Source organism: Desulfatiferula olefinivorans, from assembly GCF_054657895.1.
Genome location: NZ_BAAHXV010000025.1, coordinates 1 through 56196, shown reverse-complemented (window position 1 = coordinate 56196; position 56196 = coordinate 1). Strand labels below are relative to the sequence as shown.

At 57.1% G+C, this 56196-nt stretch carries 56 protein-coding genes, 1 tRNA gene and 1 other RNA gene (1 of these 58 only partly in view); 42 read left to right on the top strand and 16 right to left on the bottom strand.

The genetic code is table 11. The features are described from left to right. Window positions 1-1555, bottom strand: the 5' portion of a protein-coding gene (locus ACYQ11_RS16020; RefSeq protein WP_459924817.1) for a penicillin-binding protein 1A. The gene continues 887 nt to the left of window position 1, outside the view; the window shows 1555 of its 2442 coding nt (coding positions 1-1555); the start codon lies at window positions 1553-1555; its stop codon lies off the left edge, out of view. A 296-nt stretch (window positions 1556-1851) separates the two neighbouring features. Here ACYQ11_RS16020 and hisI point away from each other — a divergent pair, with 296 nt between their 5' ends. From hisI to ACYQ11_RS15995, 5 genes are read left to right on the top strand one after another with little or no spacing between them, the layout of a single operon-like run. After that, the gene (gene hisI / locus ACYQ11_RS16015; protein ID WP_459924816.1) at window positions 1852-2229 is read left to right on the top strand and encodes a phosphoribosyl-AMP cyclohydrolase; all 378 of its coding nucleotides are present in this window, start codon (window positions 1852-1854) and stop codon (window positions 2227-2229) included. Then, entirely contained in the window at window positions 2226-3101 is an 876-nt protein-coding gene (gene hisG, locus ACYQ11_RS16010; protein WP_459924815.1) for an ATP phosphoribosyltransferase, read from the top strand. The genes hisI and hisG overlap by 4 nt, the downstream gene beginning before the upstream one ends. A 51-nt stretch (window positions 3102-3152) precedes the next feature. Further along, the gene (gene yihA, locus ACYQ11_RS16005; RefSeq protein ID WP_459924814.1) at window positions 3153-3737 is read left to right on the top strand and encodes a ribosome biogenesis GTP-binding protein YihA/YsxC; all 585 of its coding nucleotides are present in this window, start codon (window positions 3153-3155) and stop codon (window positions 3735-3737) included. Between the two features lie 4 nt (window positions 3738-3741). Further along, the gene (gene era / locus ACYQ11_RS16000) at window positions 3742-4620 is read left to right on the top strand and encodes a GTPase Era (RefSeq protein WP_459924813.1); all 879 of its coding nucleotides are present in this window, start codon (window positions 3742-3744) and stop codon (window positions 4618-4620) included. Between the two features lie 11 nt (window positions 4621-4631). Then, window positions 4632-4910, top strand: a complete 279-nt coding sequence (locus ACYQ11_RS15995; protein WP_459924812.1) for an HNH endonuclease — start codon at window positions 4632-4634, stop codon at window positions 4908-4910. Between the two features lie 183 nt (window positions 4911-5093). On the opposite strand, the gene ACYQ11_RS15990 is transcribed toward ACYQ11_RS15995, so the two are convergent. Continuing rightward, entirely contained in the window at window positions 5094-5717 is a 624-nt protein-coding gene (locus ACYQ11_RS15990; protein WP_459924811.1) for a hypothetical protein, read from the bottom strand. 349 nt (window positions 5718-6066) lie between these two features. Between ACYQ11_RS15990 and ACYQ11_RS15985 the strand changes: the two genes are divergently transcribed. Beyond that, window positions 6067-6264, top strand: coding sequence for a hypothetical protein (locus ACYQ11_RS15985; protein WP_459924810.1), 198 nt, complete (start codon window positions 6067-6069; stop codon window positions 6262-6264). A gap of 69 nt (window positions 6265-6333) precedes the next feature. Further along, window positions 6334-6735 carry a preQ(1) synthase gene (gene queF, locus ACYQ11_RS15980; RefSeq protein ID WP_459924809.1) on the top strand — a complete coding sequence of 134 codons (402 nt, stop codon included), beginning with the start codon at window positions 6334-6336 and terminating at the stop codon, window positions 6733-6735. A gap of 40 nt (window positions 6736-6775) precedes the next feature. Here the strand turns inward: queF and dusB are convergent, their stop codons facing one another. Genes dusB through ACYQ11_RS15955 form a run of 5 tightly spaced genes read right to left on the bottom strand, consistent with a single transcriptional unit; the run spans window position 6776 to window position 10901 of the window. Then, a complete protein-coding gene (dusB, locus tag ACYQ11_RS15975; RefSeq protein ID WP_459924808.1) occupies window positions 6776-7849 on the bottom strand; it encodes a tRNA dihydrouridine synthase DusB in 1074 nt (357 codons plus the stop codon). After that, window positions 7846-8715, bottom strand: a complete 870-nt coding sequence (locus ACYQ11_RS15970) for a DUF1848 family protein (RefSeq protein WP_459924828.1) — start codon at window positions 8713-8715, stop codon at window positions 7846-7848. Before ACYQ11_RS15970 ends, dusB begins: the two co-directional genes overlap by 4 nt. 55 nt (window positions 8716-8770) lie before the next feature. Next, a complete protein-coding gene (locus tag ACYQ11_RS15965; RefSeq protein ID WP_459924807.1) occupies window positions 8771-9112 on the bottom strand; it encodes a hypothetical protein in 342 nt (113 codons plus the stop codon). Between the two features lie 5 nt (window positions 9113-9117). Then, entirely contained in the window at window positions 9118-9840 is a 723-nt protein-coding gene (locus ACYQ11_RS15960) for an acyltransferase (RefSeq protein WP_459924806.1), read from the bottom strand. 17 nt (window positions 9841-9857) lie between these two features. Next, window positions 9858-10901: a prenyltransferase/squalene oxidase repeat-containing protein gene (locus ACYQ11_RS15955; protein WP_459924805.1), complete on the bottom strand. Its 1044-nt coding sequence runs from the start codon at window positions 10899-10901 to the stop codon at window positions 9858-9860. 712 nt (window positions 10902-11613) lie between these two features. Here ACYQ11_RS15955 and ACYQ11_RS15950 point away from each other — a divergent pair. From ACYQ11_RS15950 to hisD, 3 genes are all read left to right on the top strand, one after another. Continuing rightward, the gene (locus ACYQ11_RS15950; protein ID WP_459924804.1) at window positions 11614-14031 is read left to right on the top strand and encodes a 3-hydroxyacyl-CoA dehydrogenase/enoyl-CoA hydratase family protein; all 2418 of its coding nucleotides are present in this window, start codon (window positions 11614-11616) and stop codon (window positions 14029-14031) included. A gap of 39 nt (window positions 14032-14070) precedes the next feature. Next, window positions 14071-15243, top strand: coding sequence for a thiolase family protein (locus ACYQ11_RS15945; RefSeq protein ID WP_459924803.1), 1173 nt, complete (start codon window positions 14071-14073; stop codon window positions 15241-15243). Between the two features lie 198 nt (window positions 15244-15441). Next, window positions 15442-16746 (top strand): histidinol dehydrogenase, encoded by a 1305-nt coding sequence (gene hisD, locus ACYQ11_RS15940; RefSeq protein WP_459924802.1) that lies wholly within the window; start codon window positions 15442-15444, stop codon window positions 16744-16746. A 74-nt stretch (window positions 16747-16820) separates the two neighbouring features. Here the strand turns inward: hisD and ACYQ11_RS15935 are convergent, their stop codons facing one another. After that, window positions 16821-17291 carry an HAD family hydrolase gene (locus ACYQ11_RS15935; RefSeq protein ID WP_459924801.1) on the bottom strand — a complete coding sequence of 157 codons (471 nt, stop codon included), beginning with the start codon at window positions 17289-17291 and terminating at the stop codon, window positions 16821-16823. Between the two features lie 69 nt (window positions 17292-17360). On the opposite strand from ACYQ11_RS15935, the gene ACYQ11_RS15930 reads away from it, so the two are divergent. Further along, window positions 17361-18215 carry a glycosyltransferase gene (locus ACYQ11_RS15930; protein ID WP_459924800.1) on the top strand — a complete coding sequence of 285 codons (855 nt, stop codon included), beginning with the start codon at window positions 17361-17363 and terminating at the stop codon, window positions 18213-18215. Between the two features lie 12 nt (window positions 18216-18227). Here the strand turns inward: ACYQ11_RS15930 and ACYQ11_RS15925 are convergent, their stop codons facing one another. Continuing rightward, window positions 18228-19157, bottom strand: a complete 930-nt coding sequence (locus ACYQ11_RS15925; RefSeq protein WP_459924799.1) for an MORN repeat-containing protein — start codon at window positions 19155-19157, stop codon at window positions 18228-18230. Window positions 19158-19349: 192 nt separating this feature from the next. On the opposite strand from ACYQ11_RS15925, the gene ACYQ11_RS15920 reads away from it, so the two are divergent. Beyond that, a complete protein-coding gene (locus ACYQ11_RS15920) occupies window positions 19350-19757 on the top strand; it encodes a hypothetical protein (RefSeq protein WP_459924798.1) in 408 nt (135 codons plus the stop codon). Window positions 19758-19803: 46 nt separating this feature from the next. Here ACYQ11_RS15920 and ACYQ11_RS15915 read toward each other — a convergent pair whose 3' ends face one another. Both ACYQ11_RS15915 and tatA read right to left on the bottom strand, forming a co-directional pair. Then, window positions 19804-20334 (bottom strand): peptidylprolyl isomerase, encoded by a 531-nt coding sequence (locus ACYQ11_RS15915; protein ID WP_459924797.1) that lies wholly within the window; start codon window positions 20332-20334, stop codon window positions 19804-19806. A gap of 86 nt (window positions 20335-20420) precedes the next feature. Further along, window positions 20421-20606 (bottom strand): twin-arginine translocase TatA/TatE family subunit, encoded by a 186-nt coding sequence (gene tatA, locus ACYQ11_RS15910; RefSeq protein WP_459924796.1) that lies wholly within the window; start codon window positions 20604-20606, stop codon window positions 20421-20423. A 153-nt stretch (window positions 20607-20759) separates the two neighbouring features. Here tatA and ACYQ11_RS15905 point away from each other — a divergent pair, with 153 nt between their 5' ends. The 5 genes from ACYQ11_RS15905 to ACYQ11_RS15885 all read left to right on the top strand — a co-directional run bounded on the left by ACYQ11_RS15905 (window position 20760) and on the right by ACYQ11_RS15885 (window position 24569). Further along, the gene (locus ACYQ11_RS15905) at window positions 20760-21824 is read left to right on the top strand and encodes a uroporphyrinogen decarboxylase/cobalamine-independent methonine synthase family protein (RefSeq protein ID WP_459924795.1); all 1065 of its coding nucleotides are present in this window, start codon (window positions 20760-20762) and stop codon (window positions 21822-21824) included. A 66-nt stretch (window positions 21825-21890) separates the two neighbouring features. Then, window positions 21891-22745 (top strand): AAA family ATPase, encoded by an 855-nt coding sequence (locus tag ACYQ11_RS15900; RefSeq protein ID WP_459924794.1) that lies wholly within the window; start codon window positions 21891-21893, stop codon window positions 22743-22745. Window positions 22746-22760: 15 nt separating this feature from the next. After that, window positions 22761-23948: a vWA domain-containing protein gene (locus tag ACYQ11_RS15895; protein WP_459924793.1), complete on the top strand. Its 1188-nt coding sequence runs from the start codon at window positions 22761-22763 to the stop codon at window positions 23946-23948. A 28-nt stretch (window positions 23949-23976) separates the two neighbouring features. Then, on the top strand, window positions 23977-24390 hold the full coding sequence (locus ACYQ11_RS15890) for a Rieske (2Fe-2S) protein (protein ID WP_459924792.1): 414 nt from the start codon (window positions 23977-23979) through the stop codon (window positions 24388-24390). Then, window positions 24387-24569, top strand: a complete 183-nt coding sequence (locus ACYQ11_RS15885) for a hypothetical protein (RefSeq protein WP_459924791.1) — start codon at window positions 24387-24389, stop codon at window positions 24567-24569. The genes ACYQ11_RS15890 and ACYQ11_RS15885 overlap by 4 nt, the downstream gene beginning before the upstream one ends. 101 nt (window positions 24570-24670) lie before the next feature. Here the strand turns inward: ACYQ11_RS15885 and ACYQ11_RS15880 are convergent, their stop codons facing one another. Continuing rightward, window positions 24671-26380, bottom strand: a complete 1710-nt coding sequence (locus ACYQ11_RS15880; RefSeq protein WP_459924790.1) for a cation:proton antiporter domain-containing protein — start codon at window positions 26378-26380, stop codon at window positions 24671-24673. A 138-nt stretch (window positions 26381-26518) separates the two neighbouring features. Here ACYQ11_RS15880 and ACYQ11_RS15875 point away from each other — a divergent pair, with 138 nt between their 5' ends. Next, entirely contained in the window at window positions 26519-29623 is a 3105-nt protein-coding gene (locus tag ACYQ11_RS15875) for a hypothetical protein (RefSeq protein WP_459924789.1), read from the top strand. A gap of 31 nt (window positions 29624-29654) precedes the next feature. Here the strand turns inward: ACYQ11_RS15875 and ACYQ11_RS15870 are convergent, their stop codons facing one another. Then, window positions 29655-31028 (bottom strand): aldehyde dehydrogenase family protein, encoded by a 1374-nt coding sequence (locus tag ACYQ11_RS15870; RefSeq protein ID WP_459924788.1) that lies wholly within the window; start codon window positions 31026-31028, stop codon window positions 29655-29657. A gap of 210 nt (window positions 31029-31238) precedes the next feature. On the opposite strand from ACYQ11_RS15870, the gene ACYQ11_RS15865 reads away from it, so the two are divergent. Then, complete coding sequence (locus ACYQ11_RS15865; protein ID WP_459924787.1) at window positions 31239-31868, top strand: TetR/AcrR family transcriptional regulator; 630 nt, start codon at window positions 31239-31241, stop codon at window positions 31866-31868. 13 nt (window positions 31869-31881) lie between these two features. Here ACYQ11_RS15865 and ACYQ11_RS15860 read toward each other — a convergent pair whose 3' ends face one another. Both ACYQ11_RS15860 and ACYQ11_RS15855 read right to left on the bottom strand, forming a co-directional pair. Further along, window positions 31882-33063, bottom strand: coding sequence for a YibE/F family protein (locus ACYQ11_RS15860; RefSeq protein WP_459924786.1), 1182 nt, complete (start codon window positions 33061-33063; stop codon window positions 31882-31884). A gap of 77 nt (window positions 33064-33140) precedes the next feature. After that, on the bottom strand, window positions 33141-34682 hold the full coding sequence (locus ACYQ11_RS15855; protein WP_459924785.1) for an alkaline phosphatase: 1542 nt from the start codon (window positions 34680-34682) through the stop codon (window positions 33141-33143). 318 nt (window positions 34683-35000) lie between these two features. On the opposite strand from ACYQ11_RS15855, the gene ACYQ11_RS15850 reads away from it, so the two are divergent. Both ACYQ11_RS15850 and ACYQ11_RS15845 read left to right on the top strand, forming a co-directional pair. After that, complete coding sequence (locus ACYQ11_RS15850) at window positions 35001-35573, top strand: 1-acyl-sn-glycerol-3-phosphate acyltransferase (RefSeq protein ID WP_459924784.1); 573 nt, start codon at window positions 35001-35003, stop codon at window positions 35571-35573. Window positions 35574-35815: 242 nt separating this feature from the next. Further along, a complete protein-coding gene (locus ACYQ11_RS15845) occupies window positions 35816-36274 on the top strand; it encodes a response regulator (RefSeq protein ID WP_459924783.1) in 459 nt (152 codons plus the stop codon). Between the two features lie 404 nt (window positions 36275-36678). Here ACYQ11_RS15845 and ACYQ11_RS15840 read toward each other — a convergent pair. After that, window positions 36679-36755 (bottom strand) — tRNA-Pro (locus ACYQ11_RS15840). 93 nt (window positions 36756-36848) lie between these two features. Between ACYQ11_RS15840 and ACYQ11_RS15835 the strand changes: the two genes are divergently transcribed. The 21 genes from ACYQ11_RS15835 to tyrS all read left to right on the top strand — a co-directional run bounded on the left by ACYQ11_RS15835 (window position 36849) and on the right by tyrS (window position 55998). Further along, a complete protein-coding gene (locus ACYQ11_RS15835) occupies window positions 36849-37691 on the top strand; it encodes a S66 peptidase family protein (RefSeq protein ID WP_459924782.1) in 843 nt (280 codons plus the stop codon). Further along, window positions 37691-38758, top strand: a complete 1068-nt coding sequence (locus ACYQ11_RS15830) for a serine hydrolase domain-containing protein (RefSeq protein WP_459924781.1) — start codon at window positions 37691-37693, stop codon at window positions 38756-38758. The genes ACYQ11_RS15835 and ACYQ11_RS15830 overlap by 1 nt, the downstream gene beginning before the upstream one ends. Window positions 38759-39096: 338 nt before the next feature. Continuing rightward, complete coding sequence (locus tag ACYQ11_RS15825; RefSeq protein WP_459924780.1) at window positions 39097-40140, top strand: rod shape-determining protein; 1044 nt, start codon at window positions 39097-39099, stop codon at window positions 40138-40140. A 3-nt stretch (window positions 40141-40143) separates the two neighbouring features. Then, the gene (mreC, locus tag ACYQ11_RS15820) at window positions 40144-40971 is read left to right on the top strand and encodes a rod shape-determining protein MreC (protein ID WP_459924779.1); all 828 of its coding nucleotides are present in this window, start codon (window positions 40144-40146) and stop codon (window positions 40969-40971) included. Between the two features lie 3 nt (window positions 40972-40974). Continuing rightward, the gene (locus ACYQ11_RS15815; RefSeq protein ID WP_459924778.1) at window positions 40975-41511 is read left to right on the top strand and encodes a hypothetical protein; all 537 of its coding nucleotides are present in this window, start codon (window positions 40975-40977) and stop codon (window positions 41509-41511) included. A 44-nt stretch (window positions 41512-41555) separates the two neighbouring features. Beyond that, window positions 41556-43379, top strand: a complete 1824-nt coding sequence (gene mrdA / locus ACYQ11_RS15810) for a penicillin-binding protein 2 (RefSeq protein ID WP_459924777.1) — start codon at window positions 41556-41558, stop codon at window positions 43377-43379. Then, a complete protein-coding gene (rodA, locus tag ACYQ11_RS15805; RefSeq protein ID WP_459924776.1) occupies window positions 43379-44482 on the top strand; it encodes a rod shape-determining protein RodA in 1104 nt (367 codons plus the stop codon). Before mrdA ends, rodA begins: the two co-directional genes overlap by 1 nt. Before the next feature lie 93 nt (window positions 44483-44575). Next, window positions 44576-45010 carry a bactofilin family protein gene (locus ACYQ11_RS15800; RefSeq protein ID WP_459924775.1) on the top strand — a complete coding sequence of 145 codons (435 nt, stop codon included), beginning with the start codon at window positions 44576-44578 and terminating at the stop codon, window positions 45008-45010. A gap of 129 nt (window positions 45011-45139) precedes the next feature. After that, window positions 45140-45676 (top strand): F0F1 ATP synthase subunit B, encoded by a 537-nt coding sequence (locus ACYQ11_RS15795; RefSeq protein WP_459924774.1) that lies wholly within the window; start codon window positions 45140-45142, stop codon window positions 45674-45676. Beyond that, entirely contained in the window at window positions 45676-46275 is a 600-nt protein-coding gene (locus ACYQ11_RS15790) for a F0F1 ATP synthase subunit B (RefSeq protein ID WP_459924773.1), read from the top strand. Before ACYQ11_RS15795 ends, ACYQ11_RS15790 begins: the two co-directional genes overlap by 1 nt. After that, window positions 46275-46826, top strand: a complete 552-nt coding sequence (gene atpH, locus ACYQ11_RS15785) for an ATP synthase F1 subunit delta (RefSeq protein WP_459924772.1) — start codon at window positions 46275-46277, stop codon at window positions 46824-46826. The genes ACYQ11_RS15790 and atpH overlap by 1 nt, the downstream gene beginning before the upstream one ends. Then, window positions 46826-48340, top strand: a complete 1515-nt coding sequence (atpA, locus tag ACYQ11_RS15780) for a F0F1 ATP synthase subunit alpha (protein ID WP_459924771.1) — start codon at window positions 46826-46828, stop codon at window positions 48338-48340. The genes atpH and atpA overlap by 1 nt, the downstream gene beginning before the upstream one ends. 54 nt (window positions 48341-48394) lie before the next feature. Next, on the top strand, window positions 48395-49279 hold the full coding sequence (atpG, locus tag ACYQ11_RS15775) for an ATP synthase F1 subunit gamma (protein WP_459924770.1): 885 nt from the start codon (window positions 48395-48397) through the stop codon (window positions 49277-49279). Window positions 49280-49340: 61 nt separating this feature from the next. Further along, window positions 49341-50756, top strand: coding sequence for a F0F1 ATP synthase subunit beta (atpD, locus tag ACYQ11_RS15770; protein ID WP_459924769.1), 1416 nt, complete (start codon window positions 49341-49343; stop codon window positions 50754-50756). Between the two features lie 20 nt (window positions 50757-50776). Continuing rightward, window positions 50777-51190 carry a F0F1 ATP synthase subunit epsilon gene (locus ACYQ11_RS15765; RefSeq protein WP_459924768.1) on the top strand — a complete coding sequence of 138 codons (414 nt, stop codon included), beginning with the start codon at window positions 50777-50779 and terminating at the stop codon, window positions 51188-51190. A 125-nt stretch (window positions 51191-51315) separates the two neighbouring features. Beyond that, complete coding sequence (locus tag ACYQ11_RS15760) at window positions 51316-52059, top strand: NTP transferase domain-containing protein (RefSeq protein ID WP_459924767.1); 744 nt, start codon at window positions 51316-51318, stop codon at window positions 52057-52059. Window positions 52060-52121: 62 nt separating this feature from the next. Then, window positions 52122-52367: a DUF904 domain-containing protein gene (locus tag ACYQ11_RS15755; RefSeq protein ID WP_459924766.1), complete on the top strand. Its 246-nt coding sequence runs from the start codon at window positions 52122-52124 to the stop codon at window positions 52365-52367. A 38-nt stretch (window positions 52368-52405) separates the two neighbouring features. Beyond that, window positions 52406-52699 (top strand): cell division protein ZapA, encoded by a 294-nt coding sequence (zapA, locus tag ACYQ11_RS15750; protein ID WP_459924765.1) that lies wholly within the window; start codon window positions 52406-52408, stop codon window positions 52697-52699. A 57-nt stretch (window positions 52700-52756) separates the two neighbouring features. Next, a non-coding RNA gene (ssrS, locus tag ACYQ11_RS15745) (6S RNA) lies at window positions 52757-52936 on the top strand. Window positions 52937-53133: 197 nt separating this feature from the next. After that, a complete protein-coding gene (rny, locus tag ACYQ11_RS15740) occupies window positions 53134-54696 on the top strand; it encodes a ribonuclease Y (protein ID WP_459924764.1) in 1563 nt (520 codons plus the stop codon). A 12-nt stretch (window positions 54697-54708) separates the two neighbouring features. Further along, window positions 54709-55998 carry a tyrosine--tRNA ligase gene (gene tyrS, locus ACYQ11_RS15735; protein ID WP_459924763.1) on the top strand — a complete coding sequence of 430 codons (1290 nt, stop codon included), beginning with the start codon at window positions 54709-54711 and terminating at the stop codon, window positions 55996-55998. The last annotated feature ends 198 nt before the right edge of the window (window positions 55999-56196 follow it).

Below are 56196 nucleotides of genomic sequence, written 5' to 3'. Positions count from 1 at the left end.
CGGCGTAGACGATGGGCTTGAAGGCCGAGCCGGGCTGCCGTCGGGACTGGAAGGCCCGGTTGAACTGGCTGTCGGTAAAATCCCGTCCCCCGACCATCACCTTGACGAATCCGGTCTCGGCTTCGATGCACAGGAGAGCCGATTCGGACACCGGAGTCTGATCCAGGGCCAGGTCCCAGATATCGGGCTTGTCCGGCTGCAGGGCCAGAAGGTCCACCTCGCGGGGTTCGTCTTCCCCGTCGGTTTTTCTGATTCCCCGGGGCCGCACCATGATCACGTCGCCGACCTTGAGGGCCAGCCCCGGCTCGGTGATGGACCCTTCCCAGTAACCCACACGGATGTCGGGCTTTCGGGCCCATCGCATGGTGTTCATGGGTATGATCCCGACGATGTGGCCCATCTTGACGGTGGTTTCCCCGGCGGCGTTGTCCACCTTGATCACGACCCCTTCAAGGCTTTTTCCTTTTTCGATGGGATTGTCTTCCATGTCCAGCCGGAGTTTCTGGAGGTAGGGCTCGATCTCTTTGACCGTCAGGTGGTTGAGGGGCCCCCGGTAGCCCTGGCGCTTGTCCAGATCGCCAAGCCCCCGGCTGACTTCGTCCTGGGCATATTTCTGCATTTCGATGTTGACGGCCGTATGAATTTTTAGGCCCTGGGTATTGAGGGCGTCCTCGCCGTATTTTTTCTCCACGTAGCGCCGGACGTACTCGGTGTAACAGGGGACCTTTTCAATGTACCAGTTGCGTCGGGGCTTGATGTCCAGCACCACGTTCATGGCCTCGGTGGCGTCCACGTTGGTGATGTATCCTTCGGCCACCATGCGGTTCAGCACATAGATCTGGCGCTGCTTGGCCAGTTCGGGATGCTTGAAGGGGGAATAGCGGCTCGGGGCCTGCGGCAGGCCGGCCAGGATGGCGCATTCGGCCAGGTTTAGTTCCCGTGCCGATTTTCCGAAATAGTTTTCCGCCGCCGCCTCCACGCCGTAGGCCCCATGGCCCAGGTAAATCTGGTTCAGGTAGAGATAAAGGATCTCATCCTTGGTGAAGGTTTTGTCCAGCCGGTAGGCGAGAATCGCCTCCTTGATTTTCCGGCTGTATTTTTTTTCAGGGCTGAGAAAAAAGGATTTGGTAACCTGCTGGGTGATGGTGCTGCCGCCCTGGACGATGGAACCGGCCTTGAGATTCCGGGTAAACGCCCGGATGATGCTGTAAAAGTCGATGCCCTTGTGTACATAGAATCGGGAATCCTCGGCGGCGATGAAGGCGTCGATCAGGGTTTTGGGGATGTCCTCCATGGGGATCACGATGCGTCGTTCCTTGTAGAACTCGCCGATTTTACGGCCGTCGTCGGAATAGACGCAGGTGACGATGTTCGGTTTGTAGTCCCTCAGGGTGGAGATTTTGGGCAGGCCGGAACTGTAATAGAAATAGACCCCGGTAAAGATCAGGATGATCGAAAAAATGGCGATGCACATCGTTCGGATCGCGTATCGGATCAGCCGGATCGAAAGACCGGTCGCCTCGGGATCCTTATGGGTTCGGGACGGTTGAGTCATACGTACCTGTTGTCGATTAAAGTGTCCTGGCGGACTCCGGCGCGGCCCGGACCGCCGAATGTTCCGAAACGTCGCGGCAAGAAGAAGTCCCCCTTTTTTCAAGTGAAGCAATGTAGCAAGGATTTTGATTTAAAACAAGAAAAGGATGTCAATCGGACCGCTCCGGCCCATGGGGACTCATCGGCCGATGCGGCAGACGATCGACAGGCCGGGCGAAAAAAAATTTGACTTTAACCGGTGAAATATCTATTTAAACAAGTTTGGTCTTTTAACATGCATAATATGAAGGATTTAACATGATTAAACTTGATTTCAGCAAGTTTGACGGGCTTCTGCCCGCCATTGTTCAGGATTACGAGACCGGCGAGGTGCTGATGGTGGCCTTTATGAACGAAGAGGCCTGGGCCATGACCCTTGAAACCGGCAAGGCGACCTATTACAGTCGTTCGCGGAAAAAGCTCTGGGTCAAGGGTGAGTCGTCGGGCCATGTCCAGCATGTGCGTGAGATTCGCATCGACTGCGACAACGATACGGTGCTGCTCAAAGTCGATCAGGTGGGCGGCGCGGCCTGTCACCTCGGGTACAAGAGCTGCTTTTTCAGAAAAATCGAGAACCACGAAGCGGTGACCGTCGGAGAGCCGCTTTTCAATCCGGACGAGGTATACAAAAAATGAAAGAGACCCTGAAACTCGGCGTTCCCAAAGGGAGCCTCCAGAATGCCACCATCGATCTGTTCAACAAAGCCGGGTGGAAAATCACGGTCAGCGGGCGAAGCTACTTCCCCTCGATCAATGACGACAGTATTTCCTGCGCCCTGTGCCGGGCCCAGGAAATGGCCATCAACGTGGAAAACGGCACCCTGGACGTGGGACTGACCGGCAAGGACTGGATCGCCGAATACAATTCCGACGTCCTGGTGGTCGAGGATCTGGTTTATTCCAAAGTCAGCGCCAAGCCGGCCCGTTGGGTGATCGCCGTGGCCTACGATTCTCCGGTCCGGACCCTTCAGGATCTGCAGGGCAAGACCATTTCCACCGAACTGGTCGGGTACACCAAACGGTTCTTTGAATCCCAGGGTATCGACGTGAAGGTCAAGTTTTCCTGGGGGGCCACCGAGGCCAAAGTCGTCTCCGGTCTGGCCGACGCCATCGTGGAGATCACGGAAACCGAAAGCACCATCAAGGCCCACGGCCTCCGGGTCATTCACGAGCTGATGCAGACCAATACCCAGCTGATCGCCAATAAAACGGCCTGGGAAAATCCGGAAAAACGTGAGAAGATCCGGCAGATGGCCCTGCTCCTCAAGGGCGCCCTGATCGCAGGCAAGCTGGTGGGTCTCAAGATGAACGTTCCCGAAACCGCCATCGCCAAGGTGGTGGAGATTCTTCCCAGCCTTCAGGCCCCCACGGTGGCCCACCTTTACAACAGCGAGTGGGTGGCGGTGGAAACGGTGGTCGATGCGGGCATGGTCCGGGATCTGATTCCCCGCCTTCTCAAGGAAGGGGCCACGGGCATCATCGAATATCCATTAAACAAGGTCATCTGATGGGCGGGCCCGGCAGGCCGGGCCCCCCTTCGCAACAGGCCGGGAGCCGTCATGATTATCCGTTCCGCAGAGTTTGTGAAAAGTGCGGTGAAGCCGTCCCAGTATCCCGAGGCGGCTCTGCCCGAAGTCGCGTTCGTGGGACGGTCCAATGTGGGCAAATCCTCCTTGATCAACACGCTCCTCAATCGCAAGCGTCTGGTCAAGACAAGCTCCACGCCGGGGCGGACCCAGTTGATCAATTTTTTCAATATCAACGGAACCTTTACCTTCGTGGACCTGCCCGGTTACGGGTATGCCAAGGTGCCCAAAAGCGTGGTGAAAACCTGGGGCGACATGATCGAAACCTATCTGTCCACCCGTCAAACCCTCAAGGGCGTGGTCATGCTGATGGACATCAGGCGTACCCCGGGTCAGGACGAGACGGACCTGATCGGCTGGTTTCAGCACTATCATATCCCCACCTGCTATGTTCTGACCAAGGCCGACAAGTTTTCCAATCAGAAACGCAAGGTCCACCATGAACACTGCGGGGAGACACTGGGGCTCCCCCCGTCGGAGCTGATCTGCTTTTCGGCCAAAACACGGCTGGGGCGCGAGCGGCTTCTCGATCACATCACACCATGGATCAGTGAGTGACAACATGAGTTTCAAATCAGGTTACGTAGCCATCGTCGGGGCGCCCAATGCGGGGAAATCCACCCTGCTCAACCGCCTGCTCGGTGAAAAACTGTCGATCACGTCCCGCAAGCCCCAGACCACCCGGAACAGGATTCTGGGCGTGGTCCATCGGGAGAACGCCCAGATGGTTTTTCTCGATACCCCGGGGGTTCACAAGACCAACGCCACCTTGAACGAGCGGCTGGTGGAGGTGGCCCTTTCGGCTCTGGGTGATGTGGATCTGGTGCTGGTGCTGGTCGATGCGGCCGCACCGGACCGGTCTTCCGAAGAGTTTCTGGTCCGGAAGCTTCACAGTCTGGATAAAAAAGTCCTGCTCGCCCTCAACAAGGTCGATTGCGTGAAGAAACCTGAGCTGCTTGCCCTGATCGACCAGTGGGCCAAGGCGTTCCCCTTTGAGGCGATCATTCCCGTTTCGGCCAAACACGGGGATCAGGTCGATGTGCTGCTCAATGAGATCGAGGCCCGTCTTCCCGACGGCCCGCCTCTTTTTCCCGAAGACACCCTTACGGATCTGCCGGAGAGGTTTTTCGTGGCCGAAATGATCCGGGAAAAGGTCTTTCGCCTGACCGGCCAGGAAGTGCCCTATTCGTCGGCGGTGACGGTGGATGCCTTCGCCCGTGAGAAACACCTGACCCGGATCCACGCCACCATTCATGTGGAGCGGGATTCCCAGAAGGGCATCGTCATCGGAAAGTCCGGGGCCAAGCTCAGGCAGATCGGCGAAGACGCCCGCAAGGAGATCGAGAAAATGCTGGGGCGCAAGGTGTTCTTGAAACTGTTTGTCCGGGTTCAGAAGAATTGGAGCCGGGATACCAAGGCCATCGCCAAATTCGGCGTCTGATCGGGAGGAGCATGTTTCCGGACGACGACGATCTGAGACGGGAAAAACAAAAAGCCAGGGATCTGAGGCATTCCCAGTGGTGGAAACGGCGTTGCGCCAAGGGCGTCTGCCATTACTGCGGCGCGTCGGTCACGCCGTCGGAGCTGACCATGGACCATGTCGTTCCCCTGGCCCGGGGGGGCAGAAGCACCAAGGGCAATGTGGTGCCCGCCTGCAAAGACTGCAACACGAAAAAGAAAAAACTCCTGCCCATGGAATGGGACGAATACATGGCGAGGCTTGCGACCTAGTTTCGTCCCGCTCCGCTCGTCACAACCGCCAATTCAAACGACAGGGCGTCACCTTGGCCTGTACGACCGGTCACGAAAGCCGGGCGGTATCTGTCGCACGGCTTTCGTGATCCCCGCATCGCGCCGGGGCGTCCCCGCAGGGAGGCCGGGCGCATACGGAGTGTGTAAGCGAATCGAAACCGATCAGGCGGTCTGGCAGAGCCGGTGGATGGTCTGGGCATGCCATTTGCCCCGACCGGAAAAGGTGGGGAGGTTCAGTTCCACCAGGTGGGAGGCAATTTCGTTGTAAGTGGAACCGTCACGGCGCATGCTTGCGATCAGTTCCAGGATGTCGTCTTTGTTCATGTCGGCCGGAGCGATTTCTTTGAGGTCGGAGGCGGCCGGGCCGGCGACGTTTAAGATCGGTTCGTCGTCGGGGGTGTCCATGTCCGCGCGGACGGCCTCATGCACCTGGGTCACAAAGGTGTCGCCGCTCAGACGGCCGATGTGGGCGGCAATGAACTCGAAGGCGTCGGCCTTGCGTTCTTCGGCGATGGCCCGGCGCTCGGCGAAGGCCAGGGCGGCTTCCTGATTGGCCAGTATGCCGGTCAGGGTGTCCTTGATGCCGGCCAGGGTTTCATCGGTCATCACATTGTTTCCCGGCGTGCGGGGACGGAATTTCTGCTCGTTGCCGTTGTTGTTTCGCGTGTAATTGCCGTTGGGCTCGTAGGCCCGACGGGGCCGCTGGTTGTTGTAACGCGGCTTTCCGTTGTTCCCGTTGTCTTTGGAAAAACTTCCGTTGCGGATGGATTGAAGAAAATCGTTCATGGAATGGCTCCTTAAAGAATGAAAAAGTTATCTTTTCCCGGGATTCGTCTGGTGCAAAAGAAACACATGTGGCTTTGCAACCCTGGTGTGAAAAATCGGCATCCGGGATGTCATCGGTTATGTATCCGTGGGGATTCGTTATCAGCTACCAGATAAAAACCGGGTTGTCAAACATTAATATGGCACATGTCGTTTTCCCGCGATGATTTATGCGACGGCCGCCAATGTTGTTTTGACAAGGCCGCGATGCTGGGCTATATTGCTCCCGCAAACAACGAAGGCGGCCGTCGTTCGCGGCGCGCCGTTCATCATGATGTGTGACGACTGAATCGGACAAGGAGGAACCCCGGTGGCGGATCTCATGAAATACATCGGCTATGCGGCCGTCATTCTCAGCGCCCTTTTTCTTGGCCGCTGGTACAGCATAGAGCGCGATAAGCTGCTCATGCAGGGCGAGCCCTGGATCAAGTCCTGGACCACCGTGCCGGGCATGATGATTTTAATCATCGTGGCCGTGCTTATCGCCCTGAAACTCAAATTCGGTTGATGGAAGAGAAACAATGTTTGCGACGGCGAAACGATATCGCCGCCGCGATCGCAAAAAAGGATATGCGCGATGACGACCAACAAAACATATCAGGTCAATTACACGGCGCTGACGCCGGACACGGTAAAAAAGGACGTGCTCGAGGCCATCGACTATGCCTACGCATCCACGCGAAGCATCGATATCACGATCCGGCAGCCGGAATTCACCTCGGTCTGTCCCATGACCGGTCTGCCCGACTATGGCTGCATTACGGTGATCTACCGTCCGGATCAGTCGATTGTCGAATTGAAATCGTTGAAGTATTATTTTCTTCAGTACCGCAATGTGGGGATGTTCTACGAGCATGTGGTCAACCGGATTCTCGACGATCTGGCGGATGTGCTCCGGCCCCTTTCCATGGAGGTCATCGGTGAATTTACCTCCCGGGGCGGTATTTCGTCCTGCGCCAGGGCGGTCTACGTCAAGTAGGCCCGGTCCCCGGCCGCCTCAACCGGCATCGACTCCATTTTCATTCGCTTGATCCTTTTCCGTTCCGGCCGGGAGCCTGCTCCCGGCCGTCGTGTTCGATGCCCATCCGCTCAAGATGCTCCCGGGCCTCATCCGTATCCAGCGCGATCTGAAAATCTTCCATCAGCGATCGGACCTCGGTTTCGGTGGCCACATTGGACAGACGGATGCGGAAGGCCGTGCAGCCCGGCAGTCCCTTGATCAAGAACGCCAGGCGGCTTCGCAGCAGTTTGCAGGCGACGGTTTCCCCGTGATAGGCCAGGGCATCGGTCACATAGCGGTCGATCATGGAAAAACGCCGGTCAAGGGGCAGGGGGCCGAAGGGGCGTCCGTCGAAACACAGGGCCGTCCGGCGAAAGATATCCGGATCCGACAAGGCCGCCCGCCCGATCATCACGGCATCGCATCCGGTTTCCCGGATCATGCGCAGGGCATCGTCGGGCGATGCGATGTCGCCGTTTCCGATCACCGGAATGGTCATGCGCCCTTTCAGCTCCCCGATGAGGGGCCAGTGGGCCCGGCCCCGGAACGCTTGTCCGGCGGTCCGAGGATGGATGCACACTGCGTCCACGCCGCAGCGCTCGGCCAGGTCGGCCACGGCAAAGGCCTGGGCCCCCGAAGGGTCCCATCCTGAACGGATTTTGATGGTAAGGGGGATGGTGACGGCCTTGCGGACGGCGGTCAGGATGGCTTCCGCTCGGTGCGGTTCGCGCATCAGGGCCACACCCGCCCCGGTTTTGACGACTTTTTTCACAGAGCAGCCAAAGTTGATATCCACCATGCTCGCTCCGGAGTCCTGGGCCCGCCGGGCAGCCATGGCCATGGCCGCCGGATCCGCTCCGAAAATCTGGATGGCCACGGGACCTTCCTCGGGACGGGTGTCCATCATCTGGGCGGTTTTTTCCGAGCCGTATTTCAGTCCATTGGCGCTGATCATTTCCGAATAGACCAGGCCGCATCCGCAGCGCCGGGCCATCAGCCGGAAGGGCAGGCTCGTGATCCCGGCCAGGGGAGCCAGGACGACGGGCGGATGAACACGCAGCGATCCGACGGTCAGGGGCGCGATGGGGGTCATGGGCGCATCTCCGAGGGGTCTCGGGGATTGGCGTAACAGAACAGGCAGTCGTGAAAACAGGGCTGGCGCCGGTAGGAACCGATGTCCCTGGAACGGACACAGCGGCAGCCTTGTGATTTCCTCTGGCCGCTGTCAGCGGCGCGGCTGACGGTTCCGCCAAACAGATCGGTCAGAAGGTCTCCGGGAATGCAGGCCGAGGCGCGCACCCGGCTGCCTGCGGGCAGCCGGTCGACCAGATCCTGTTCGCAGCAGAGGAACAGATCGATGGCCCGTTCGGCAAGAAACGCTTCCATGGTGAGGATGATGTCCATTTTTTGTTCAAAGGGCGGATCGATCCATTGGCGGATCGGTCGGTCTTTCCCCGCACGGGTCAAAACCTTCGGATAAAGGTCCGCAAAACTGGTGATACAGCGGCTTATCCCTGCGCCGGCGGCCTGATCGGCAATGTGCCGGACATCGCCGAGATTGTTTTTTGTCCGGCCCTGGGCGTCCCGGTAATGACAGATCGGATCAAAACGCCAGGTGACGGAGCGGGGGTCGTGGTCGTCTGCCAGGCGGCGGAGCTGATCGAGCCGCCTGGCCAGCGGGGGCACATGGGGCTCGAGGAGCCGGTCTTCGGAATTCAGGGTGATGTTGAAAAACAGGTGGTAGCCCATCGCCTCAAGGCGCGGTCCGTACCCGCCGTCGAGAAAGGGGCCGATGTTCTTGGACCAGAACACCAGGCTGTGGGTGTTCGCCGGGGTGACCGGCACCGTGTTCAGGCGATGCGTGAAGGGGTTTTCCACCTCAAACCCGCCCCGGGCCAGGCTGTCCATGAACCAGTCCATGTAAAAGGCGGGAATATCGGTCCGCCGTGATGCGGAAATTATCTGACGGATCGTTGCGCTCCGGGCGTTTGGGGGGTGACCGGAACGAGACGCGTCAGGTTTTCCGTTTTGTGAAGCTGATAATTTTGCCGCCATCGCCCGTGTCATCCGTGCTGGGGCCGGGAGGGTCGTCATGGCCGGTGTCCGCGTCGGGGCCCTCGTCCGGCGGACAGGTGATCTTCTCCATGCGGACCCTCAGGCTGTTCATGGTGAATTCCTGGCCGTCGATGTACACATCACGGAGAATCCAGGTGACCACCTGAAGGGGTATCTGAAGCATCAGAAGCTTGACATGATACCAGTTTTTTTTCCAGTCCGGCCGGATCTCCTCGATCCGGGCAAAGGACAGGGGTTTGTCCTCAAAGTAGATCAAAACGATGTCGTTTTTCCCGGTCATGGGCATCAGTCTCCCGAGCGCGGAAAAAGAAGGGAGCGCGCCCAGCCCTTCAGGGAATTGCCTTTCAACTGGGCCCGGTCGAGAATATCGAAATCCCGGGCCAGTTTCCGGGGGTTGGCCAGCCAGTGCCCCCGGGTCTTCATCGATTCCCGGGGGTCCAGGTGCCGGACCACCCGGGCCGGATTTCCAACGGCGATGGTGTTCTCGGGGATGTCGGACACCACCACGGAACCGGCGCCGATGATGCTGTTTTTTCCGATGGTGACGCCTTTGCAGACAATGACGCTGTCGCCGATCCAGACATTCTCTTCGAGAATGATGGGGGCGGATTTCCCCACGGGCATGCTCCGGTCGTAGATGTCGTGCCAGTCCGAATCGGTCAGGTAGGCCCCGCTGGCCAGCATGCAGCTGTCGCCGATGCTGATCCTTTCGGCTGCGGCGATGCGGACGCCCGGGCAGATCAGGCAGTAATCACCGATTTCGATGCCGCGGACGGTTTCGCTGCCCGCCCAGACCGTCAGACGGACCTTTCGGTCGGGCGAGGCGATGACCGTGGGATAGGCACCCAGGCTGATGGGGCCGCCGAACAGTTCCACATGCCACGGCTTCATATAGGCCCCGCCGCGACCCAGGCGCTCGAACTGGGGCCTGAGGTAGCGGTTGGCGTAGAACTTCTGGAATCGGAGGTAGGCCTGTTTGACGTAATAGGGCCGGTGATCTTTTCTCACAACGTTTGTCCCGTGTTTTACAGACGGACCGCGGTGGATTCGGCCCAGAAAATGTGGTTGAACAACCGGCCGGCCGGCGTCAGATCGTACAGGGCGTCGGCCGCCATCAGGACGACGCCGTTGGTCCAGGACAGTTTGTCCTCGGGCCAGACCACCATGTCGGGAAAGGTGAATCCGCACCAGTAAGACCCGTCATCGTAGCGCCGGTCCTGGATCCAGCCGAAAATGATGCGGGCCAGTTTCTCGTTGCCCATGGCCGAAAGCGCCAGGACGAACTCGCAGGTTTCAGCCACGGTCACCCAGGGTTCATCGGACACACAGCGGATACCCTGGCCTTCGACCACAAATTTTTTCCAGTATTTGTCGATGCGTTTCTGGGCCTCGATGCCTGTCAAAGCGCCGGAGAGAATCGGGTAGAACCAGTCCATGGAAAATCGGGATTTGCTGATATTGAAACTGTGGGGGCGCTGGGTGATCGATTCCCGCATGCGCAGCAGGGCCTGCTGCCAGTCGGGCCGATGCTTTCCAAGGATCTGGGCGATGGAAAGGGCGCACTTGGTACTGAAGAACACGGAACTGGTGCCGGTCATCAGGGCCATGGGATCCACCACGCCCTCGGGGCTTTTGGCCCAGTGAATTTCGCCGCCGGGTGCCTGGAGGCTCAGGGCGAAGTCGATGCCCTTTTCCACGGCGGTCCACATCGTGTTCAGAAAGGGTCTGTCGCCGGTGATCAGGTAATGGTGGTAGGCGCCCACCGCAATGTATGAACTCATGTTGGTGTCCCGCGTCCGGTCTTCGGGCTCACCGTCCATGTAGGCGGCGAACCAGCTCCCGTCTTCCAGCTGTCGGTCGAGCAGCCAGTCGAAGGCCTTGCGCGCTTCAAAAATCCGTCCGCCGATGGAAAGACCCATGGCCGATTCCACCAGATCCCAGGGGTCGGTTTTCTGGCCGGGGCACCAGGGGATGTCTCCGGACGGTCGCTGTGTCCGGACAATCGAGTCGATCACGGGGTCCAGATTCAGCGCCGGAGAAAATTTTTTTTCAGGAACGTTAAGATACATGAATTCATCCTCATCATTACGTGTGAACGTCCGAAGCCCTGAATTCCATGGGGCCGCAGGCCACGGACGCCTGACGCAGCCGGGCTGCGGGGGACGTCCGTGACCTTATTATATAATACGAAAGTGAGACGGACCGTGTTCCCCGGCATACCATGGTGAAAAGAGCCGAATCAAGCCATATACCAGAAAGACGAATGTATTTCAAGATGATTCAATGGTTTGTCCAACAAAGTCATCCCCTGCCGAAACGGCCGGAGTGGTCGGGCGGCGGTGTGCATGAATCAGGGGGGGCGGCGAATGATCCGGTCCGGGTGTGAATGATCATTCAGTCATTGGGGCTTGAGCGGACTCCCGGGCGGAAGACGGGCGTCGATTTTTTATCGCAGGGATGACGCCGACAAAGTTCCCTGTGGGGTGTTGGCTGAGCCGTGCCCGGTCCGGGGGACGGCAGGGGGTGTGCGCTGTTCGGGGGTATAAAAAATAACCATCTGAAATTAAAGAATTTATTTTTAAAGAAAAGGAAATATTTTCCTACTCGTTCGGTATGGAATCGGGGAATTGACCGGTCATGGCATGGGGCCCGGATTTTTGCTTGACACAGAGGCGAGAGATTTGTTAATTAGCAGATTGCACTAATTTAGATTGAACGATCATTCATATCGGTCATTTTACATAGTTAGTTCATTGTAATTTTTATACACAGGAGGGAATTATGAGTAGAAAGATCAGTAAAGCTGCAGTTATCGGTTCCGGGATCATGGGTGGCGGTATCGCTGCTCTCCTCGCCGGTGCTGGAGTCAAGGTGTTGCTGCTGGACATCGTACCGTTCAACCTGACAGACGAAGAAAAGAAAGACCCCGCGGCTCGCAACAGAATCGTTGAAGCCGGTATGCAGGCAGCCCTGAAGGCTCAGCCAGCCCTGTTTTACAGCAAGAAACAGGCTGCTCTGGTCTCCACCGGCAACCTCGATGACGATTTCGACAAACTGGCCGATTGCGACTGGATCTGCGAAGTGGTCGTTGAAAACCTGAAAATCAAACAGGACCTGTTCAAACGCATTGACGCCATCCGTAAAAAAGGCTCCATCATTTCTTCAAACACCTCCGGTATTCCGCTGTATCAGATTTCCGAAGGCCTGTCCGACGATTTCAAAAAACACTTCATGGGCACCCATTTCTTTAACCCGGTACGCTGGATGCACCTGCTCGAGCTCATCCCCGGAAAAGAAACCTCTCAGGAAGTTCTGGATTTCATGGCTCGCTTCGGCGAAGTCAACCTGGGTAAAGGTATCGTATGGGCCAAAGACACGCCCAACTTCATCGGTAACCGTATCGGTATCCAGGGTATCGGTAAAGTTATGCAGGCTGTTGCAGCTTCCGACAGCATCACCGTCGCCGATGTCGACGCCCTGTTCGGTCCGGCCATGGGTCGCCCGAGAACGGCAATCTTCGGTACCTCCGACCTCGTTGGTCTGGACACCATGGTTCATGTTGCCGACAACTCTTACAACCTGTGCCCGAACGACGAAATGAAAGACACCCTGGTGGTGCCCGACTTCGTGAAAAAACTCGTGGCTGACGGCAACCTGGGCAACAAATCCAAGGCCGGTTTCTACAAAAAAGAAAAAACCGCCGAAGGCAAACGCCTCAAGCTGATGATCGATCCGAAAACCGGGAACTACGTTGAAGCCAACAAACCGTCTTTCCCCTGTCTGGATGCCGCTAAAAAAGCCGCTACCCCGGCTGAAAAAATGCAGGCCGTTGTATACGGTGACGATGCCGGCGCAAAATTTGCCTGGGAATGCACCGCCAACGCCCTGATCTACTGCGCCAACAGAATTCCTGAAATCGCCGACACCCTCGTTGAAATCGACAACGCCATGAAATGGGGTTACGGCTGGGAATCCGGTCCCTTTGAATCCTGGGATTTTATCGGTGTAAAAAAATCCGTTGAAAAAATGGAAAAAGACGGTCTGGCCGTACCCGCCAACGTCAAAGACATGCTGGCCGCCGGCAACGAGACCTTCTACAAGATCGAAAAAGGCGTTCAGTACTACTATGATTTCACTTCCAAGTCCTACCAGAAAGTGAAACTCAACGAAAGCGCCCTGTCTCTGGTCGCCTGCCGCGCCGACAACAAGGTTGTCAAGACCTGCCCGTCCGTTTCCCTGATCGACATCGGCGACGGCGTATTCTGTGTGGAATTCACCACCAAGATGAACGCCCTCAACCGTGAAATCATCGAGTTCATGGGAAGCGTCAAAGATTTCGTCATGGAAAACGGTGCCGGTCTCGTGATTGGTAACCAGGCCGGCGGCATGCCCGGTGCATTCTCTGCCGGTGCCGACCTGTCCTACGTTCTCAAGCTGTGCAAAGACAAAAACTACGCTGAAATGGACGACTTCCTGAAACTGGCTCAGTTTGGCCTCCAGGATCTCCGTTACTCCGCCCTGCCTGTTGTGGCCGCTCCTTACGGAATGACCCTGGGCGGCGGTTGCGAAGTCTGCCTTGGCGCTGCCGACAAGATCGTTGCCACCGGCGACACCATGATGGGTCTCGTTGAAATCGGCGTGGGTCTCCTTCCCGCCGGCGGCGGTTGTTTGAACCTGTGGAAGAAATTCCTCCGGTCCCTGCCCGCAGGCGTTGAAAAAGACACCGACCTGGCCAAACTGTTCGTACCCGTGTTCCTGAACATCGCCATGGCCAAGTACTCCATGTCCGGTGCCGGCGCCATCGAAAACGGTCACCTTTCCGCTCTGACCGACCGTATCATCCTCAACCGCGACCTGCAGATCGGCGAAGCCAAGAAAGAAGTTCTCGCCATGATCGACAAGGGCTATGCTCCTCCCATGAAACGGCCTCTGACCGTGATGGGTGAAGGCGGACAGGGCATGATCAACGCCGAGATCTACAACATGCAGTGCGGCGGTTTCGTCAGCGAATACGACGCTTTCCTTGCAAAACGTATCGCTTACGTCATCAGCGGCGGTCAGGTGAAAGAAGGCGCCGAAGTGGAAGAAGAAGCTATCCTCGCTCTTGAACGCGAAGCCTTCATCGATTTCGCCAAGGAAGAAAAGACCATTGCACGTATCGAAGCCATGTTGACCACGGGTAAACCGCTCCGTAACTAATACCGGGTCATGAACATAGATTTTTAAGGAGGAATTATTATGAGAGAAGCATATATTGTTCAGTCAGTGAGAACACCGGGCTGCAAAAATAAAAGAGGAAAGTTCAAGGACACCCGTCCTGAAGACCTTCTTTCACACATCATGAAAGCCTGTGTGGAAAAAGCGGGTATTGATCCGGTAGAAATCGACGACGTTATGACAGGCTGCGCTTTTCCCGAAGCGGAACAGGGCCTGAACGTAAGCCGTGTTTGTCTGAAAAAAGCCGGTTTCCCGGATTCAGTTTCCGGTGCTACCGTTAACCGTTTCTGCTCTTCCGGCCTCGAAGCGATTGCCCTTGCATCCCTTCGTATCCAGGCCGGCTGGTCAGAAGTAGCCATGGGTTGCGGTCTCGAATCCATGACCTTCGTTCCCATGGGCGGCAACAAACCCCGCCCCCATGCCGAATTCTCCAAACTGGATCCGACGGCTTACATCTCCATGGGTATCACGGCTGAAAACGTAGCTTCCCGCTACAACATTACCCGTGAAGAATGTGATATTTTCGCTGCCAAATCCAACGAAAAGGCCGCTAATGCCCAGAAAAACGGCTGGTTTACCGAAATCGTTCCTACCCCTGCGACCACATTCGTGAAACAGGCCGACGGAACGTTTAAAAAAGAAACCGTCATGGTTACCGAAGATGACGGTGTTCGTCCGGGTACCACCCCTGAAGGCATTTCACGCCTCAGCTCTCCGTTCAAGTTCGGCGGTGTTGCCACGGCGGCCAACAGCTCACAGACCACCGACGGTGCCGCAGCGACTCTGCTCGCCAGCAAAGAAGCCTGTGAACGTCTGGGCCTCAAACCCATCGCAAAAATCGTGGCCTATGCCGTAGCCGGTTGTGCTTCCGACGAAATGGGTGTGGGTCCGAAATACGCGATTCCTAAGGCCTTGAAATTGGCCGGCATGACCCTCGATCAGATCGACGCTTTCGAGCTGAACGAAGCCTTCGCCACTCAGTCTCTGCACTGCATCAAGGAACTCGGCCTCGACCAGTCCAAGGTTAACCTGAACGGCGGCGCCATCGCTCTGGGTCACCCCCTGGGATGCACCGGTGCCAAACTGACCGCGACCCTTTTGGGTGTTCTCCAGAGAACCGGCGGCAAATACGGTATCGTCTCCATGTGTATCGGCGGCGGTATGGGTGCAGCAGCTATTTTCGAGATGGTCTGATTCCATCCTGATATAGTGTGAATCCAAGGGCTGCCTTTCGGGGCAGCCCTTTTTATTTTCATCGGGCATCTTGCCCAGGAAGGATTGGCCCCTTATATTAAAAAATGATACGGTGATCGCCCGGCCGATGGCCTTGCGCTCGAGGGACGTGGTCAGGTCACGCTTGCCATGGACCGATTTTTAAAAAACAGGAATCCTATGAATATTTACACCTACCCCTCGCCGGAGGCGGAAGAAAAATTCAAAACCATCGTCAATCGGGGTCTTGGCTTTTCCGATGAGGAACTGGCCAATGTGAACGCCATTTTGGAGGACGTCAAAAAACGGGGGGATGCGGCCCTGCTCGACTACACCAAACGGTTTGACGCCCCGTCTTTGACCCTCGATCAGCTGGTGGTGTCCGAGGCCGAGTTCGAGGCGGCGGAATCACAGGTGAGCCCTGAATTTTTAAGGGCCGTGGACCGGGCCGCGCTTCAGATCTCCTCCTTTCACAAAAAACAGGTTCAGAAATCCTGGATCGACACGGATCGCAGCGGGGTGATGCTTGGCCAGATGGTCAATCCGGTGGATGCGGCCGGGGTCTATGCCCCCGGCGCCAAGGGCGGGAAAACGCCGCTGGTGTCCTCGGTGCTGATGGGCGGGATTCCCGCCAAGATCGCCGGCGTGCGGCATGTGTCGATGATGACACCGCCCACGGAAGACGGGACGATCAATCCCCATCTGCTGGTCGCCGCCCGGAAAGCGGGCATCGACACGGTGTACAAGGCGGGAAGCGCCTGGGCCATCGCCGCCCTGGCCTTCGGCACCGAGCGTGTTAAGAAGGTCGATGTCATCGTCGGCCCGGGCAACATGTACGTGACCCTGGCCAAAAAAATCGTCGCAGGGACCGTGGGCATCGACATGATCGCCGGGCCCAGCGAGATTCTCGTCATCGCAGACGCATCGGCCAACCCCGAGCACGCGGCGGCCGATATGATTTCCCAGGCCGAACATGACAGGGTGGCCTCGGCCGTACTGCTGACTACCTCACGGGACGTGGCCGAAAAGACGGCGGCCGCCCTTGAAAAACAGCTTGAAACCCTGCCCCGCCGCGAGATCGCCGAGGAGTCCCTGAACCATTTCGGCGCCATCATGGTGGTTCCGGATATCGATACGGCCATCGAACTGGCCAACGGTATTGCCACCGAACATCTGGAGCTTCTGGTCGAAAACCCCTTTGACCATGTGGGCAAGGTGAAAAACGCCGGAGCGGTGTTTCTGGGGGCCCATACGCCGGAACCCATCGGGGATTACATCGCAGGACCGAACCACGTGCTGCCCACCGCCGGGACGGCCCGGTTCTCCTCGGCCCTGTCCGTCGAGCATTTCACCAAGAAGACCAGCCTGATCTATTATACCCGGCAGGCCTTCGAGGATGAGGCTGACGACATCATGACGCTGGCAAAAATCGAGGGCCTCGACGGCCATGCCAATGCCGTCCGGGTCCGGCTGAACAAGGCGTGACCGCCCGCCGGGGTAGACGGAAAAGATAATCAAAACGGGGCGGCCCCATGGGCGCCCCGTTTTTCTTGAGGTCCTCAGCAGCGGAGGCCGGCGACCAGGCGTTTGGGTTTGAGCAAAAGATCCAGGGCGTCGGTGATCCGTGTGGTCACCATGTCCGCGGCGAGAAGCGTCACGGCAGCCGCCCCTTCATCCAGGATCACGGCAATGCCCAGGGCCGCCTCCTTGAGCATCAGGTGGTCGTTGCGCCCGTTGCCGATGCAGGCCGTGTGACCGGCCCCGAGAATTTTCACGTAATTGAGCTTGGCCTGATCCTGGCAGCCGGGCTCCAGAATGGACACGGTGCAGGGCAGGTCCCGGAAGGTGTCCGTGACGGTTCCGAAGGTGTCGGCGGTTAAAATGTGAACAGCCATGTCGCGGGACAGGGCCGTCAACCGTTCGGCGACGCCGTCACGCAATTGGCCGTCCACGGCCAGGGTGCCGTTGTAGTCCAGAACCAGGTGATCGATCGACAGGGTTGTTAAACCGGGTATGGTGATGTGTGCCATTTAGGGTCTCCCATGGAGGTATTCATTGACGATGGATTCGTATTATAAACAAGGCCAAAAGGAAATGCAATGACACCCTGCGGCCGATCGAACCACTCCTGCCCACAGGTCTCGGTGATCATTCCCACCTACAACCGAAGCGTTACGGTGTGCGAGGCCGTGGACTCGGTTCTGGCGCAGACCTATGAGCCCGTTGAGGTTTTGGTTGTCGATGACGGTTCCACCGACGATACCGGAGACCGTCTGGCCGCCTACGGCGATCGGATACAGCGGATCGTTCAGCCGAACCGGGGGGTCAGCGCGGCGAGAAATGCCGGGATAACCCGGGCCCGGGGCGAATACCTTGCCTTTCTTGATTCCGATGATCTCTGGGAAAAGGAAAAGCTTTCGGCCCAGATGGCGTTTTTCAGGGAACACCCGGAGGCCCTGATCTGTCAGTGCGAGGAAATCTGGATCAGGAACGGCAAACGGGTCAACCCGATGAACAAGCACAAAAAACCCTCGGGCATGATGTTCGAGCCGTCGCTTCACCTCTGCCTGGTCAGTCCCTCGGCGGTGATGATCAAGCGGTCGCTCTTCGATGAGGTGGGGCTGTTCGATGAAAGCCTGCCGGCCTGTGAGGATTACGATCTGTGGCTGAGGATCGGCTGCCGTAGGCCCATCTATACGACGACAGAGCGCCATGTGATCAAACGGGGCGGGCACGAGGACCAGCTTTCCCGGGCGCCGGGACTGGACCGGTTCAGAATCCGGTCGCTCTCCCGCCTTTTGGCCTCAGGCCTTCTGACGGACGCTCAGGCCCGGAAGACCCGGGAGGTGCTGAGGGAAAAATGCCGGATCTATGCCCAGGGGTGCCGCAAGCGGGGAAAGGATCAGGAGGCCGGGATCTATGAACGCCTCATGGAAGACCACGGGCCGGGTTGAACGGCAGGCCGCTCAGTCTTTTTTCAGAATTCCGTCGACAAACACACCCTCGGCGGCCTGTCCGCCGGGGTAGACGACCTTGCCCCTTCCGTTGGGCAGGTTGTTTTTCCATTCTCCGGTGTAGACCCGCCCGTCCGGATAGGCGTAGGTTCCTGTTCCGTCGAATAAATTATCTTTGAATTCACCGGTATAACGCTCTTTTTCCGAAATGATCTTGACCCCGAACCCGTTCAGCCGTCCCTTTTCGAACCGGCCCTTGAGCACACTGCCGTCCGTGTCGGTCAAGGTCCCCTCGCCGCTGGGTTCGTTGTCCTTGAATTCACCGGAATACACCCGGCCGTTGGCATAGGTGAGGGTTCCGGTTCCGTGCCGTAAGGCGTTTTTGAACTCACCGACATAGGTGTTTCCCAGATCGCCGGTCAGGGTGCCCTGGCCGTTGGGGCGGCCGTTTTCAAAGTCGCCTTCGTATTTCTTGCCGTCCGGATAGGTGTAGATGCCCCGGCCGTGCATTTTTCCGTCCTTGAACCGACCCTCGTACACCTCACCGTTGGGAAAGGCGTAAATCCCCTGGCCGTTGAACCGGTCGCCGGAAAATTCGCCGGTGTACTGCTCGCCGTTGGGGTAGACATACACGCCCGTTCCCTCGAACATCCCGTTTTTCAACTCGCCTTCATATCGCTCACCGTTGGGAAAGGTGAAGATCCCCTGGCCGTGAAAGTAACCGTCTTTGAATTGACCGCTGTATTTTTTCCCGTCGTCGTAGGTTTTCGTGCCGGTGCCGTTGAATCGGGCCTGGTCGAATTCGCCGCGGTAAATGTAATTTTTACCTTTGTAAATGCCCTTGCCGGAACGGCAGTCCCCCTGAATGCACTGAGCGGCGGCAAAGGACGGGCAGCAAAGAAAAAGAAGGAGGATTGAAAGGGCTGGAAGCAGTGATCGCATGGATTGATTCCAAACATGGTTTGAAGGTTTGTGTGTCAACATCAATGACCAATTTATAGCCGAGAACCAATTCTGCTTCAAGAATTTTGTCGATGGACCCTGCGGGCTTTACTTTTCCGGGACGGCCATGGTATGAGGGTGACGTTTGAACTATCGTAAAAAATATGGATGATCGAAAGAAAGAGGGTGAGCATGAAACTGACGATGTGGATGTACGGATTTTATCTGCTGTTCCGCTATACGGCCTGGAAGCAGGCGGCGTTTAGAACCAGGCTGGCGGAAAAGGATCTGGTGCTGGTCATGGACGCCAAGGACGGGGCGGTGGCCAGGACATTCCGGTTTGAAGCGGGGCGGGTAAGGTCACGGCGGGGAAATCATCCGTCGCCCCAGTGCCGACTCACCTGGGCGACGACCGATGACGGCGCCCGGGTGATGGCCGACATCGCCAAGGGAAAACCCAAGGCCCTGATGACGGCCGTCATTGAAAAGAGGCTTCTGCTCGAGGGGGATGCCGCGGCCGTGGCCTGGTACATGGGGGCCGTGAACATGCTGGGGAAAACGTACATCAAAAAAAAGCCCCGGCCGGAGCCGGGGCAGTGACGGGCAAGACGCTTGCCGCACGATCGGAACCGCCGGCGTCGGACGATCAGGCCGGCAGAAGGTTGTGGAAGTATTTGGTCAGGGTGGCGTTCCACTGGTCGACCTTGTCGGCCGTCCGGGCCATCAGATCCGCGGTATCGCCTTCGATGGTGATGTTGATGATCACATCGCCCTTGCTGATTTTGTTGACCACCTTTTGATCTTCGTCGCTTTCCACCACGCCGAACACCGTATGACGGTCGTCCAGGTGGGGCGTGGGGCCGTGGGTGATGAAAAACTGACTGCCGTTGGTGCCCGGTCCCGCATTGGCCATGGAAAGGATGCCGGCACGGTCGTGGCGCAGATCTTTGTTGAATTCGTCGTCGAACCGGTAGCCGGGGTCACCGGTGCCCGTGCCGTAGGGGCAACCCGCCTGAATCATGAAGTCGGCGATCACGCGGTGGAATTTCAGGCCTTTGTAAAATTCACGACGGGCGAGGTTGACGAAATTCGCCACGGTGTAGGGCGTTTTGTCGTCGTGCAGTTTGATTCGGATGGTTCCTTTTTTTGTCTCTATGACCGCAACCAGGTTTGACATGCTATCTCCTTGATTTGGTTTGGGTTAATGGTATCAATCTGTTGAGTCGTCCAAAACGGGCGGGGAAAACAAAAACGGCCGGGCGGTTAAGCGTCCGGATCTTTTTTGTCTTTGTCTTCGATTTTTTCGTTTTCGGTGTCCTTCATGGATTTCTTGAAATTCTTGATGCCTTTGCCGATGCCTGAACCGATTTCGGGCAGGCGTCCCGCACCGAAGATAATCAGAATAATGACCAGAATGATTGTCAGTTCCATGGGCCCTAAGCCGAACATAGAATCCTCCCTCCGGGAATTGTTAAAAAATCAGCAATGATTTGCTTTTTTGTCCAATCGTGTTTAATATGTTCGATTCGAACGGAAAACCATAGCACCGGGTTCCCATGGTGTCAATCATATAAGTCAGCGAGATCAAAGGATGAAGAGATAATGGAGAGTTTCAGCGCAAACGGACGTCCTGCCCTGATCGGTAGTCTGCCCATGAACGATTATGCGGCGGCCACCCAACGAGTTCTCGACCATACCCCGGAGATTCCCCTCTGGGTTCAGCTGCCGGTGTTCCGGGAAGCCGGAATGATCGCCCAGTTCATGCCCGGACTGCCCGGCGTGACCGTCGAGAAGGACCGGACGTTTATCGACAAAGATCGCGAAGGTTTTGACGAGGACGTCCTGGCCTTTTACGAAGACTACCTGATGATCACCGACGGTGGCGCCGATCTGAACGGGTCCCGGTTCGCCATGGACGGGGCCGAGGCCTCAGGGGTGCGCACCTTCATCGACATGGTCGCCGCGCTGCCGGACAAACCGTATGCCGTCAAGGGCCAGATCACCGGGCCCGTCACCTTCGGCACCGGCGTCACGGACCGCGAGGGCCGGGCCGTGTTTTACGATGATCAGGTGCGGGACGTGATGATCAAGCATCTGGCCCTCAAGGCCGCCTGGCAGACCCGGGCCCTCGGGGTATTCGGACGCCCGGTCATCGTGTTTTTCGATGAACCGGCCCTGGCCGGCTTCGGGTCCTCGGCCTTCCTGACCATTACCAAGGAGGCGGTCCGGGAAGCCGTTGGGGAACTGAGCGCCGCCGTCCACGGAGAGGGCGGCCTGTCGGGGGTCCATGTCTGCGCCAACACGGAATGGGACCTGCTTTTGGATTCGGATCTGGACGTGATCAGTTTCGACGCCTATTCCTATTTTGACAAATTCATGCTCTACGGCAGCCATATCAAGGCGTTCATGGACCGGGGCGGCATTCTGGCCTCGGGTATCGTGCCCACCTCGCCCGTCGAGGCCATCGAGCGGGAAACCGCCGATTCACTGCTGGTTATGTGGGAAGACCAGCTTCGCCGTCTGATGGATCTGGGACTGTCGCGGGAGACGATCGTCCGCCAGACCCTGATCACCCCCAGTTGCGGAACCGGTTCACTATCCCTTCCGATGGCGATGAAGGTGCTTGAAATGACAAGGGATCTGTCGGCGAAAATCAGGGGGATCTGACACGCTGGGGCGAGGCCGCGGCCGAACCCCCGAATTTTCAATCTTTCAACCACATTGAGGTCTGTTATGTCTGATCAGGAATCACGGGCCACCTTCACCGGTGCCCGCAAATACGTGCTGGATGAGGAGCTGGCGAAAATCGTCAATATTTCCATGGCCCTTGAAATGCCGCTTTTGCTCAAGGGCGAGCCGGGAACAGGCAAAACCATGCTGGCCCACGCCATCGCCGAAAGTCTCAAGATGCCGCTGATCGTGCTCAACGTGAAATCCAGCATGAAACTGGTCGAGGCCCTGTACCAGTACGACACCTTGACCCGTCTGAACGACAGCAGGTTCGGGGATTCGTCCCGGGACGTGAGTAACATCGAAGAGTACATCAAAATGGGCAAGATCGGCCAGGCCTTCACGGCCGAGCAGCGCACCGTGCTTCTGATCGATGAAATCGACAAGGCCGATACGGATTTTCAGGACGACATGCTCGACGTCCTTGATCAGATGCAGTTCGATATCATCGAAATCGACAAGACGGTCCGGGCTCTCACCCGGCCGGTGATCCTGATCACCTCCAACGCCAAGAAGGATCTGTCCGACCCCTTCCTCGGCCGGTGCAACTTTCATCACATCGCCTTTCCGGATCCCAAGATGATGCGCAAGATCATCACCGTGCATTTTCCGGATCTCTCCGCGGACCTGGCCGAAAACGCCATCGCCACGTTTTATAAAATGAGGGAGATGGACGGCATCGAGAAAAAACCGGCCACCCGGGAACTGATCAACTGGATCCGGGCCCTGGATGCCGACCCCGATTTTACCGCCAAGCAGCTGATCAAGGGCGAGGTGCCCTTTCTGGGGGTCTTGTTCAAGAAAAGTCCGGATTACTCACGGGCCCAGCAGCAGCTGGCCCGGCGACGGATGTTCTAGAGAGGGGGGCTCCCCATGTTTATCGATTTTTTCTACAAGCTCAAAGAGGTGGGGCTGCCGGTCAGTCCCACCTCCTTTCTGATTCTCCAGAAGGCCCTCAAGACCGGCCTGGTCAACTCCATCGACGATTTTTACACGGCGGCCCGGTCCATCCTGGTGAAAAGTGAAAGGCATTTCGATGTCTACGATCAGGTGTTCGCCTATTATTTCAAGGGGGTGGAACTTCCTGCCATGGAAGGCCTTGAAATGGACGCCGTGGCCAAGGCCCTGCTCGACGAGTGGCTGAAGGACCCCAAACAGCTGGCCGACGCGCTGGGCCTTGACCCCAAGGAAATGAGCAAATACAGTCCCGAAGAGCTGCTGGAATACTTCAAAAAACGGCTTCAGGATCAGACCGAGCGCCATGACGGCGGCAACAAGTGGATCGGTACCGGCGGCACGTCGCCGGTGGGCCATTCCGGGTACCACCCCGGCGGCATGCGCGTGGGCGGCGAATCCCGGAACAAATCGGCGGTCAAGGTGGCCGGCGAGCGTCGGTACAAGGACTATTCGGGTTACGGACCCCTGACCCAGTCCATGGTGGGAGAGGCGCTGAAACGCTTGCGGAATCTGGTGCCCGCCGGTCCAAAGGACACGATCAACGTCGATGAAAGCATCTACCAGACCATGAAGAATGCCGGGGAAATCGAGATCGTTTTCGAATCCAGCCTGAGGGACCGGCTCAAGGTGATTCTGGCCATCGACAACGGCGGCTGGTCCATGGATCCTTACGTGTCGGTGGTTCAGACCCTGTTCGACTACGCCCGGGCCCAGTTCAAGGACGTGAAAACCTATTTCTTCCACAACACCGTCTACGACACGGTCTGGGAGGACCCGTCCCGCTATCGCAAGCCGGTGAAAATTGACAGCTTCATCAAGCGCGACCCGGAAACACGACTGATCTTCGTGGGCGACGCCAGCATGGCGCCCTATGAACTGATGGCCCGGGACGGGTCCATCTACGTCCAGGACCGGAGCGGCAAGTCCAGCATCGAACGTCTGAAATTCCTTGCGGAAACCTTCAAACATTCGGTATGGTTGAACCCGGTTCCCGCCCATATCTGGCACTACACCCAGACCATTAACACGATCCGGAACATCTTTCCCATGTACGAGTTGAGTCTGGACGGTCTGGAGCAGGCGGTAACGAAACTGATGGAATGATCTTAACGCCCTCAGAGGAGAAGCGAGCATGAGTCTTTTCAAGAAGATTTTTGGCATCTGCGACACCAGGGGCCCGGCCGACGACGGCTGCTGGTCCCTTTCCGGCGGGGAAATTCAGGTGGGCATGAAACGGGCCGGCGAAATCCTTCGGCCCGGCGGCGCCATTCGCCTGGAAGGCAAGGGCCTTGAAGCCCCCATCCTTCTGTTCCACGGTCTTGACGGCACCTTTTATGCGCTTAAAAACCGGTGCACCCACATCGGGGGACGTCGGATCGATCCGACCGCCGAGAGGGACCGGGTCCGCTGTTGCAGTGTCATGGGGTCGGTGTTCAATTACCAGGGCGACGTGATTTCGGGGCCGGCCCGCAAACCGCTGACCCGGTATCCGGTCCGCGTGGATAACGCCCGGCTGATCATCTCCCTCACGGAAGCTCGGCCGTGAACCGCTGGGTCCGGGTCGGCTCCATCGGCGTGCTCCATACCGCCGTCTACCTCTGGGTGCTGCCCCGGATGATTCTCCCCCGTTTCGGCGGGTGCGCCTCCAAAATCACCGTGGCCGTTCTGGTTCTGGTGTCCCTTGCGGTCCTGGGCGGTGCGTTTTCGGGCCGAAACAAACCCTGACGGCCGTCTTCGATGCCACTCCCCGTGACGACATCCGGGGCCTGCGCCGGCCGTCATCGTGTTCATGCGGGGCGGATGATGTTCTCACGAACCCCCCTGGATTAGGCCGGTTTGGCTTCGATGGACAGGCTTTTGATCAAAGCTAGAAAATCCGTGTAGGCCGACGTTTTCAGCACCTGTTCGGTCAGATTGGATCCTTTGGCCAGCCGGGCGATTTCCGCGATCAGTTCCAGATGCACCACGGGGTTGTCCACGGGGGTCAAGACAAGAAAGATCAGGTTGGCCGGCTGGCCGTCCGGGGCGTCGAAATCGATCCCGAGATCCGAGATGCCCACCACAACAATGGGCCCGTCCAGACCGTTAATTCGTGCATGGGGAAGGGCCACGCCTTTGCCGATCCCGGTGGGCAGGGCCTGCTCCCGTTCCCGCACGGCTTTTTCCATGGTTTCTGCATCAAGGCCGGTGCTTTCGGCCGCCATGGTCACCAGTTCACGGATGGCGCCAAGGGCCGTGTTGCCGGAAAGATTCCGGATGAAATGCCGGGTGGACAGCGTGCGGTACAATTTTCTCTGGGCTTTGGGGCGGAGAACCATGCGCATGCCCGACCCGCTGATCATCGATGTGACCATGGCCATGATCACCACGGCGACGAACAGGCGGTTGTCGATCAGTCCGGCATTCATGGCCAGAAGGCCCAGGATGATGCCCATGGCCCCTTGAGAATTCATGGCGAAGCCCACGGCCCAGCTTTCCCGGTTGGTCATTTGGCCCCACCGGGCTCCCAGATAGCCTCCGGCCAGCTTGCAGGCGAAGGCCATGAAAAGGACCGTGATGACCAGCAGGACGTCGAAGTGGGCCAGGAAATTGATTTTAAGCCCGATGCTTGCAAAGAACAGCGGGGCGAAGATAAACGAAATGAAGTAGTCGATGGTCACCCGCGTTCTCTCCCGCAGATGGGAGGAATCGCCGATGGCCACACCCACCAGAAAGGCCCCGAAAATGGCGTGGATGCCGATCCATTCGGTAAAGGCCGCCCCGAGCATGGACAGGGTCAGGGCAAAGCTGAGGACGCCGCCGGGCCATTGGGTGTAGGCCTGGAGGTAGGGCAGCACCTTGTGAATCAGCCAGCGGACCACCGTCAGCATGGCGGCGGCGAAGACCAGGGTCATCGCGATGGTCATGCCGATGGGGTGACCATGTCCGCCTGCGGTGTCCATCATCCCCAGAATCACCGCAAAGACAATCCAGCCGAAAAGGTCGTTGAACACGGCGGCGCTGACCACCACCATGCCCATGTCGCTGCGGTAAAGGCCCATGTCCATCAGGGTTTTGGCGATGACCGGCAACGCGGAAATCGACAGGGCCGTCGCGAAGAAGAGCGCGAAGACCAGGCGGGCCGGACCCGTGCTGCCGCCCATGATTTCGGGGAAAAACCAGGCGGTGGTGAACCCGAAGAAAAAGGGAAGGACGATGCTGCCGATGCCGATGCGGATGCCCAGGGTACCCTGGCGCCAGATGGTCGACAGATCCACCTCGATGCCGGCCACCAGAAGAAACAGGGCGATGGAAAGGGTGGTGACGGCGTCAAGGGCAATGGCGTTGGGCCCCGCAGCGGGAAAAAGATAGGCCATGGCGTTCGGGGCGATCCGGCCCAGAATCGTGGGCCCTAAAAGAACACCGGCCAGCAGTTCGCCCAGAATGGCGGGCTGGTGGAAGCGCCGGGCGATTTCACCCAGGGTCCGGGCCACGCCGAGCAGGATGGCCAGGGCAAGAAACAATACGGTGATCTGTTGGGGCGTCATGGTCTGCATCGCTCATCTCTCTTCGCTTGATCAGGGGTTGATGTCGATCACAGGGGCTACTATAACATAACCGGGTCGGTCGATACCACCGATAAGACGTTTATCCGGCCGGGCTTTTTTTGATTTCGATTTGGACGGGAGTGACCCATGAGAATCAAACGCACGATGTTCGGCCTGATGGCGCTGGCGGCCCTTTTGACGGCGGGGCTGCCGGTCTGGGTTGAGTGGTCGGGGGCCCGCAGGTTCCTTGAGGATCGGCTGTCCCGGGAGACCGGGGGCGACGTCCGTATCGCCCGACTGTCCGTCAACTGGCTGCCGCAGCCCCATGCCGTGTTGGCCGATGTGCGCATCGATCATCAGGCTTTCGTGCTTTCCGTGCCGGCAATACGGATATCCCCGGACCTGTGGGCACTGCTCCGGGGACGTATGGTTCCGGGCGGTCTCCGGCTGATTCGTCCGGTCTGTGAGATCGTCTCGCCGGACGCCCTGATGCACATGAAGACCGATTCGTCTTCTCCGCCTGAGGGATTGGACCTCGATGTGACCGTTGAGGAGGGGCGGATCATGGTCCTGCACGATGCCGCGGGACGGAGTATCGGGGCGAACGATGCGCGCTGGTCGGCATCAAACCTGCGGCTGGCCGCCCGTCTCTCGAAAAACGAGATCCGTGTCGAAGGACGCTGTCGTTCATCCGTTGCGGATACGATGACCCTTGACCTGAGTCTCAGGGACCTGCCGGACGGTGTCAGGGTGTGGGCTCTGGACACCGGGGTTCACCGGTTGAACCTCGAACCGTTCTGGGCCATGCTCGAGGAAACCCTTCGCATGGATCATCCCGTGTTTCGCCGTGTGAAAGACATAATACCCGAAGGCCGTATAGCTGAAGGGCAGTTCCGGTTCAGGGGAACAGACGCCCAATGGCGTGATCCGGCCCAAATGACGATGGCCGCAACGGTGACCGGGGCGAGAGTGCGCATTCCGGAGACGACGTTGACCGCAGACGGGGTGTCGGGAACGCTTGCCGTGGAGAAGGCCCGGCTTATGGGCCGTGCCATCGAAGGCCGCCTGGGCGCTTCCGTCGCAAGGGGCGGGGCCTTTGACCTGGAGCTGGCCGACGGCGAGGCCCCCCGTTTTTCCTCCGAGGTGACGATCGATGCCGATCTGTCGGCTTTGCCCGACATGCTTGACCGGGTTATGGACAGGCCCGCCGTTCGTGATGATCCGGACCGGTTCGACGGGCTCGCGGGCAGAGCCCTGATTCATCTTTCGCTGGGCGATCGTCTGGGGCATCTGCGGCCCGTGATCCGGATGTCCGGCATCCGGGCCGATTGGTTTGACCGGCAGTTGTCCGAGCGATTTACCATCGGAGGCGGCGTCCTTGTCATCGATTCCGGAGAGGTTCGCTGGGACCGTCTGGCCGGATTTTTTGGAAAAACCGCAGTGAGAAGGAGCTCTGGACGGTTCCGGTTCGGCGCCGATCCGACGATTGCCGTCGAGACCTTAAGCGCCCGCATCGATACCGGCGCCCTTTATGATCATCTGATCCGGATACCGGCAACGGCCCGGTTCCTCTCACCCCGCCTGACCGGCATGGATGGCCGGGTGGATCTTGAAAACTTCCAATTACAGGGTTTCATCAAACAAACCAACACCCTGACGTATCGGGGAACGGTGGCATCCGGGGGAGTTTCGGCAACCCTTCCGGGATTTGCCGATCCGGTTCGAATCAGCAGTCCGGGCCTTGAGTTTTCGAACACGTCGCTTGAGACAAGCCTGATGACGGTCACGGTCGCCGATCAGACCCTGACCCTGTCCGGCCGGGTGACCGACCCGTTAGCGTCCCGCCCGGAAGGAACGGTGACGGTCCGGGGAGCTCTGACGCCTTCATTCGCGACACGGCTGAGGACTCCCGGAGGTCTTCCGGACATCCTTGCACCCCGTCTTCCCTGTGATCTGGATCCCCTGGTGGTCACGCTGGAGGACGGGGTCTGGGCCGTTTCGGGAACAATCCGGCACGCGGACGATCAGGGCAGGCCGATTGTAACCAACGGTGATGTGGCTGTGGGTCCCCGGTCCATCGTGATCCGACGGCTTGCGATGGCGCATGATTCCCGCAGGGTCGAGATCCGGGGCGAGATTCCCCGGGGCGGTGAGGCGGAGGCGTCTGTCGTGTCCCTGGACGTTCGAGGTCAGGTGCGGGGAGAAACCCTGGGGTTTGTCCTGGAAAAGGGCCGGCACGTTCAGGGAATCGTTGACGCAGAGCTCCGGCTGACCTGGCCCAGGGACGGGGGCATGCCCATCACGGTCCTGGGCCAGGCCGTCCTGGAAGACATGAATCTCCCCCTGCCCGGCGGCCGGGGCCTTACGCTGACCCAAGGTCTGATCCGGGGGACGGGAACGGCGGCGGACTGGCGGCTCGGCGACCTGACATGGACCCGGCCGGGTCGGCCCCAGACGTTGACCGTATCCGGAGGGTCGGGTACCCTCGCCTTTCTTCCGGACCGGGGCGCACGGATGACGGTCGAGGACGGAGAGGTCTGCGGTGTGTCGGTCCGAGGGGACGTGTTTCTGCCGGCCTTTTCCATGGACCTCCATGCCGGGACGGACCGGCAAGCCCCCCTTTCCCTTGAGCGGCTGATGGCCTGCCTCGGGGAAGACGACACCCGGATCACCGGCCGGATGGTCCTGGATGCCGATATGTCCGGCACCCCCGACATGATCGGCGGGGGGCGTTTCATGCTCCGGGCGTCAGACGGGGTCATCGACAAAGCCCGCATCCTGTCCCGGATCCTCGCTCTGCTCGACCTGACCGAGCTGTTTTCCCGGAATCCCGTCGAGCATTTGAGCACCGCCGGCTACCGCTACGATACCATCGACATCAGCGGAACCGTCACCGGCAACAATATCCACATCGCCCGGGCCATGGTGGTCGGGGCCGGGATCAATTTTTACGCCCACGGGTACATCGATCTGGAAACCCGATCGCTTGACCTTACGGTTCTGGCCTCTCCCTTCAAAACGGTGGATGGGGTCATCGACCGGATTCCGGTGGCGGGACGGATTCTCGGCGGGAAGAACCGGAGCCTTCTCTCCGTACCCCTCAAGGTTGAAGGCCATCTGGATGACCCCCGGCTCAGGATTCTGCCCAAGTCCGTGACCGGTCTTTCGTCGGCCCTGGTCGATACCTTTGTCCAGACCTTCCGGCTTCCCTTTGTCCTGACCCATGAGCTGGTGACCGGCAAGGACCCCTGACGGCATCATCTCCCATGCCGCCCCAAGCGGTTTACGACACGGCCCGGAGAATGGCCCTGAGGTAGGGCTTGAACGGTGCGTACCGGAACCACGGGTCCACGAAGGTGGCCCGTTTGAGTACGCTTTTACGGTGGGTGAAGGTGTCGAAACTCGCCTTGCCGTGATAACTGCCCATGCCGCTCGGCCCTACGCCGCCGAAGGGCAGTTCGGTGGAGGAGATCTGCATCAGGGTGTCGTTGACGCAGACCCCGCCGGAGGAGGTTTCGGCGATCACACGCTCGATGACGCGGCTGTCCTTTGAAAAAACATAAAGCGCAAGGGGTTTGGGTCGTTCCCGGATGCAGGCGATGGCCTCGTCCAGGGCCTCGTAAGGGATGATCGGCAGGATGGGTCCGAAGATTTCCTCCTGCATGATGGGTGCGTCCGGCAAAACGCCGTCCATCAGGGTCGGCGCCAAGTATTTCACGGCTTCGTCGCAATCGCCTCCGCTGATGATGGTGCCGGAGGCTCTCAGGCCCTTGAGCCGGTTGAGGTGTTTTTCATGAACGATGCGTCCGTAAAACGGGCTTTGACGGGGATCATCGCCGAAAAAACGCCGGACGGCGGACTGGAGTTCCTTGACGAGCCCGTCCTTGACGGCCCGCTGGACCAGCAGATAGTCGGGCGCCACGCAGGTCTGGCCTGCGTTCATGAATTTCCCCCAGGCAATGCGCCGGGCGGCCAGAGGAAGGTCCACGGTGCTGTCGACCACACAGGGGGTTTTGCCTCCCAACTCCAGCGTGACCGGTGTCAGGTGCCGGGCTGCGGCCGTCATGACGATTCGTCCCACCGCCTCGCCGCCGGTGAAGAAAATGGTATCGAACCTGTGGGTCAGGATCTCGGTGGTTGCATCGGCGCCGCCTTCGATGACCGCCACACTGCCGTCCGAGAAATATCTTTCGATCAGTTCCCGGGTGAGCGCCGAGGTGCGGGGCGCCAGTTCCGACGGTTTCACAAGGGCCGTGTTCCCGGCGGCAAGGGCGCCCACCAGCGGGCAGAAGGTCAGGTTGAACGGGTAGTTCCAGGGACCGATGATCAGTGCGACGCCCAGAGGGTCGTGATGGATGTAACTCCTTGCCGGCTGAAGGCTGAGGGGGGTCCGCACCCTGCGGGGACGCATCCAGCGTTTCAGATGTTTGAGGGTGTGCTCGATCTCATGGATGACCACGTTGATTTCGGTCATGAAGGCTTCCGGACCTGATTTGTTGAGGTCGGCTTTGAGCGCGGCCATGATATCGGGTTCATGGCGGACAATGGCATTTTTCAGTGTGGTCAGGCGTCTCGTCCGCTGATCCAGGGACTGGGTCCGGCCTTCGTCGAAACAGCGGCGCAGGCGGTCGATGGTCTGGGGGATGGTACCGTGCATGGGGGCCTCCTGTGTTTGATAATAAATGAAACCGGCGCTCTGGGGCGAGGTTAAATGACTGATGGTCAGTTTGGATCTCAGCTTAATGACCAATAGTCATTTTGTCAAACACAAAAGGGTTTACAGGGGTAAAAAATATTGAGATAAAGAACCTTTCACGCTGTGGACGGGCCACCTTTCGTGAAAAAGACACCCGAAGAGACCGGACGGATGATGATCAGACGCGCCATTGACCATGAACAGAAAGAGATCAAGCGTCGGATCATTCTCGATTCGGCCCTGGCCCTGTTCGATGAAAACGACGGAAAACCGGCCACGGTGGAATCCATCGCCAAACGGGCCAACATGGCCAAGGGGACCATCTACCTGTACTTCAGGACCCGTGAAGAAATCTATATGGCGTTGCTTGAAGTGTTCATCAACGGCTGGATCACCCGGCTGGAAACCCTGGCCGAGCCCAGGGTTGAGGCCTTGATCGATCTGGTCTGCGGGTACATCGACGAGGCGCCGGTGTTCATGAAACTGGCCAGTATTTTCAATGGAATCCTCGAAAAGAACATCGATTTCGAAACGGCTTACGCCTGCAAGATAAGCCTCCGTGAACGCGTCTTCTCGGCCGCCGGGATCCTGTCCGATCTTTTTCCGGCCCTGTCCTTCGATCAGGCGGCCCGGCTGATCATGCGGAGCTTCGCCCTGTGCATCGGCCTCTGGCAGATCGCCGAACCGGCCCCCATTCTCCGGCAGGTGCTCGAGAAAGAGGAACTTCGCCTCCTGCGCATCGATTTTCAATCGGAACTCCGCGACACCTTGGCCATCCTTTGGGCCGGGGCAACGCCCTGAGTCCGATTGCCTCCTACACTTTGTGAAACAGCGCGCCAACCCAGGCTAAGGCCGGTTGACCTTTTTTCCGGGGTGTCATGCCGGGCTGCCGGACACGGTAGATGAAGGCCGCCGCGACGGCCGTCAGGGGCGCCACGGTCACCACGCCGAAACTGCCCACCAGGATATTGAGGATTTCAGCGGCGACAAAGGGGGCGTTGAGCAGGTTTTCCAGGGGAAGGCCCTTGGCCAGAAAGACCATGAACATGGTGATGTGACTTCCCGAGTAGGCCAGAAGCAGGGTGGTGGTCATGGTGCCGGTGACGGCCCGTCCGACCCGGAGCCCGGAGCGGAGGTGTTCGAACCGGCCGATGTCCGGCTGTCTGCGTTTGATTTCATCCATGGTGGCGGCGATGTCCATGGCCAGGTCCATCACGGCGCCCGAACAGGCCAGAAAAACGCTGGCGATGAAAATGTCTTTGAGGTTCAGATCGTAATAGCCCGAATAAAGAAGCATCTCGGCAAAGGGCCTCACCGCGCCGTGCAGGTGAAACAGTCCGCCGAACCAGACCGCAAGGCCGCAGGTGACCAAAAGGCCGGCCATGGAGCCGGTAAAGGCGGTCACTCCCCTGAGCGTCAGGCCTCCCACGGAAAAACAGATGACGGCGGTCAGGATGGCCACGATGGCAAGACCGGTCAGGAGGGGCGGATAGCCCATCAGAATCAAGGGGAAAAAGAGTTTCCAAAGCACCAGGGCCGCAAAGATGAACGAGAGGGCGGCTTTGATGCCGGTCACCCCGGCGATGGAAACCAGAAGAAGGGTAAACAGTCCGATGAGCAGAAGTTCGAGGTGAAGCCGGTAATACCCCCGGGCCACTCCGTTGACGGCCTGGCCGTCCTTGATCTGATATTCCACCAGAATGACCTTGCCCTCCTCGTAGAATTCATCGAGTTCCATTTTGCCGGTGAGCATGTTCGTCACCTCGATGTCCGTTCCTTCACACGGACCGCTTAAAAATCGTGCCGTCAGGTATTGGGCATTGGTTTTGACGATGAGGTTCACTTTCACGCGGCTGTTGTCCACGGCGGTGATCCGCGCCCGGTCGTGGTGGCCTTTGGGGGCCGCGGGAATCCGGGCGATGTCGATGAAAAAAAGAACAAGACAGATCAAGGCGATGATGAATGAAAAAAGCAGTTCCTGGCGAAACGGTGACATGGTTTTCCTCGGGTTTAATAGACAACAAACGGCGCCTCGATGATCGAGGCGCCGTGATGATCACGCATGCGGCAGCATTATTTTTCGACCGGCAGATCCTGACGGATGCGCATGATTTTCGCCAGTTTTTTGGCAATGTCGGTGTTGTCGTAGAATCCTTCGAACCGTTTGGCCTGGAATCCCTGGGCGAAGACGGGTACCGGAACACCGGTGTGGGAATAAGAGGTCCAGCCGACGCTGGCCTTTTCGTTGAGAATATGGGTGATGGTCACGATGATCGGTTCGTATCCGCCATAGAGCAGTTTGTTTTCATCGTTGCTGTTGTCGTTTGTGCCGACCATGGATTTATCGTAGGCGTCTTCGAGCTTTTCCTTCTGGTAGGCGTTGAGGGAGTCATAGGAAAGGCCGAAGGCGGTTTCCATCAGACTGATCATCTCGGCGTTGCCGGACAGGTTGTCGTCCAGCTCCCAGTTGTAACCGGCTTGGAAGGCGGCCTTGTGGGCGGCCCACTGATTCTGTGCCACATAGGTGAAACTGTTGGTCTGGCCGAGCAGCGCTTCGTAGTTGGCGCCGTAGCCGGTGGTGGCGTGGCCGATGGTCATACCGCCGGTTTCATGGTCGCCGGTGACCACGATCAGGGTTTCAAAGGGGTGTTTTTTATAAAAATCAAGGGCGGCGCCGACGGCGTCGTCAAAGGCCAGCATGTCACCGATGGTGGCCCGGGCGTCATTGGCATGGCAGGCCCAGTCGATCTTGCCGCCTTCAACCATCAGGAAGAAGCCCCGGTTGTCGTTGAACCAGTGACGGCCCCGGTCTTTTCTGGACAGGCAGGCAATGGCCACTTCGGTCATCTCCCGCAGGGACAGGTTGGAGGCCGGACGATCGATGGCGTAAGGCATGGCCTGGCTGTCCTGAAGCCAGGGGTTGATGCACACGACACGGTCTTTGGGCTGATGTTTAAGATTCATGATGGCATCACGGTCGTTGAGCACATCGTATCCGTTTTCCGTCAGAAGATCCCAGACGGGGTTGGCCGTATCGCCGTTTCGAGCCGGTCCGGTCGGAGCCACCAGGCCGCCGCCGCCGAAAAATTCATAACCGGACTCAGCCAGCTGGGTGGCGATGTTGTTCATGTAACCCCGGTTGGGCACGCCGGCGTAATAGGCGGCCGGGGTGGCATGATCCAGAGACACGCTTGAGATCACACCCACTTTTTTACCCTGTTCGTGGGCCAGTTCGGCGATGCTCTTGTAGCTGATGCTGCGGGTTTCATCCATGCCCACAACGCCGCTCATGGTTTTGATGCCGCAGGCGAAAGCCGTGGCCGACGAGGCCGAATCGGTCATCAGGGCGTGGGCGTCGTAGGTGGTCTGCATACCCAGAACCGGCATTTTGGAGATGTTCAGCCGGTTTTCGGGATTGAGCAGATCGGTTGCAAGGGTGGCCGAACCGCCGTTTTCCGTTGTCAGGTAGGCTTCGGCGGCCTGGATCTGGGAACTGGACATGCCGTCTCCCAGAAAAAAGAAGACGTATTTCGGCATGCCGGCCATGGCCGAACCGGTGGACAGCCCGAGCAGCAGGGCCGTCGCAAGGGCGAGTTTAAGATTGCGTCTGATCATGATGGGGTTTCTCCTTTCAATCGTGGTGTGTCGTCGTTCCGATTCATTGGTGACAGACTAAGTCGTTCTTGTCTGCCCGGGTTGTGTGTGTTGCCGTCCTCAGGTTTCAGGATGCGACACACTATGGATCGGCCGTGTTAGGATTCGATGACAATTCGGCTATAATTTGGTTAACGTGCAAGGGCCGACGATTTTTTATCTATCGTTGTATTTTTTTTGCATCGGGGATATAGATCGAGGACTTATGGCGCGCCCCTGAAAGGCAAGGGTCAGCACAGGCCATCTTAATAAAACGATATCGGGGTGAGGGGGTCGACGATGAAAACCGTTTTGAGTCTGATTGGACGAGGCTTGTTTTTTCTTATGGGATGGCGGTTCGAACCTCTCCCGCCTTATTTCGGGACCAAACACGTGATCATCGGGTTTCCCCATACCAGCAACATGGACACGGTCCGGGCCTTTACCGGTTTTCGCATCGTCAAGCGAACCGGACACATCATGATCAAAAAGGAATGGTTCCGCGGGCCCATGGCCTCGTTCCTGAAGCTGATGGGGGGCATCCCCGTGGATCGGAGCGCGGCCCAGGGTGTGGTGGAGCAGATGGCCCGTCAGTTCAGGGAACGTGACGAATTTCTTCTGGCCATCGTTCCGGAAGGGACGCGCAAGGGCGTTCGAACCATCAAAACCGGGTTTTGGCACATCGCCAAAGCCGCCGATGTATCCATTGTCTGCTGGTATCTGGACAACGACCACTGCGTCACCCGCTGGCTGGGCGAGGTCATTCCCGGTCCGGACATGATGGAAGATCTTCGTCGGATACAGGCCATATACAGGGATGCGGGCTACCTTTTTCCGCTCAGTGCGGACGAACCCGCAGTCACGTCCTCCTGATTTCCTCTCCGCTGTGCCGCGTTCAATCTTTTTTACACGATGTAAAGGGCGCCGACAAACCGACCCGGCGCCCCACGGTGAAGGCCTAAAGGGTTATGCTATGAAAAAACGAAATGATTTCGTTTAGATAGCTCAGGCACACCGTGTTTTTTCTTCCTGGCATGCTGTTTGCGATCTGACACGCTAAAAAGCGTCGTTAACAACGGCTCAACCTTGACGGTTTTCCATGGAGGAAAGATCAGATGACCCAAGAAATGAAACTTATGCTGGTGGATGACGAAGTGCGGTACCTGGCAACCACTCAAAAACTTCTCGAAAAGAAGGGGTACCAGGTCGAAACGGCATCCAGCGGTCGGGATGCCTTGAAAAAGATGGCGGAAAATCCGGTTCACGTCGTGATCCTCGATGTAAAGATGCCTCAGATGGACGGCCATGAGACGTTCCGGGAAATCAAGAAGCATTATCCGCTGGTCGAGGTGATCATGCTGACCGGTCATGCCACCGTGGAGTCGGCCATTGAAGGGTTGAAGGCGGGGGCCTTCGACTACCTGATGAAACCGGCCGATGCGGACGCCCTCATTGAAAAAGCCGAAGAGGCATACATGAAGTACAAGGCCCACCAGGAAAAAATCACCATGGCCATGCTTGAGAGATCCCTTCAGTCTCCGAGGGATATTCTCAAAGGCCGGCCCGCCTCCTGAACCCGGGCGGGCATCATTTGCGCCGGATCGGGGGGAGGGCTCTCTGTGAATGGGCATGGAGACATCGCTATCCATGGTTTTTCCCCGATCCGGCGTTTTTCCCTCCGTCCCTCAGCCCCGCGACACCCCGCGTCCCCCTCTTTTGCGGGCTCTGTCCACGGTCTTTCTTCGTCACGTGGAAAAGACCGTGGACAGGGCCTCGAGCCGCATGATATAGTGCCCTAATTTTTTGATCGAATCGTTTCGTCTTGTTCCCTTCGGACCGGGGCGGCTTTCCGGATCGATTGACCGTATGATCGGATGGTCCATGGTGAATAACGGGGTTTGGCAGGGGCGGGCGTTCGGGCAAAAAAAAAGATCCGGATATGATCCGGATCTTTGGAAAATCAACAAGGGGTTAATTCTGGTCGGGGCGAGAAGATTTGAACTTCCGACTCCTTGAACCCCATTCAAGTGCGCTACCAGGCTGCGCTACGCCCCGACGAGAATAAAACAAGGGGTAATTAACATTTCAAAATCCTCATGTCAAGGTATGAATCCAATTTATCCGTCAAAAATTAACAAGGGGGATCGGGTGGGTATTGTGGCGCTGTCCAGCCCCTTTGACGACGAGGCGTTCGAGGGGGGGCTGGCCCGCCTGAGGGCCATGGATCTGGTCCCCGTGGTGCCCGACGCCATCCGGCAGCGGACCGGATATCTGGCCGGCAGCGATGATCACCGGGTCCGGATGCTGCATGAGCTGTACGCCGATCCGTCAATCGGAGCCGTGATCTGCGCCCGGGGCGGATATGGGGCCATGCGGATCCTGGACCGGATCGACGGCCGGCTGATCCGCACGCATCCCAAACTCTTTGTGGGGTTCAGTGACGTTACCGCCCTGCTCAATCATATGTATCAGGCCTGGGGCGTTGTCGCCTTTCACGGTCCGGTGGTCTGCTCGCTGGACCGGTCGGATCAGGACAGCATCGACGCCCTGGAAGCCCTGCTCATCGACGGTAACGCCGGCGGCTTCGACCTTCCGGCTGCGGGTATCCTGGTGCCCGGACGGGCCGAGGGCCCCCTGATGGGCGGGAATCTGACCACGATTTGCCATCTGATCGGAACCCCCTTTCAGCCGGATTTCAGAGGGGCCATCCTGATGCTCGAGGATGTGAACGAGCCCCTTTACAAACTGGATCGCATGCTCACCCAGATGATTCAAGCCGGTGTGCTTGACGATGTGCAGGGCATGGTACTCGGCGAGTTTGTCGATTGCGGAGACGTCAGGGAGCAGGCCGTTTTTTTTCAGGAGATTCTGGCGCCCCTGGGCATTCCCCTTGCCATGGGGACCGCTTTCGGTCACGGACGCACGAACCGGATTTTTCCCATTGGAGCGACGGCCCGCCTGGATACCGACAGCGGCTCGCTGGTGCTGTGATGGACGCTTCTCTGGAACGGATCATCGACGAGGCCAGGGCGGAGCGGGCTTTCCCCGGAGCGGTGCTCCGGGTGTCCGAACGGGGCCGGGTCATCTACGAACGGGCCTTCGGCACACTGGATTACGAGCATGACCAGCCGGCAACGACGTCGACGGTCTACGATCTGGCCTCCCTGACCAAACCCCTGGCCACGGTCCCCGCCCTCATGCGGCTCATCCAGGCAGGACGCCTTTCTCTGACCTCTGCCCTGGGCGAGCTGATCGACGGATACGACTGGGGTGAGAAAGACAGGGTGACCGTGGCCCAACTGCTCAGTCACACGTCGGGGCTTCCGGCTTATCGGCCGTATTATCAGGTTCTGAGGGACATGCCCCCGGAGGTGCGGCGACCTGCGCTTCATCGTTTTCTGGTCGACGAGGCCCTGGAGGGTTCTCCGGGCCGGGCCGTGTGCTACAGCGACATCGGCTTCATGATCCTTGCCTGGGTGATCGAAGCGGTGACCGGCCGACCTCTTCATCAGTGGGTGGACCAGGAGGTTTATCAGCCCCTTTGTATCGATGAGCTCTATTATATAATGATGCCCGACACGATGGGCCGGACAATGCGCTGCGCCCCCACCGAGCGATGCCCCTGGCGGAACCGGCTCCTCCGGGGAGAGGTTCACGACGACAACGCCTGGGTCATGGGCGGGGAGGGCGGCCATGCCGGGCTGTTCGGTACCGTCTCGGGTGTCGATCGTCTGCTGACGTCATTCATACGGCCCGACGTCGGATCATCGGCGGTGTTTGACCCGGCGCTGGTCAAACGCTTTCTTTGCGAGTGGGAACACTGCGGCCGGGCGCTGGGGTTTGACATGCCGTCGGCGGAAGGCTCGAGCAGCGGCCGGTATTTTCCGAAAACCGGTGTGGGGCATCTGGGTTTTACGGGCACCTCGTTCTGGATGGATCCCGACCGGGGCCTTGCGGTGATTCTTCTGACCAACCGGGTTCACCCCGTGCGCGACAATCCGGCGATCAAACGCTATCGTCCCCTTATTCATGATGCCGTGATGACGTGTCTGACATGACGGGACCGAAGGGCGGACGGGACGGGGCCGGGATGTTCGGCGGCGGCGAATTTTGTTCTTGTCAGCGCCGGGTATTTTTGATAGCGGTGTGTGATCGAAATACAGTTTAAACTCGGACGGAAAGCGCATTTAACGGCACGCCGCCGCCGGCTGATTTTCGATCAACCGCCGGACGGCTTGTTCTTCCGGACAGGTGAAACCGTCATCGAACCGCTGGAATGATCCGTATCAACCAAGGATATGCAACCGAATGGGGGGGCAGGGCATCAACGGCCCTCGGCTTGAATATAACGTGAACACGTGACCCGCGAGAGATCGGGGTGAGGAAATGAGGTATTATGAATCTTTTGGATTCAATTCTGGGACTTTTTTCAAGTGATCTGGCCATTGACCTTGGGACCGCCAATACGCTGGTGTATGTGAAGGGCAAGGGTATCGTTCTGAGCGAACCCTCGGTGGTGGCGGTGAAAATGGACGGCGGCCGGAAAAACAGGATTCTGGCCGTGGGTCTCGAAGCGAAGAACATGCTCGGTCGAACACCGGGTAACATTGTGGCCATCCGTCCCCTGCGGGACGGCGTCATCGCCGACTTCGAGGTGACCGAGGCCATGCTCAAGCATTTCATCACCAAGGTTCACAACAACCGCCAGAAATTCGTCCGGCCCAGAATCATCATCGCGGTACCATCGGGTATCACCCAGGTCGAAAAGCGGGCGGTCAAGGAATCGGCCGAATCCGCCGGCGCCCGGGAGGTGTTTATGCTTGAAGAGCCCATGGCGGCGGCCATCGGGGCCGGTCTTCCCATCACCGATCCCACCTGTAACATGGTGGTGGATATCGGCGGCGGAACCACCGAAGTGGCGGTTATTTCCCTGGCGGGCATCGTCTACAGCCGGTCGCTTCGGGTGGCGGGCGACAAGATCGACGAAGCCATCATGCAGTACATCAAGCGCAAGTACAATCTGCTGATCGGTGAGCGGACCGCGGAGATCATCAAAACGACCATCGGCACCGCCTATCCCGATCCCACCCATATCGAGACCATCGAGGTCAAAGGGCGGGACCTCGTATCCGGCATTCCCAAGATTCTGGCCATTGACTCCGAGGAAATCCGCGTGGCCATTTCCGAGCAGATCGACGCCATCATCGAATGCGTCAAGATCGCTCTCGAACAGACTCCGCCCGAACTGGCGGCCGACATCGTGGACCGGGGCATCGTTCTCACCGGGGGCGGCGCCCTTCTGAAAAATCTGGACAGGCTGCTCAAGGAAACCACCGGCCTGCCCATCACCGTGGCGGAAGACCCCTTGTCCACGGTGGCGCTGGGCGCGGGAAAATCTTTGGACAGCATTGAAATTCTTAGACAGGTGATGATCAGATAATACATGTTTTCAAAAAAAATGGTGATCATCGTCGTGGGGATACTGCTGGTATTCTTCAACATGACCATGCTCAGCGTAACCAGCAAACGGAGCCTCACCGCCCCTTCGGGGGTGGGCCGGATTCTTGTCCCCATGGTCGCCCCCTTCCAGAAAGCCGGCGCCCGAAGCATTCGGGCGATTAAAGGTGTCTGGGAAGATTACTTCCACCTGGTTACCGTTTCCAAGGAGAACCGTGAACTCAGACACGCCCTGAATGAGTTGAACGAGAAACGAAATCATTACATGGAAATGGAGCTGTTCAACTCCAGGCTCCGCGAATTTTTGAAATTCAAAAATCAGACCAAGCGTGAAGTGCTGGCCGCCGAGGTGATCAGCAAGGATTCATCGGCCTGGTTCAAGACCATCATGATCGACAAGGGCAGCCTGGACGGGGTGGAGAAAGGTCTGCCCGTGGTGGTGCCCCAGGGGATTGCAGGGCAGGTGATCGACGTGGCCGACCGTTACGCCAAGGTGCTTCTGATCATTGACCGGAACAGCGCGGTCGACGGACTTGTCCAGCGGACCCGGGCCCGGGGGATTGTCAAGGGCGAGTCTGACGATACCTGTCTGTTTCAGTACGCCCTGCGAAAAGAAGACGTGAAGGCCCGGGACATCATTGTTTCCTCCGGACTTGACGGCGTTTATCCCAAGGGCCTTCTTCTGGGTGAAGTGTCCGGCGTGGTCCGGAGAAACGCGGGGATTTTTCAGGAAGTCCGGATCAATCCCTTTGTCGATTTCGAGAAACTCGAAGAAGTGCTGGTGGTGCTGACCCCCCACGAACGCGAGCCCTGACCGATGATGATCGCAACGTCCATCCTCACGGGCCTTGTCCTGATGGTTATCCAGACCGTTATTTTCCCCTTTTTTTTTCACGTGGTCCACGGCTACGATCTGACGCTGATTCTCGTGGTGTATCTGGGTTTTCACCGATCCCCCCTCCAGGCGCTGCCGACCCTTCTGCTGCTGGGGAGCGTGATCGACTGTCTGTCCGGAGGACCCTTCGGGATCTACCTGACCACCTATTTCTGGCTGTATGCCGCTTTGCGGGCGGTGACCCAGTACCTGCACGTGAACAGCCTGATTGTTCTGCCCCTGGCTTTTCTGGCCGGTGTGCTTCTGGAAAACCTGATCGTGGGGGTCACGGTGTTTCTGGGCGATCCTCAGGTGCCGCTGACATGGCATGCCCTTACCGTCCTTTCGGTTCAGTTGATCTGGGTCTTTATCACGGGCCCTGTGGTGTTTGTGATCGTCAAAACCCTGCACAGGGCGGTGGAACAATGGATGACGGCCCATTTCGGACGCGACAGGGCCCGGAGTGATTTCCCGTCCTGACGGGCGCGGGCGTCCGAACGTTTCGATGAAAGGAAAACCCGGAGATGACCACCTATCTGAACGCCCCCGACAGCGACTGGTACAAGGAACGTCTGGCCGGTGCGGTGTTTGTGGTCATTGCCGTGTTTTTCCTTCTGCTGATCCGGCTCTTTTATCTCCAGATTCTCGAAGGGGAGGAGTATCGGCGCCTTTCCGAAAGCAACTGCATCCGAATCCAGAGTCTCGATCCTCCCCGGGGGCTGATTTACGACAGCCGGGGGGAGTTGATCGTCGACAATCGGCCGTCGTTCGATGTGAGCGTCATCCCTCGGGACGCCAAACCCGTGCAGGAAACCATCAGCCGTCTTTCGGGCTACATGGGTGTGAACGAGGCGGAGCTTTTTGAACGGCTGGACCGGCAGAAACGTTCGTTGTCCTACAAACCGGTGCTGCTCAAACAGGATGTGGGACGAAATGTTCTGGCCGCCATCGAGGTGCATAAATTCGATCTGCCCGGCGTGACGATCAACGTCAAGCCCCTTCGCCATTACATCAACAACGGCAGTGCGGCCCATGTGCTCGGTTATCTGGGTGAAATCAGTCTGGACGAATTGAAGAGCGGTCAGTATCCCGGAACAGAAGGCGGCGATTTTATAGGAAAATACGGGATCGAACGGGAGTTTGAGGATTATCTTCGCGGCGCACGCGGGGGACGCCAGGTCGAGGTCGACGCCACCGGCAGGGTTATCCGTGTGCTGAAAACCGTGGACGTCAAACCCGGAAACAACATTTATCTGACCCTGGACCAGGAGCTTCAGAAGCTGGCTGAACAACGCCTTGCCGGCAACGTCGGAGCCGCTGTGGCCGTGGATCCAGCAAACGGCAATATTTTGGCCATGGTCAGCCACCCGACCTTCGACCAGAATGATTTTGTCACGGGGTTGTCGCACAAACAGTGGAACGACTTGATCACCAACCCCGATCGTCCCATGGAAAACAAAGCCGTCCAGGCCGTTTACCCCCCGGCGTCGACGTATAAAATCGTCACGGCCATCGCGGGTATCGGGGAGGGCGTGATCGACGAGACCCTCACCTATTCCTGCACCGGGTTCCATCGCTACGGAAACCGGATATTTCACTGCTGGAAACGGGGCGGGCACGGAACGGTGGATCTGTACAAGGCCCTGGCCGAATCCTGTGATGTGTATTTTTATCAGATCGGCCAAAAGCTCGGGGTCGATAAACTGGCTTTTTACGCCACGGGCTGCGGCCTGGGCAGCAAAACCGGCGTCTGCCTGGACCACGAAGCGACGGGCCTGATCCCGACGGCCGCCTGGAAAAAGCGCAAAATGAACGATGTCTGGCACGGCGGCGAAACCCTCAGCGTGGCCATCGGCCAGGGCTACAACCTCGTCACGCCTCTTCAGATGGCCATGCTTACCGCTGCGGTGGGAAACGGGGGCACGCGGTTCAAACCCCAGCTTCTGCAACGGATTGAATCCGTGGACGGCCAGGTCGTCACCCGCAATCATCCTGAAATCTTAGGCCGCTTGCCCGTCAGCGACAAAGGCCTCGAACAGGTCCGCAAGGGCTTATGGGGCACCGTGCAGGAACCCCAGGGCACGGCCCGGGGCATCATGCTGAACAGCGTCGCGATATCCGGTAAAACCGGTACCGCCCAGGTGATCAGCCGCCGTCGTGATGAGCAGGACGAAACCGAGGGGCCTGACCATCATCGTCCCCATGCCTGGTTTGTGGCCTATGCACCGTCGGAAGCCCCCCGCATTGCCGTCAGCGTGATCGTTGAGCATGGCGAACACGGCTCAAGTGCGGCGGCGCCCATTGCCCGGGACATGATCAAACACTATCTTGAAAGGAATCCGGACTGATGTTCGATCGCAGACTGGCGGAGAATTTCGACTGGGGGCTTCTGGGCATCACCGTGCTGCTCGGCGGCATCGGCCTGACGGTTCTGTACAGCGCCGTCACGGCCGGGGAAGTCAGTTCCCAGCAGCCGCTTTATTATAAACAGATGGTCTGGTTCGGGGCGGGCGGCGTCCTGATGATCCCGACCTTCATGATCAATTACAAAGACCTCGAACGATGGGCGCCGGGAATTTTTTTGCTCTGTATCCTCCTTCTGGTCGGGGTTTTGTTTTTCGGCAAGGTGATGGGCGGTTCACGGCGCTGGCTGGTTTTGGGGCCCCTGACCATCCAGCCGTCGGAACTGGTTAAAATCGGAACCATCATCATGATGGCCCGTTTTTATTCACGGCATGCCCGTCGCCAGGGGTTCACGCTGCGTGAACTGATCCGGCCCGCCCTGCTGATCGGGATGCCCTTTGCCCTGATCGTCCAGCAGCCGGATCTGGGCACCGCCCTTTTGATCGTCCTGATCGCCGGCTCGATGACGCTGTTTGTGGGGATCGAACGCCGGTCCCTGATCTATCTGATGATCGCCGGCCTGGGCACCGGCCTGGTGGGCTGGTTTTTTTTGAAAGGTTACCAGAAGCAGCGTATTCTGACCTTTCTCAACCCCGATCGAGATCCGCTGGGGGCGGGCTATCACATCATTCAATCAAAAATCGCCATCGGATCGGGCATGCTGGCGGGCAAAGGCTATCTGAAAGGAACCCAGAACACCCTGTCGTTCCTGCCCGAACAGCACACGGATTTCATTTTGTCCGTCCTTGCCGAGGAATGGGGATTTCTTGGATCGAGCCTGCTTTTGATCCTGTATATGTTTCTGCTGGTCTGGGCTCTTAACATCGCCCACAAATCGCGGGATACGTTCGGGACGATTTTGTCGGTGGGGATCACGGCCATGCTTTTTTGGGAAGCGTTCATCAATATCGGGATGGTGATGGGGCTGATGCCGGTGGTGGGGGTACCCCTGCCCCTGATCAGTTACGGCGGATCGTCGGTGGTGACCACCCTGATCGGCATCGGGCTGCTGATGAGCGTCAGTATGAGGCGGTTTATCAAGGAGTGATACAGGACTGACATCCTGTCAATGACATTGTATATCGGCAGCGTCACGCCGGGTGCTTCGCCCGGGGAACCGTGTGACGGTAAGGAGCATGACATGAAGATGACCAAATCAATCGATTCGGTGAACACCATCGTGGGGCGGGACGCCTCGTTTCAGGGGACCATCGAATTCAAGGGGAGCATTCGAATCGACGGTCGGGTGGAAGGGCGGATCAACAGTGAGGGCGGTACCGTGATCGTCGGCGAGCAGGCGTCGGTCAAGGCCGACATCAACGTAGGCATCGCCATTATTCGCGGCGAGGTCGAGGGAAAGATCAGCGCCCGCGACAGAATCGAGGTTTATCCCCCCGGCCGGATTGAAGGGGATATTTTCGCGCCGATCATTTCCATTGATACGGGCGTGATTTTCAATGGAAACTGCGAGATGACGGCCCGGACCATTTCTGCGAAAAAAAAACGCGATTCCGATGCCGCGAACCCCTTGGAAAACGAGCCCTTCAAACTGGATAACGCCATTAAAACAGGTTGACAAAAAAACAGGATTGCTGTTATAGGGTTCTTTGCTAAAATACGCTCTAAATCGTGGTTTGTGTATACGGATGGGTTTTTGGTAATCTGTTATTTTTTATAATGTTTTTTAGAGGTTGGAGGTCATTACATGGAAAATTCTGGTGTTAGCCGGAATGGTTGTGCCGCTATGACATCCGCCGCAGTATTTCTGTTTGCTTTTTTTTCAGGAGTAAGTGCGGCTTTTGCTGAAAGCGCCATAACCGTAATTCCTGACGCGTCGTTCATCGTCCAGATGGGCAATTTCGTCCTTCTCGTCATCCTCCTTAATGTGGTGTTATACAAGCCGATTAGGGGAATCCTGGCGCAGAGGAAGCAGAAGATTGAAGGGCTCGAACACACCATTCAGTCGTCGGCGTCCACGGTCAGCGAAAAGGAAGATGAGTTCAATTCCGGAATCCGGGAGGCGCGAAGCCGGGGGGTGGCCACGAAAGACGCCATCATCGAGGCCGCATCGCAGGACGAAAAGAAAATTCTTGGACAGATCAATGAACGGGCTCAGGCGAATCTGGCGGAAGTTCGTGAAACGATTGCAAAGGACGTCGAGAAGGCCCGTGCGGAGCTTCAAAAGGAAATCGATGATTTCGCCGGTGCCATTGTCGAGAAGATTCTGGGGAGGGCCGCATAATGAAAAAAGCTGAATGGAAATCAAGGGAGTTGATTGTTTCACAGCTGATCATGGCGGTCCTTCTGGTTCTTGTCTGTGCCGGTTCAGCTCTTGGCTCCGCTGAAGCACACGAGGCGGTTCAGAAACACTGGTCCGCCGACGACTGGATTCGGGTGATGAACTTCGCCGTTCTGGCCGGGGCCCTGTTCTTCCTGCTCAGAAAGCCCATCGGGGATGCCTTGAACGGCCGGATTGCCGGCATCCGGGCACAGCTTGAAGAACTGGAGGCCAAAAAGGCCCAGGCCGAGAAAACACTGGCCGACTATGAAAAGAAAATCGCCACCCTTGACGATGAAGTCTCGCAGATCATCGCGCAGTACACCGAGCAGGGAGAAGCCGCTAAAAAGAGAATCCTCGATGCCGCAGCGGCCTCAGCGGAAAAGCTGGAAGAACAGGCCAAACGGAATATCGAGAGCGAGTTCAAGGCGGCCCGCCTGAAACTTCAGGCCGAAATGATGACCCAGGCCCTTGAAAAAGCCGAAGAGCTTGTCAAGAAAACCATTTCATCCGATGATCAGGACCGTCTGATTGATGAATATCTTGAAAAGGTGGTGGCATAATGAAAAATATCGCTATTTCGAGGCGTTATGCCCAGGCTCTGATCCTGATCGGCCAGGAGGACGGGAAAACCGATACCTATCGTGATGAACTGAGCGGGCTGGCGGCCTTGATCAACAGAGAAACCGAGCTGAATGAGACAATCTGTAACCCTTTATACGCCAGTGAACAGCGCCGGATGGTTTTGCAGGAAGTGCTCAAAAGGCTGAAATTGACGAAGGTGATGACATCGTTTGCAGTCCTTCTTTTTGATAAAGGACGATTCGGTTTTCTGGAAAGCATTGACGAGTGTTTCCAGAAACTGGCCGATGAGCTCAAAGGCATTGCCCACGCGAGCGTGGTGGCGGCCGTCGAGCTTTCTGATGACGCTGTAAAGAAAATTCAGGCTTCATTGTCAAAACTGACGGGTAAGGATGTTGTTCTCGATATCGAGCATGATCCCGGCTTGATCGGTGGGGTGGTCACCAAAATCGGTGATCTTGTGCTTGACGGCAGTATCAGAACACAAATTCAAAACATGCGAGAATCATTTAAAAGGGGTGAGAACGTCTAATGGAAATCAAAGCAGAAGAAATAAGTCAGATAATCAAAGATCAGATTAAGAATTTTGACAAGAAAGTCGAACTGAGCGAAACCGGTGTGGTTCTGTCGGTGGGTGACGGTATTGCCAGGGTTTACGGTCTTGAAAAGGTTATGGCAATGGAACTGGTTGAATTTCCGGGCGGCGTCATGGGCTTGGCTCTCAACCTCGAACAGGACAACGTGGGTATCGCCCTGATGGGTGAAGACACGAACATCAAGGAAGGCGATCTGGTCAAACGGACCGGACGCATCGCACAGGTTCCCGTGGGTGAAGCGGTTCTCGGACGCGTGGTCACCACCGTGGGCGAGCCCATCGACGGCAAGGGCCCCATCGACACGACGCAGACCGCCCGTCTCGAAATGGTCGCACCCGGTGTTATCGCCCGTAAATCCGTTCATGAACCCTGCTACACCGGCCTCAAGGCCGTTGACGCCATGACTCCCGTCGGTAAAGGGCAGCGTGAGCTGATCATCGGTGACCGTCAGATCGGAAAGACCGCCTGCGCCATCGATGCCATCCTTGCCCAGAAAAACACCGACGTCTACTGCATTTACGTGGCCTGCGGACAGAAAAAATCCACCGTGGCCCAGGTTGTGGCCGTTCTCGAAGAGCACGGCGCCATGGAATACACCACGGTCGTTTCCGCCTGCGCCAGTGATCCTGCGGCCCTTCAGTTCCTCGCACCCTATGCGGGATGCGCCATGGGTGAATACTATCGCGACAACGGCAAGCACGCCCTGATCGTCTACGACGATCTTTCCAAACAGGCCGCAGCCTACCGTCAGGTGTCCCTGCTGCTCCGTCGTCCTCCCGGACGTGAAGCCTTCCCCGGCGATATTTTCTACAACCATTCACGACTGCTTGAACGCTCCGCCAAACTCAACGATGAACTCGGCGCCGGCTCCCTGACCGCCCTGCCCATCATCGAAACCCAGGAAGGCGACGTTTCCGCCTTTATTCCCACCAACGTTATTTCGATTACCGACGGTCAGATCTACCTGGACAAAGGCATGTTCTTTGCCGGTACCCGTCCGGCCATTGACGTCGGACTTTCCGTATCCCGCGTTGGCGGTGCCGCCCAGATCAAGGCCATGAAACAGGTCGCCGGTACCCTGCGACTCGATATGGCATCCTTCCGTGAACTTGAAGCCTTCGCCGCCTTCGGTTCCGATCTGGACGCATCGACCCAGGCCCAGCTGACCCGTGGCCAGCGTCTGGTTGAAATTCTCAAACAGCCCCAGTACAAGCCCCTCCCCGTTGAAAAGCAGGTGCTGATTCTGTTCGCCGGGACCAAGGGCTATCTGGACAAATACCCCGCCTCGCTGGTGACCAAATACGAAGCGGGTCTGTATCCCTTCGTCGAAGGACGTTTCCCGAAACTGCTTCCCGAGATTGTCGAAAAACAGCAGATCACAGCCGATATCGAAAAAATGATGGTCGAAGCCCTCAAGGCGTACGATGAGGAATTCAAGGACACCATCTAACGAATCGGACGGTTTATTTCATTAACCCATGAGAAGCTGTAAAAGGTAAATAATATGGCAACGTTAAAGGAAGTAAAACTCAAAATCGCCGGTGTGAAGAAAACCCGTCAGATCACCAGCGCCATGAAGATGGTGGCGACTTCCCGATTGCGTGGTGCTCAGATGGCCATGGAAGCGTTCCGGCCCTATGCCTCCAAATACGCGGAAGTGCTTGGAAGCCTGGCCCAAAAAGCAGGCGAGGAAGCCAGTCCGTTGCTTGTTCCCAGGGAAAACGTCAAAAAGGTTCATATCGTTCTGTGCACATCCGATCGCGGATTGTGCGGCGGGTTCAATATCAACCTGATCGACAAGGCGGAAGCCCTGATCGAGGAGAAACGGGCCGAAGGTGCCGAGGTCACGCTGACCCACTTCGGGAAAAAAGGCCGGGACTGGGCAAGAAAAGAAAAAATGACCATGGTCGACCAGTACCTGGGTGTGGTGGGATCCAAATTCGGATTCAACGTGGCCTCGACGGCCGGGCAAAAACTGATCAATGCCTTTCTGGCGGAAGACTATGACGAAGTCTATGTCATCTATTCCCAGTTCGTCAGCATGGCCAAGCAGTTGCCCCAGGCCCAGAAAATTCTTCCCATCCCTCCCATCGAGGTGGAAGAGCAGGACACCGACGCCCCCTATCTGGCCGAACACATTTGTGAGCCGTCCCCCGGCGAACTTCTGGGTGAAATGCTCCCCAAGAACGTGTTCATCCAGATCTACAGGGCGCTTCTGGAAACATCGACCAGCGAACATGCCGCGCGTATGACCGCCATGGACAATGCAACCAAGGCCTGCAAAGACATGATCTCCGATCTTCAGAGAGTGTACAACAAGACAAGACAAGCGGCAATTACAGCGGATTTGATGGATATCGTCGGCGGCGCCGAGGCCCTCAAGGGCTGATCCGCACCAGGCTTGTAAATCTATAACTAAATATACATGATTGTATATGGAGGTATTTCAGATGGCTGAAAACATTGGAAAAATAACGCAGGTCATGGGACCTGTCGTTGACGTGGAGTTCGAACCTGGTAAATTGCCGGCAATCTTGTCCGCCTGTCTTATCACCAACCCGGCGATCAACGATGAAAAGGACAACCTGGTCGTTGAAGTCGCCCAGCATCTCGGCGGCAACGTGGTCAGAACCATCGCCATGGACGTTACCGACGGTCTTGTGCGCGGTATGGAAGTCAAGGATAGCGGCTCCCCCATTCTGATGCCGGTGGGCCAGGCCTCTCTGGGCCGGGTTCTCAACGTTGTGGGCCGCCCCGTGGACGGTCTCGGTCCCGTCAGCATGGAAAAAACCATGCCCATTCATCGTGCCGCTCCCGAATTCACCGAGCAGGACACGAAAGTCAACGTTCTTGAAACGGGCGTCAAAGTGATCGACCTCCTCGTTCCCTTCCCCCGCGGCGGTAAAATGGGTATGTTCGGCGGTGCAGGCGTTGGTAAAACCGTTATCATGATGGAAATGGTTAACAACATCGCCATGCAGCACGGCGGTATTTCCGTATTCGCCGGCGTTGGCGAGCGGACCCGTGAAGGAAACGACCTTTACCATGAAATGAAGGATTCCGGCGTTCTCCAGAAATGCGCCCTGATCTACGGCCAGATGACGGAACCTCCCGGAGCCCGCGCCCGGGTGGCCCTGTCGGCCCTCACCTGTGCGGAATACTTCCGCGATGTGGAAGGCCAGGACGTTCTGATTTTTATCGACAACATTTTCCGTTTCACTCAGGCCGGCGCCGAAGTATCGGCCCTCCTTGGCCGCATGCCGTCGGCCGTTGGTTACCAGCCGACGCTGGCGGTGGACATGGGTGGTCTTCAGGAACGCATTACCTCCACGACCAAGGGCTCCATCACCGCCGTTCAGTGCGTATACGTTCCGGCCGACGACTTGACCGACCCGGCCCCTGCCACCACCTTCGCCCATCTCGACGGCACCGTGGTACTTTCCCGTTCCATTGCCGAACTTGGCATCTATCCTGCCGTGGATCCCCTGGACTCCTCGTCCCGAATTCTTGATGCCGCCTATATTGGCGAAGAACATTACGCCGTAGCCCGTGAAGTGCAGCGCGTTCTTCAAAAATATAAGGAACTCCAGGATATTATCGCCATTCTTGGTATCGATGAACTCTCCGATGAAGACAAGGTCACAGTTACCCGCGCTCGTCGTATCCAGCGTTTCCTTTCACAGCCCTTCCATGTGGCCGAAGTGTTCACCGGTCTCAAGGGCAAATATGTGAAAATCGAAGACAACATCAGAAGCTTCAAGGAAATTCTCGAAGGAAAGCATGACGACCTGCCCGAATCGGCGTTCAACCTGGTGGGTTCCATTGAGGACGTTGTAGCAAAAGCTAAGGATATGGCCGCAGCATAGGCTATCCAGGGAGATACGTTATGGCTGATAATATAAAACTGGAAGTGGTTACCCCGGAAAAACTGGTGGTCAGCGAGGAGGCACAGATTGTCATGTCTCCCGGTAGCGAGGGGGAGTTCGGCGTTCTTGACGGACACACCCCCTTTCTTACCACGCTGAAAACCGGTATGATTCGCTACAAAGATGCTTCTGGAGCGGAACGGGCCGTTTTTGTCAGCGGTGGTTTTGCAGAAGCTCTTCCAAACAAGGTAACGGTTCTTGCTGAATCGGCCGAGCGCAGACGGGATATTAATGTCGAACGCGCCCGGGCCGCCCTTGCACGGGCTGAAGAACGTTTGGGGAAAAGTGTTTCCGATCATGAAGTCGACGTAGTCCGGGCCAAGGCGGCGTTGATGCGTGCCATTACCCGTTTGAACGTGATCGGTACGAAATAGTTTTCAGTCAGCTCAAGTGATACGTGAGAGCGGACGGATGGTTGAAAAAGGGTAAGCCTTGACGGGTTTACCCTTTTTTGCATCTGATCCGCGGTTCGAGAAAGGGATAACCGATGGGAACAGTTATGGAAACGATCGCAGTGATTATTCTTGCCGCCGGGAAGGGGACCCGGATGAAGTCCGACAAGGCCAAGGTGCTTCATGAACTGAACGGCAAACCCATGATACGGTATGTGGTTGAGGCCGCACGGTGTGTGGCCGACGATCGGGTGGTTGTGGTGATCGGGCATCAGGCGGAACAGGTTGAACGGGTGGTGAGCGAAACGGCCCAGGTCCGGTTCTGCATCCAGCGCGAACAAAAAGGAACGGGGCATGCCGTGATATGCGCCCTGCCTGAAATTCCCGATGATGTGACGTCCGTGGTGATTCTATGCGGGGACGTTCCGCTGATCCGGCCGGAAACCATAAGGGCTTTGGTTGAAAACCATCTGGCCGGCGGAGCCGCAGTGACCGTATTGACGGTCAACACGCCAAATCCCACGGGCTATGGACGCATTGTGGTCGGTGATCATGGGGCCATCGAACGTATTGTCGAAGAAGCGGATGCCGATGCGGATCAGAAGAAAATCACGTTGGTCAATGCCGGAATCTATTGTGTCGACAGGGAGTTTCTGGGAAAAGCCCTGTCACAGATCAATGATCGTAACGCTCAAGGGGAGCTCTATCTCACGGATATCATAGAGATAGCCCACCGTCAGAGTCGGCCCATCGGCATGAGCCTCTGTGTATCCGAAAACGAAGTTATTGGCGTAAATACCTGTGATGATTTGGAAAGTGCCGAAAAGCTCTTGGCGGGCCGTCTTGGATGAATTGTCTTGACTTTGATTTGAAATAAAGTTTATATAATCAAGTAAGTACCAAGAGGTGAACATTGAATAACGAAGCGATTTTAAGTCAATTTGATGATTTAGACGAAAAAGTGGAGTTGCTGATTGAACTCTGCAAAAATCTTGAAACAGCAAATGCCGGACTTAAAAGCAGAATAGACATTTTGGAACAGGAAGTTAACGACAAATCCGACGCCGAAAGAAAATATGCCGAACAAAAAGAGAAGATACGAATTAAAATCGATCGCTTGCTGAGCAAGATGAATGATTTTAGCCCGGCCTCTTCTTGAAAGGGATGATCCAGGTTCACTGGAAAAAATAAAAACTATTGGAACGTATTTTAGACATTGAGCTGTTTGGAGAACACTTCAGATTCAAGGCAGATGCCGAAGACAGACATGCGGAAAAAGCCATCGACCATCTGGTTCGTAAGGTGGAATCGCTCAACGGCCAGACCCCTTTGGCGAAGAACGAGGCCAACCGCTTTGTCCAGCTTCTTCTGGCGACACTTAATATCTGCAATGAATACATCGACTTGAAAGATAAGCACGAGGTATTGCTGCATACCGTTCAAGAACGTTCTTCAAAAATCGTCAGCACGATTGAAAGGACTTTAAAATAGATTTTATTGGTTGTATTTTCAAAGTGTTCCTGTGTAACGGCTAAAAAAAATGGAAATTAATCCCTGCCGTGTTCGTGATTGTTTTTTTTCTTTGACCCAATGCTAATAAATTGGGAGCCTCCTCTGACTCTGGTGTGCATGTTCTGCATGATCAGAAAAGCCTGAAGGAGTCACATGGCGCCCACCTTGAACCTTCGGTTCAAAGACCTTGCAACACGGCACTTGGGCGGGGATTAATTTCTTCCTTCTGCTTTATTCTTCGTTTTTCCTTTTATTGATCACCTTATAAGACGATTGCTTTTATCGATGACGGTTCCTGAATGTTTGTTTTTCGGGCCTTCATTTTATAAAGGACCATTGGATATGGACTGATTGAACGTCTAACACACGGGGGGAGTTTTCTCCGAACCAGAGTATATAAACAGGAGACAAGAATGAACGGAATTACCATTGTTGCAGGAATTAGTGCCTTTATCGCAGGCTTCCTGATTGCATACGTTATCAAACGTCGCTCCATTCTTCAGAGGTCCAGAGCCGCCGAAGAAGAAGCGTCCAAGATTATTGAGGATGCCCGGCGCAGGGCGGATACCCTGCTCAAGGAAGCCAGTGTGGAAGCCAAAGACAGACTTTTCAAAATGAAAAGCGCCTTTGATGCGGAGACCAACGAAACGCGGAACGAATTGAAAAAGCTCGACAAGCGCCTGAACCAGAAAATTGAAAAACTGGATCGAAAACATGACCTGTTTGAAAAACGGGAAAAAGAACTCAACGAAAAAGAAAAGGAATTGCTGATCGAGTCCGAAAAAATCGATCGGGACAAAAATACATACGATGAATTGATTCAGGAACAGAAAACCCAGCTCGAACGGATATCCGGGATGACCACCGATGAAGCCAAGGACCTTCTCCTCAAAGCCATGGAAAACGAGGCCCGGCATGAAGGCGCAAAGATGATCAAGCGCATCACGTCCGAAGCCAAGGAAACGGCCGACAAGGAATCCAAAAAAATCATCGCCACGGCCATTCAGCGGTATGCGGGGGATTTTGTGGCTGAGCGCACCGTATCGGTTGTACCGCTGCCCAACGATGAAATGAAAGGGCGCATCATCGGCCGTGAAGGCAGGAACATTCGCGCCCTCGAAGCCGAAACAGGCATCGACCTGATCATCGATGACACCCCTGAGGCCGTGATCTTGTCAGGGTTCAATCCCGTTCGGCGTGAGGTCGCCCGGATTTCGCTCCAGAAACTGATTGCTGACGGTCGCATTCATCCGGCCCGCATTGAAGAGGTGGTTCGGGCCGTGGAAAAGGAAGTGGACCAGACCATCAAGGAAGCCGGCGATCAGGCGGCCTTTGATCTTGGCGTCCATGGAATTGATCCGGAATTGATCATGACGCTGGGACGGCTGAAGTTCAGGACCAGCTATGCCCAGAACGTATTGCAGCATTCGGTTGAAGTGGGGTTTCTGTGTGGGATCATGGCGGCGGAACTCGGACTCAATGTCAAGCTTGCCAAGCGCATGGGTCTGCTCCACGATATCGGGAAAGCGGTGGATCACGAAGTTGAAGGCCCCCACGCCATCATCGGGGCTAACCTTGCCAAAAAATACGGTGAATCGGCCAAGGTGGTTCAAGGGATCGCCGCCCACCACGAAGATGTACCGCCGTCATCGGTTTACGATCAGCTGGTTCAGGCGGCCGACTCCCTGTCCGGTGCCCGGCCGGGAGCCCGAAAGGAGCTTCTCGAAAACTACGTCAAGCGTCTTGAAGAACTCGAGGCCATTGCCAACGCCTATGATGGTGTCGAGAACTCATATGCCATCCAGGCAGGCCGAGAATTACGCGTCATTGTCGAAGGCGACGTGGTCAAAGACGAAGACGCAGTGATGCTGAGCCGGGATATTGCCAAGAAGATCGAAGAGACGCTGACCTTTCCCGGACAAATTAAAGTTATTGTGATCCGCGAGACCCGCGCTGTCGGGTACGCCAACAAATAAAGAAAGGTAATTATGAACGTACTGGATATTCTGACCGAACGGGGCTTCATCGAAAACAAAACCCATGACGACGAGCTGCGGGATTATCTGGCTTCAGGCCAAACCTCATGCTACATCGGCTTTGACCCCACGGCGGACAGCCTTCACGTGGGCCACCTGTTGCCCATCATGTCGCTTGCCCATATGCAACGGAGCGGTCATCGGCCCATCGCCCTGGTGGGCGGCGGCACGGGTCTGATCGGGGACCCCAGCGGCAAAACCGAAATGCGTAAACTGATCACCCATGAAGATGTAGAGCACAATAAAAAGGGCATCAAGCGCCAGTTGTCTCATTTCATAGACTTCACCGATGGTCGTGCCGAAATGGTCGATAATGCCGACTGGCTGACCGGTTTGGGTTACATTGAGTTTCTTCGGGACATCGGGCGTCATTTCAGCGTCAATCGGATGATCAAGGCCGAGAGTTACAGGATGAGGATTGAGTCGGAAGAAGGGCTGAGTTTCATTGAGTTTAATTACATGCTGCTTCAGGCTTACGACTTCATGAAGTTGGCCGGCAGCCATGAATGTCTTCTTCAAATGGGAGGCAGCGATCAGTGGGGCAACATTGTCGCGGGAATTGAGCTCACCCGTAAAATTCACAGGAAAACCGCGTTCGGTATTACCTTCCCCCTGATCACCACCAGCAGCGGGGCCAAAATGGGGAAAACCGCGGGAGGAGCCGTATGGCTTGATCCTGAACGAACGTCGCCCTACGATTATTATCAGTTCTGGGTGAATACCGATGATAACGATGTGGCCCGCTTTCTGTGCCTGTTTACCTTTTTGCCCATGGACGAGATCAATGGGGTGAAAGGACTCAAGGACGCGGACATGAATCACGCCAAAGCCGTTCTCGCCTTTGAGGCGACGTTGCTTGCCCACGGTCAGACCGCGGCCGAAGAAGCGTTCAACGCAGCGCGAAGCATGTTTGGCCGACGGATTATTCCTGCCGATCTTTTGCCGTCAAGTACCATTCCCCGTGACGGGGGCGAGGGGTCCGATGAGAATGTTCCGACGTCCTTTATTAATAAGGACGAGCTGGACCAGGGTGTCCCGGCGTTCAAACTTGTGTTCACTGTGGGGCTGGCGCAGTCCGGAGGCGCCGCGCGCAAGCTTATTGAACAGGGCGGCGCATACATGAACGGCCAGAGAATTCCGTCAACCGATTACATGATCTCGTCGGTTGATTTTGATAAGGGCGAACTGCTCCTTCGTGCCGGGAAGAAGCGGTATCACAAGATCGTACTTTCGGGGAATTGACCGTCAATCAATTCCATGTGTAACCTCCGGGCGGACATTTGGAATGATTTATTTCCCGCAACGAAAAAAAAGGCTTGGGTTGAATAATTTTCGTTGACATCAACCCGGAGTGAGTGTAAAACCCTCAAGTCTTTCGGCGAGAGTGAATGCCTGGACGCAGCGAAGATAAAGCGTCTCGGTTCTTAAGCAGAAAGAAGT

What these genes read in the sequence shown, in the direction of transcription:
- queF (WP_459924809.1), top strand. Translation starts at nt 6,334, where the DNA reads ATGACGACCAACAAAACATATCAGGTCAATTACACGGCGCTGACGCCG.
- ACYQ11_RS15845 (WP_459924783.1), top strand. Translation starts at nt 35,816, where the DNA reads ATGACCCAAGAAATGAAACTTATGCTGGTGGATGACGAAGTGCGGTAC.
- era (WP_459924813.1), top strand. Translation starts at nt 3,742, where the DNA reads ATGAGTTTCAAATCAGGTTACGTAGCCATCGTCGGGGCGCCCAATGCG.
- rodA (WP_459924776.1), top strand. Translation starts at nt 43,379, where the DNA reads ATGTTCGATCGCAGACTGGCGGAGAATTTCGACTGGGGGCTTCTGGGC.
- ACYQ11_RS15790 (WP_459924773.1), top strand. Translation starts at nt 45,676, where the DNA reads ATGAAAAAAGCTGAATGGAAATCAAGGGAGTTGATTGTTTCACAGCTG.
- ACYQ11_RS15870 (WP_459924788.1), bottom strand. Translation starts at nt 31,028, where the DNA reads ATGCACGGTACCATCCCCCAGACCATCGACCGCCTGCGCCGCTGTTTC.
- ACYQ11_RS15850 (WP_459924784.1), top strand. Translation starts at nt 35,001, where the DNA reads ATGAAAACCGTTTTGAGTCTGATTGGACGAGGCTTGTTTTTTCTTATG.
- ACYQ11_RS15860 (WP_459924786.1), bottom strand. Translation starts at nt 33,063, where the DNA reads ATGTCACCGTTTCGCCAGGAACTGCTTTTTTCATTCATCATCGCCTTG.
- tatA (WP_459924796.1), bottom strand. Translation starts at nt 20,606, where the DNA reads ATGTTCGGCTTAGGGCCCATGGAACTGACAATCATTCTGGTCATTATT.
- ACYQ11_RS15965 (WP_459924807.1), bottom strand. Translation starts at nt 9,112, where the DNA reads ATGACCGGGAAAAACGACATCGTTTTGATCTACTTTGAGGACAAACCC.
- ACYQ11_RS15855 (WP_459924785.1), bottom strand. Translation starts at nt 34,682, where the DNA reads ATGATCAGACGCAATCTTAAACTCGCCCTTGCGACGGCCCTGCTGCTC.
- atpH (WP_459924772.1), top strand. Translation starts at nt 46,275, where the DNA reads ATGAAAAATATCGCTATTTCGAGGCGTTATGCCCAGGCTCTGATCCTG.
- ACYQ11_RS15995 (WP_459924812.1), top strand. Translation starts at nt 4,632, where the DNA reads ATGTTTCCGGACGACGACGATCTGAGACGGGAAAAACAAAAAGCCAGG.
- ACYQ11_RS15765 (WP_459924768.1), top strand. Translation starts at nt 50,777, where the DNA reads ATGGCTGATAATATAAAACTGGAAGTGGTTACCCCGGAAAAACTGGTG.
- ACYQ11_RS15905 (WP_459924795.1), top strand. Translation starts at nt 20,760, where the DNA reads ATGGAGAGTTTCAGCGCAAACGGACGTCCTGCCCTGATCGGTAGTCTG.
- ACYQ11_RS15935 (WP_459924801.1), bottom strand. Translation starts at nt 17,291, where the DNA reads ATGGCACACATCACCATACCCGGTTTAACAACCCTGTCGATCGATCAC.
- tyrS (WP_459924763.1), top strand. Translation starts at nt 54,709, where the DNA reads ATGAACGTACTGGATATTCTGACCGAACGGGGCTTCATCGAAAACAAA.
- ACYQ11_RS15950 (WP_459924804.1), top strand. Translation starts at nt 11,614, where the DNA reads ATGAGTAGAAAGATCAGTAAAGCTGCAGTTATCGGTTCCGGGATCATG.
- mrdA (WP_459924777.1), top strand. Translation starts at nt 41,556, where the DNA reads ATGACCACCTATCTGAACGCCCCCGACAGCGACTGGTACAAGGAACGT.
- ACYQ11_RS15915 (WP_459924797.1), bottom strand. Translation starts at nt 20,334, where the DNA reads ATGTCAAACCTGGTTGCGGTCATAGAGACAAAAAAAGGAACCATCCGA.
- atpA (WP_459924771.1), top strand. Translation starts at nt 46,826, where the DNA reads ATGGAAATCAAAGCAGAAGAAATAAGTCAGATAATCAAAGATCAGATT.
- ACYQ11_RS15930 (WP_459924800.1), top strand. Translation starts at nt 17,361, where the DNA reads ATGACACCCTGCGGCCGATCGAACCACTCCTGCCCACAGGTCTCGGTG.
- dusB (WP_459924808.1), bottom strand. Translation starts at nt 7,849, where the DNA reads ATGACCCCCATCGCGCCCCTGACCGTCGGATCGCTGCGTGTTCATCCG.
- ACYQ11_RS15760 (WP_459924767.1), top strand. Translation starts at nt 51,316, where the DNA reads ATGGAAACGATCGCAGTGATTATTCTTGCCGCCGGGAAGGGGACCCGG.
- ACYQ11_RS15990 (WP_459924811.1), bottom strand. Translation starts at nt 5,717, where the DNA reads ATGAACGATTTTCTTCAATCCATCCGCAACGGAAGTTTTTCCAAAGAC.
- hisD (WP_459924802.1), top strand. Translation starts at nt 15,442, where the DNA reads ATGAATATTTACACCTACCCCTCGCCGGAGGCGGAAGAAAAATTCAAA.
- ACYQ11_RS15830 (WP_459924781.1), top strand. Translation starts at nt 37,691, where the DNA reads ATGGACGCTTCTCTGGAACGGATCATCGACGAGGCCAGGGCGGAGCGG.
- ACYQ11_RS15815 (WP_459924778.1), top strand. Translation starts at nt 40,975, where the DNA reads ATGATGATCGCAACGTCCATCCTCACGGGCCTTGTCCTGATGGTTATC.
- ACYQ11_RS15875 (WP_459924789.1), top strand. Translation starts at nt 26,519, where the DNA reads ATGAGAATCAAACGCACGATGTTCGGCCTGATGGCGCTGGCGGCCCTT.
- ACYQ11_RS15865 (WP_459924787.1), top strand. Translation starts at nt 31,239, where the DNA reads ATGATGATCAGACGCGCCATTGACCATGAACAGAAAGAGATCAAGCGT.
- rny (WP_459924764.1), top strand. Translation starts at nt 53,134, where the DNA reads ATGAACGGAATTACCATTGTTGCAGGAATTAGTGCCTTTATCGCAGGC.
- yihA (WP_459924814.1), top strand. Translation starts at nt 3,153, where the DNA reads ATGATTATCCGTTCCGCAGAGTTTGTGAAAAGTGCGGTGAAGCCGTCC.
- ACYQ11_RS15945 (WP_459924803.1), top strand. Translation starts at nt 14,071, where the DNA reads ATGAGAGAAGCATATATTGTTCAGTCAGTGAGAACACCGGGCTGCAAA.
- ACYQ11_RS15955 (WP_459924805.1), bottom strand. Translation starts at nt 10,901, where the DNA reads ATGTATCTTAACGTTCCTGAAAAAAAATTTTCTCCGGCGCTGAATCTG.
- ACYQ11_RS15895 (WP_459924793.1), top strand. Translation starts at nt 22,761, where the DNA reads ATGTTTATCGATTTTTTCTACAAGCTCAAAGAGGTGGGGCTGCCGGTC.
- ACYQ11_RS15880 (WP_459924790.1), bottom strand. Translation starts at nt 26,380, where the DNA reads ATGCAGACCATGACGCCCCAACAGATCACCGTATTGTTTCTTGCCCTG.
- ACYQ11_RS15890 (WP_459924792.1), top strand. Translation starts at nt 23,977, where the DNA reads ATGAGTCTTTTCAAGAAGATTTTTGGCATCTGCGACACCAGGGGCCCG.
- ACYQ11_RS15795 (WP_459924774.1), top strand. Translation starts at nt 45,140, where the DNA reads ATGGAAAATTCTGGTGTTAGCCGGAATGGTTGTGCCGCTATGACATCC.
- hisG (WP_459924815.1), top strand. Translation starts at nt 2,226, where the DNA reads ATGAAAGAGACCCTGAAACTCGGCGTTCCCAAAGGGAGCCTCCAGAAT.
- hisI (WP_459924816.1), top strand. Translation starts at nt 1,852, where the DNA reads ATGATTAAACTTGATTTCAGCAAGTTTGACGGGCTTCTGCCCGCCATT.
- ACYQ11_RS15925 (WP_459924799.1), bottom strand. Translation starts at nt 19,157, where the DNA reads ATGCGATCACTGCTTCCAGCCCTTTCAATCCTCCTTCTTTTTCTTTGC.
- ACYQ11_RS15825 (WP_459924780.1), top strand. Translation starts at nt 39,097, where the DNA reads ATGAATCTTTTGGATTCAATTCTGGGACTTTTTTCAAGTGATCTGGCC.
- ACYQ11_RS15900 (WP_459924794.1), top strand. Translation starts at nt 21,891, where the DNA reads ATGTCTGATCAGGAATCACGGGCCACCTTCACCGGTGCCCGCAAATAC.
- atpG (WP_459924770.1), top strand. Translation starts at nt 48,395, where the DNA reads ATGGCAACGTTAAAGGAAGTAAAACTCAAAATCGCCGGTGTGAAGAAA.
- mreC (WP_459924779.1), top strand. Translation starts at nt 40,144, where the DNA reads ATGTTTTCAAAAAAAATGGTGATCATCGTCGTGGGGATACTGCTGGTA.
- ACYQ11_RS15920 (WP_459924798.1), top strand. Translation starts at nt 19,350, where the DNA reads ATGAAACTGACGATGTGGATGTACGGATTTTATCTGCTGTTCCGCTAT.
- atpD (WP_459924769.1), top strand. Translation starts at nt 49,341, where the DNA reads ATGGCTGAAAACATTGGAAAAATAACGCAGGTCATGGGACCTGTCGTT.
- ACYQ11_RS15800 (WP_459924775.1), top strand. Translation starts at nt 44,576, where the DNA reads ATGAAGATGACCAAATCAATCGATTCGGTGAACACCATCGTGGGGCGG.